Origin of the sequence: Marinobacter profundi, assembly GCF_002744715.1 — a bacterium.
Lineage (GTDB): Bacteria > Pseudomonadota > Gammaproteobacteria > Pseudomonadales > Oleiphilaceae > Marinobacter > Marinobacter profundi.
In genome coordinates this window covers 57,672-115,342 of record NZ_KZ319367.1, presented here as the reverse complement: position 1 = coordinate 115,342, position 57,671 = coordinate 57,672, and the positions used below count along the sequence as shown (strand labels likewise).

Annotated in this window: 49 protein-coding genes and 1 tRNA gene (2 of these 50 cut by a window edge); 19 read left to right on the top strand and 31 right to left on the bottom strand. The window is 59.7% G+C overall.

The window, feature by feature from the left end; translation table 11 throughout:
• Positions 1-20, bottom strand: partial view of a YajQ family cyclic di-GMP-binding protein gene (locus CLH61_RS00490; protein ID WP_099613205.1) — the start only. It extends 463 nt beyond the left edge of the window; the window shows 20 of its 483 coding nt (coding positions 1-20); the start codon lies at positions 18-20; its stop codon lies beyond the left edge, outside the window.
• Positions 21-243: 223 nt separating this feature from the next.
• Between CLH61_RS00490 and CLH61_RS00485 the strand changes: the two genes are divergently transcribed.
• Both CLH61_RS00485 and CLH61_RS00480 read left to right on the top strand, forming a co-directional pair.
• The gene (locus CLH61_RS00485; protein WP_099612754.1) at positions 244-1,215 is read left to right on the top strand and encodes a response regulator; all 972 of its coding nucleotides are present in this window, start codon (positions 244-246) and stop codon (positions 1,213-1,215) included.
• A gap of 358 nt (positions 1,216-1,573) precedes the next feature.
• A complete protein-coding gene (locus CLH61_RS00480) occupies positions 1,574-2,605 on the top strand; it encodes an AraC family transcriptional regulator (protein WP_099612753.1) in 1,032 nt (343 codons plus the stop codon).
• Positions 2,606-2,664: 59 nt separating this feature from the next.
• Here CLH61_RS00480 and CLH61_RS00475 read toward each other — a convergent pair whose 3' ends face one another.
• The 7 genes from CLH61_RS00475 to CLH61_RS00445 all read right to left on the bottom strand — a co-directional run bounded on the left by CLH61_RS00475 (position 2,665) and on the right by CLH61_RS00445 (position 10,634).
• Positions 2,665-3,876, bottom strand: coding sequence for an argininosuccinate synthase (locus CLH61_RS00475; protein ID WP_099612752.1), 1,212 nt, complete (start codon positions 3,874-3,876; stop codon positions 2,665-2,667).
• 110 nt (positions 3,877-3,986) lie between these two features.
• Positions 3,987-5,432: an exodeoxyribonuclease I gene (sbcB, locus tag CLH61_RS00470; protein WP_099612751.1), complete on the bottom strand. Its 1,446-nt coding sequence runs from the start codon at positions 5,430-5,432 to the stop codon at positions 3,987-3,989.
• A gap of 106 nt (positions 5,433-5,538) precedes the next feature.
• Positions 5,539-6,369, bottom strand: coding sequence for a hypothetical protein (locus CLH61_RS00465; RefSeq protein WP_228152487.1), 831 nt, complete (start codon positions 6,367-6,369; stop codon positions 5,539-5,541).
• Positions 6,370-6,679: 310 nt separating this feature from the next.
• Positions 6,680-7,660 carry a c-type cytochrome gene (locus tag CLH61_RS00460; RefSeq protein WP_099612749.1) on the bottom strand — a complete coding sequence of 327 codons (981 nt, stop codon included), beginning with the start codon at positions 7,658-7,660 and terminating at the stop codon, positions 6,680-6,682.
• A gap of 1 nt (position 7,661) precedes the next feature.
• Positions 7,662-8,324 carry a c-type cytochrome gene (locus CLH61_RS00455; RefSeq protein WP_099612748.1) on the bottom strand — a complete coding sequence of 221 codons (663 nt, stop codon included), beginning with the start codon at positions 8,322-8,324 and terminating at the stop codon, positions 7,662-7,664.
• 196 nt (positions 8,325-8,520) lie between these two features.
• Complete coding sequence (locus tag CLH61_RS00450; RefSeq protein ID WP_211289040.1) at positions 8,521-9,621, bottom strand: tRNA-queuosine alpha-mannosyltransferase domain-containing protein; 1,101 nt, start codon at positions 9,619-9,621, stop codon at positions 8,521-8,523.
• Between the two features lie 56 nt (positions 9,622-9,677).
• Entirely contained in the window at positions 9,678-10,634 is a 957-nt protein-coding gene (locus CLH61_RS00445) for a hypothetical protein (protein ID WP_228152486.1), read from the bottom strand.
• A gap of 218 nt (positions 10,635-10,852) precedes the next feature.
• Between CLH61_RS00445 and CLH61_RS00440 the strand changes: the two genes are divergently transcribed.
• On the top strand, positions 10,853-12,307 hold the full coding sequence (locus CLH61_RS00440) for a protein adenylyltransferase SelO (protein ID WP_099612746.1): 1,455 nt from the start codon (positions 10,853-10,855) through the stop codon (positions 12,305-12,307).
• Between the two features lie 153 nt (positions 12,308-12,460).
• Here CLH61_RS00440 and CLH61_RS00435 read toward each other — a convergent pair whose 3' ends face one another.
• Positions 12,461-13,975 (bottom strand): fumarate hydratase, encoded by a 1,515-nt coding sequence (locus CLH61_RS00435; RefSeq protein ID WP_099612745.1) that lies wholly within the window; start codon positions 13,973-13,975, stop codon positions 12,461-12,463.
• Positions 13,976-14,209: 234 nt separating this feature from the next.
• Here CLH61_RS00435 and CLH61_RS00430 point away from each other — a divergent pair, with 234 nt between their 5' ends.
• Positions 14,210-14,983, top strand: a complete 774-nt coding sequence (locus CLH61_RS00430) for an enoyl-CoA hydratase (protein WP_099612744.1) — start codon at positions 14,210-14,212, stop codon at positions 14,981-14,983.
• A gap of 336 nt (positions 14,984-15,319) precedes the next feature.
• Entirely contained in the window at positions 15,320-18,112 is a 2,793-nt protein-coding gene (locus CLH61_RS00425; protein WP_099612743.1) for an MECDP-synthase, read from the top strand.
• A 106-nt stretch (positions 18,113-18,218) separates the two neighbouring features.
• On the opposite strand, the gene CLH61_RS00420 is transcribed toward CLH61_RS00425, so the two are convergent.
• Positions 18,219-19,289: a CaiB/BaiF CoA transferase family protein gene (locus tag CLH61_RS00420; protein ID WP_099612742.1), complete on the bottom strand. Its 1,071-nt coding sequence runs from the start codon at positions 19,287-19,289 to the stop codon at positions 18,219-18,221.
• Positions 19,290-19,462: 173 nt separating this feature from the next.
• Here CLH61_RS00420 and CLH61_RS00415 point away from each other — a divergent pair, with 173 nt between their 5' ends.
• Positions 19,463-20,476, top strand: a complete 1,014-nt coding sequence (locus tag CLH61_RS00415) for an AraC family transcriptional regulator (protein ID WP_099612741.1) — start codon at positions 19,463-19,465, stop codon at positions 20,474-20,476.
• Positions 20,477-20,506: 30 nt separating this feature from the next.
• On the opposite strand, the gene CLH61_RS00410 is transcribed toward CLH61_RS00415, so the two are convergent.
• Together CLH61_RS00410 and rmuC are read right to left on the bottom strand one after the other, a co-directional pair.
• A complete protein-coding gene (locus tag CLH61_RS00410) occupies positions 20,507-21,352 on the bottom strand; it encodes a hypothetical protein (protein ID WP_099612740.1) in 846 nt (281 codons plus the stop codon).
• Positions 21,353-21,376: 24 nt separating this feature from the next.
• Entirely contained in the window at positions 21,377-22,855 is a 1,479-nt protein-coding gene (gene rmuC, locus CLH61_RS00405; RefSeq protein WP_211289050.1) for a DNA recombination protein RmuC, read from the bottom strand.
• 382 nt (positions 22,856-23,237) lie between these two features.
• On the opposite strand from rmuC, the gene CLH61_RS00400 reads away from it, so the two are divergent.
• The 4 genes from CLH61_RS00400 (at position 23,238) to CLH61_RS00385 (ending at position 27,060) form a co-directional block, all read left to right on the top strand.
• Complete coding sequence (locus tag CLH61_RS00400; RefSeq protein ID WP_099612739.1) at positions 23,238-23,603, top strand: hypothetical protein; 366 nt, start codon at positions 23,238-23,240, stop codon at positions 23,601-23,603.
• Positions 23,604-23,798: 195 nt separating this feature from the next.
• Positions 23,799-24,596: an ATP-dependent zinc protease family protein gene (locus tag CLH61_RS00395; RefSeq protein WP_228152485.1), complete on the top strand. Its 798-nt coding sequence runs from the start codon at positions 23,799-23,801 to the stop codon at positions 24,594-24,596.
• Entirely contained in the window at positions 24,593-26,110 is a 1,518-nt protein-coding gene (locus CLH61_RS00390; protein WP_099612738.1) for an inactive transglutaminase family protein, read from the top strand. Before CLH61_RS00395 ends, CLH61_RS00390 begins: the two co-directional genes overlap by 4 nt.
• Positions 26,110-27,060, top strand: a complete 951-nt coding sequence (locus CLH61_RS00385) for an alpha-L-glutamate ligase-like protein (RefSeq protein ID WP_099612737.1) — start codon at positions 26,110-26,112, stop codon at positions 27,058-27,060. The genes CLH61_RS00390 and CLH61_RS00385 overlap by 1 nt, the downstream gene beginning before the upstream one ends.
• A gap of 74 nt (positions 27,061-27,134) precedes the next feature.
• Here the strand turns inward: CLH61_RS00385 and CLH61_RS00380 are convergent, their stop codons facing one another.
• Positions 27,135-28,724, bottom strand: coding sequence for a BCCT family transporter (locus tag CLH61_RS00380; RefSeq protein ID WP_099612736.1), 1,590 nt, complete (start codon positions 28,722-28,724; stop codon positions 27,135-27,137).
• 273 nt (positions 28,725-28,997) lie between these two features.
• Between CLH61_RS00380 and CLH61_RS00375 the strand changes: the two genes are divergently transcribed.
• The 3 genes from CLH61_RS00375 to CLH61_RS00365 all read left to right on the top strand — a co-directional run bounded on the left by CLH61_RS00375 (position 28,998) and on the right by CLH61_RS00365 (position 31,518).
• Entirely contained in the window at positions 28,998-30,641 is a 1,644-nt protein-coding gene (locus CLH61_RS00375; protein WP_099612735.1) for an FMN-binding glutamate synthase family protein, read from the top strand.
• Positions 30,642-30,796: 155 nt separating this feature from the next.
• Positions 30,797-30,873: transfer RNA gene (locus CLH61_RS00370), tRNA-Pro, on the top strand.
• Between the two features lie 438 nt (positions 30,874-31,311).
• On the top strand, positions 31,312-31,518 hold the full coding sequence (locus CLH61_RS00365) for a cold-shock protein (RefSeq protein WP_099612734.1): 207 nt from the start codon (positions 31,312-31,314) through the stop codon (positions 31,516-31,518).
• Positions 31,519-31,685: 167 nt separating this feature from the next.
• Here the strand turns inward: CLH61_RS00365 and CLH61_RS00360 are convergent, their stop codons facing one another.
• Entirely contained in the window at positions 31,686-32,360 is a 675-nt protein-coding gene (locus CLH61_RS00360; protein ID WP_099612733.1) for a spermidine synthase, read from the bottom strand.
• A 147-nt stretch (positions 32,361-32,507) separates the two neighbouring features.
• Between CLH61_RS00360 and CLH61_RS00355 the strand changes: the two genes are divergently transcribed.
• The 4 genes from CLH61_RS00355 to CLH61_RS00340 are packed head-to-tail and all read left to right on the top strand — an operon-like array spanning position 32,508 to position 36,484.
• Complete coding sequence (locus CLH61_RS00355) at positions 32,508-33,248, top strand: DUF3348 family protein (RefSeq protein ID WP_170003544.1); 741 nt, start codon at positions 32,508-32,510, stop codon at positions 33,246-33,248.
• A complete protein-coding gene (locus CLH61_RS00350) occupies positions 33,245-35,101 on the top strand; it encodes a DUF802 domain-containing protein (RefSeq protein WP_099612731.1) in 1,857 nt (618 codons plus the stop codon). The genes CLH61_RS00355 and CLH61_RS00350 overlap by 4 nt, the downstream gene beginning before the upstream one ends.
• Entirely contained in the window at positions 35,101-35,775 is a 675-nt protein-coding gene (locus tag CLH61_RS00345) for an OmpA family protein (RefSeq protein WP_099612730.1), read from the top strand. Before CLH61_RS00350 ends, CLH61_RS00345 begins: the two co-directional genes overlap by 1 nt.
• Positions 35,768-36,484, top strand: coding sequence for a DUF2894 domain-containing protein (locus tag CLH61_RS00340; RefSeq protein ID WP_099612729.1), 717 nt, complete (start codon positions 35,768-35,770; stop codon positions 36,482-36,484). The genes CLH61_RS00345 and CLH61_RS00340 overlap by 8 nt, the downstream gene beginning before the upstream one ends.
• A 68-nt stretch (positions 36,485-36,552) precedes the next feature.
• On the opposite strand, the gene CLH61_RS00335 is transcribed toward CLH61_RS00340, so the two are convergent.
• Both CLH61_RS00335 and CLH61_RS00330 read right to left on the bottom strand, forming a co-directional pair.
• On the bottom strand, positions 36,553-36,924 hold the full coding sequence (locus tag CLH61_RS00335; RefSeq protein ID WP_099612728.1) for a VOC family protein: 372 nt from the start codon (positions 36,922-36,924) through the stop codon (positions 36,553-36,555).
• A gap of 73 nt (positions 36,925-36,997) precedes the next feature.
• Positions 36,998-37,651: a Crp/Fnr family transcriptional regulator gene (locus CLH61_RS00330; RefSeq protein ID WP_228152484.1), complete on the bottom strand. Its 654-nt coding sequence runs from the start codon at positions 37,649-37,651 to the stop codon at positions 36,998-37,000.
• A 99-nt stretch (positions 37,652-37,750) separates the two neighbouring features.
• On the opposite strand from CLH61_RS00330, the gene CLH61_RS00325 reads away from it, so the two are divergent.
• Entirely contained in the window at positions 37,751-37,948 is a 198-nt protein-coding gene (locus CLH61_RS00325; RefSeq protein WP_099612726.1) for a YgaP family membrane protein, read from the top strand.
• A gap of 16 nt (positions 37,949-37,964) precedes the next feature.
• Complete coding sequence (locus tag CLH61_RS00320) at positions 37,965-38,420, top strand: DsrE family protein (protein ID WP_099612725.1); 456 nt, start codon at positions 37,965-37,967, stop codon at positions 38,418-38,420.
• A 54-nt stretch (positions 38,421-38,474) separates the two neighbouring features.
• On the opposite strand, the gene CLH61_RS00315 is transcribed toward CLH61_RS00320, so the two are convergent.
• The 15 genes from CLH61_RS00315 to pepN form a co-directional block, all read right to left on the bottom strand.
• Positions 38,475-39,017, bottom strand: a complete 543-nt coding sequence (locus tag CLH61_RS00315) for a rhodanese-like domain-containing protein (RefSeq protein ID WP_099612724.1) — start codon at positions 39,015-39,017, stop codon at positions 38,475-38,477.
• Positions 39,018-39,208: 191 nt separating this feature from the next.
• Entirely contained in the window at positions 39,209-39,574 is a 366-nt protein-coding gene (locus CLH61_RS00310) for a MerR family transcriptional regulator (RefSeq protein WP_099612723.1), read from the bottom strand.
• A complete protein-coding gene (gene ihfA / locus CLH61_RS00305) occupies positions 39,555-39,857 on the bottom strand; it encodes an integration host factor subunit alpha (protein WP_099612722.1) in 303 nt (100 codons plus the stop codon). The genes CLH61_RS00310 and ihfA overlap by 20 nt, the downstream gene beginning before the upstream one ends.
• 3 nt (positions 39,858-39,860) lie before the next feature.
• Positions 39,861-42,233: a phenylalanine--tRNA ligase subunit beta gene (gene pheT / locus CLH61_RS00300; protein ID WP_099612721.1), complete on the bottom strand. Its 2,373-nt coding sequence runs from the start codon at positions 42,231-42,233 to the stop codon at positions 39,861-39,863.
• A gap of 61 nt (positions 42,234-42,294) precedes the next feature.
• Positions 42,295-43,293: a phenylalanine--tRNA ligase subunit alpha gene (gene pheS, locus CLH61_RS00295; protein WP_099612720.1), complete on the bottom strand. Its 999-nt coding sequence runs from the start codon at positions 43,291-43,293 to the stop codon at positions 42,295-42,297.
• Positions 43,294-43,461: 168 nt separating this feature from the next.
• Complete coding sequence (rplT, locus tag CLH61_RS00290) at positions 43,462-43,815, bottom strand: 50S ribosomal protein L20 (RefSeq protein WP_022989373.1); 354 nt, start codon at positions 43,813-43,815, stop codon at positions 43,462-43,464.
• A gap of 28 nt (positions 43,816-43,843) precedes the next feature.
• Positions 43,844-44,035 carry a 50S ribosomal protein L35 gene (gene rpmI / locus CLH61_RS00285; RefSeq protein WP_099612719.1) on the bottom strand — a complete coding sequence of 64 codons (192 nt, stop codon included), beginning with the start codon at positions 44,033-44,035 and terminating at the stop codon, positions 43,844-43,846.
• Between the two features lie 90 nt (positions 44,036-44,125).
• A complete protein-coding gene (infC, locus tag CLH61_RS00280) occupies positions 44,126-44,671 on the bottom strand; it encodes a translation initiation factor IF-3 (protein WP_099612718.1) in 546 nt (181 codons plus the stop codon).
• Positions 44,668-46,593, bottom strand: coding sequence for a threonine--tRNA ligase (gene thrS, locus CLH61_RS00275; RefSeq protein ID WP_099612717.1), 1,926 nt, complete (start codon positions 46,591-46,593; stop codon positions 44,668-44,670). The genes infC and thrS overlap by 4 nt, the downstream gene beginning before the upstream one ends.
• A gap of 203 nt (positions 46,594-46,796) precedes the next feature.
• Entirely contained in the window at positions 46,797-49,400 is a 2,604-nt protein-coding gene (locus CLH61_RS00270; protein ID WP_099612716.1) for a TRAP transporter permease, read from the bottom strand.
• Between the two features lie 83 nt (positions 49,401-49,483).
• A complete protein-coding gene (locus CLH61_RS00265) occupies positions 49,484-50,467 on the bottom strand; it encodes a TAXI family TRAP transporter solute-binding subunit (protein WP_099612715.1) in 984 nt (327 codons plus the stop codon).
• Positions 50,468-50,651: 184 nt separating this feature from the next.
• Entirely contained in the window at positions 50,652-53,036 is a 2,385-nt protein-coding gene (locus CLH61_RS00260) for an efflux RND transporter permease subunit (protein WP_099612714.1), read from the bottom strand.
• A gap of 46 nt (positions 53,037-53,082) precedes the next feature.
• Positions 53,083-54,231, bottom strand: coding sequence for a WD40/YVTN/BNR-like repeat-containing protein (locus tag CLH61_RS00255; protein WP_228152483.1), 1,149 nt, complete (start codon positions 54,229-54,231; stop codon positions 53,083-53,085).
• Positions 54,232-54,372: 141 nt separating this feature from the next.
• The gene (locus CLH61_RS00250) at positions 54,373-55,761 is read right to left on the bottom strand and encodes a DUF1329 domain-containing protein (RefSeq protein ID WP_099612712.1); all 1,389 of its coding nucleotides are present in this window, start codon (positions 55,759-55,761) and stop codon (positions 54,373-54,375) included.
• A gap of 135 nt (positions 55,762-55,896) precedes the next feature.
• A protein-coding gene (pepN, locus tag CLH61_RS00245) for an aminopeptidase N (RefSeq protein ID WP_099612711.1) crosses the window boundary here: on the bottom strand, positions 55,897-57,671 show its 3' portion. 865 nt of this gene lie beyond the right edge of the window; 1,775 of the gene's 2,640 nt are visible here — the last part of the coding sequence; its start codon lies beyond the right edge, outside the window; its stop codon occupies positions 55,897-55,899.

The following is a 57,671-nucleotide window of genomic DNA, read 5'->3' as shown; positions in this document are numbered from 1 at the left end:
ACAATGTCAAAAGAGGGCATATCCAGGGCTCCGAAAATGCGGAGGCCGTCACACCAGGGGGATCCGGCCACTCATCAATCCGCATGTTTGCTCATTAACGCACAGTAGCCTGCCCGCGAATACCTATACTCGGGGTTCTGACGCCAGTTGCGACAAGTATGCACTGCGCGTTACTCAAGGTGCCAAAGCATACCAAGACCGACGCGGCACCGCATCTGACAATGGACTGGTGAGTAGTAGACGATGCCAAATCAGGACCTGCCCATACTGGTAGTGGATGACGCCAAATTCAGCAGCATGGTGGTCAGCCGCACGCTGCGTGCCGCCGGCTACAGCGATGTGCGAGTGGTCAATAATGCGCCTGCGGCCCTTGAACAGATGGAGCAACGGGCAGTCAGCGTGCTGATTGCTGACTGGCTGATGCCCGAAATGGACGGCCTGGAGCTGACGGACCGGGTCCGTCAGCAGGACGAGCTGACCAACCACTATACCTATGTCATTCTGCTGACCGCGCGGGAGAGTGTTGACGCCCTGGCGGAGGCCTTTGACCGCGGTGTCGATGATTTCATCTACAAGTCGGACATGAGCAAGCAACTGATCCCGCGGGTGTTTGCCGCCGACCGCACCGCGGAACGCCAGAACACCCTGCTGCGGACGAACTCCCTGCTGGTGCAGAACATCCGGGTACTGGAGAGCGCCAACATCATCGACCTGGAAACTGGCCTGTGCAACCAGCGCTACGCCCGCGAACACCTTGGCAAATCCCTGCGCCAGGCCGAGTCCCGCGGCGGTGCTTCAGCCTATGTAATGTGTGGCATCCGCAACTGGCAGGAGCTCCAGCGGAAACATCCGCCATCGGTGATGGCCGAACTGGCGGTCGGCATTGCCCGCCGCCTGAACCACCTGATCCGCCCCATGGACGTACTGTGCCGCGTCGGGGAAAACCAGTTTGCCATCGTCGCCTACTTCCCCAACAGCGAGCAGTGCTCCACCACCGCCTTCCGGCGAATCTTCGACGGCATCAATCACAAGGCCCTGAAAACCAGTGTCGGCTATGTCTCGGTGGAAGCCGGCATGGTGCTGTGCCGTTCCGACGCCCAGCATGGTACGCCCTCAGTATCCGATGCAGAGCGGGCTGCGCTGAAAGGCCTGATGGACGCCTACGAAACACGACGCTTCACCGAAGTGGTTCCCGATGTTATGGCAGAAGCGTGAACAAGGCGCACAGAGTTTGATCAACAAACGGTAACAACGTGACACACATCACGAACAGACTTTGAAGAACGGCAGTCGTATTCTTTAACCGTGGATTCAAGCAGTATCCCCCATGGCGGAGGAGCCGTGTTGTACCTCCGCCGCCAAATGGGGAAATGATCCACCGGATTAACGAATTTTTCAGGCACTTTCGTTCTTTCCTTATTTTGAGCCAGCTATCCAGCTGGCTTTTTTGTTTTCTGCAAGCAGACAAGCGGGCAGACCGGACAGTGCCGCAGTGCCATAGCGCACCGTGCCCAACCGGCACAGGGTTTGGGTATACTGGGGATCAACAAGAACTCCAGACGCACCAGCACCCATGAATGATCTCGGAACCGCTTCCGTTGCCGCCCTTCGCCAGTATGTCCGTGCCGCTACCACCGCCGGCATCGACATTGCCCCGCTGTTCCGCGCAAGCGGGCTCGATACTGCCATCCTGGAAAGTGACGAGGGCCGTATCGAAGGTGACCGCTTTCAGCACTTTATCCGCCTGCTCTGCGAACAGACCGACAACCCGCTGCTGGGCCTTGAAACCGGGGATTTCGTCCAGCCCGGTTCCTGGAGCGTGCTCGGCTACATCACCATGAGTTGCGCCACCCTGGGCGAGGCTGTCGCACGCATCGCACCGTTCGAAAAACTGGTCGGTGATATGGGAACCACCCGGATGTCACTCTCCGGCGACCACATCCGCCTGGTCTGGCATTGCAACTACACCGACCCGCAAGTGCGCCCGCAAATGGTGGACAACGTCTTCGCGTCCTGGATCACCTACGCCCGCTGGCTGGCGGACGATCCACTCACCTCACCCACCGAGGTACAGCTGCAACGACAGTCCCCTGGTGAGTCACGGCTGCAGGACTATGCCAGACGGTGGGGCTGCCCGGTGATTTTCGGATCCACCGAAGACGCCATTCTGCTCCACCGGGCACTCCTGGACACGCCCCTGCGCCAGCCCGACCCGCTGCTGCGCAAAACCCTCGAAGCCCACGCCCTGAACCAATTGGCCTCCCTGGACAGCGGCAGCAAGCTGGCATCCAGGGTCAGGCACAGCATCCGTCAGCAACTGCTCCAGGGCATTACCCGGCAGGACATGGTGGCGGAGCACCTCGGCATGACCAGCCGGACGCTGCAGCGCAAACTCGGTCAGGAAGGCGTGTCTTACCAGAAACTTCTGGACGAAGTGCGGCAGAAAATGGCGGAGGACTATCTTGGCAACAGCGAACTCGCCATTCCGGATATTGCACTGCGGCTGGGATACAGTGAAACCACGTCGTTTCACCGAAAATTCAAGGCGGTTACCGGGCAGACACCCGGAGAATTTCGTCAAGCCAGAACAAATCCAAAGGCCTGAACGGCCAAGGCCGGTGCAGGAAACCTGCACCGGCCTTGGTTCGGCATAAAGCCCAGGTCTTAGAGCTTTCGGCCTTTACCAGCAGCAATCCGCAACCGCAGGGCGTTCAGCTTGATAAAGCCTTCCGCATCCTTCTGGTTGTAGGCGCCCTGGTCTTCCTCAAAGGTGGCAATCTTCTCATCGAACAGGGAGTCGTCAGACTTACGGCCAACCACATCCACGTTACCCTTGTAGAGCTTCAGGCGAACCGTTCCATTGACGTAGGTCTGGGTCTGGTCGATCAGTGCCTGCAGCGCCTCACGCTCCGGCGACCACCAGTAGCCGTTGTAGATGACCTCGGCGTAGCGCGGCATCAGGCTGTCCTTCAGGTGGGCCACTTCGCGGTCCAGGGTGATGGACTCGATGGCGCGGTGGGCACGCAGCATGATGGTTCCGCCCGGGGTTTCGTAGCAACCGCGGGACTTCATACCCACGTAACGGTTCTCGACGATGTCGAGACGGCCAACACCGTTCTCACCCGCCAGCTTGTTGAGGGTTTCCAGCACCTCGTGGGGCTTCAATTCCTGGCCGTCAACAGCAACGATGTCGCCCTTGCGGTAGGTCAGCTCAACGTAGGTTGGCTGATCCGGAGCCGCTTCCGGAGACACGCTCCAGCGCCACATATCTTCCTCGGCCTCGGCCCAGGGGTCTTCCAGGTTGATGCCTTCATAGGAGATGTGCAGCAGGTTGGCATCCATGGAGTAAGGGGACTTGCCCTTCTTCATCTCTACCGGGATATTGCGCTCTTCGCAGTACTTCAGCAGCTTCTCGCGGGAGTTCAGATCCCACTCGCGCCAGGGCGCAATCACCTTGACACCCGGCTTGAGCGCGTAAGCACCCAGCTCGAAACGGACCTGGTCGTTACCCTTGCCGGTCGCACCGTGGGAGATGGCGTCGGCACCGGTCTCATTGGCGATTTCCACCAGACGCTTGGCAATCAGCGGACGGGCAATGGAGGTACCCAGCAGGTACTCGCCTTCGTAAATGGTGTTTGCACGGAACATCGGGAAGACGTAATCGCGCACAAACTCCTCGCGCAGGTCCTCGATGTAGATTTCCTTGACGCCCAGCGCTTCCGCCTTGGCGCGGGCCGGCTCCACTTCCTCACCCTGACCGATGTCGGCAGTGAAAGTCACTACCTCACAGTTGTAGGTATCCTGCAACCAGCGAACGATTACCGAGGTATCCAGGCCACCGGAATAGGCCAGCACCACCTTTTTGATCTCAGACATGCCCTTGCTCCAGACTGAACAGAATGGATGTAACGAAAATAAGCCGCACATTGTACGGGAGCGCAGGCTTAATGGCTATTGGCGGAAAGCAGGCCTCGCACCCTGCCCGCTCAGACGTAGGGAATCAGGGATTCGCCGTAGAGATGAAGCTCTTCCAGGACATGCTGTTTTTCCGGCGGCAGCTCCGGGTCCTGGGCCAGCCGCTGGAGCAGCTTGAAGTAGGCTTCCAGGGAACGCCAGCCTTTCTTCGGGTGCATCAGCCGCTGCTGGCGGAACTGCTCCCACTGTTCCTGCTCCTCGGAAATCAGGGTTTCCGGATAGTTGCGGGCGCGGTAGCGGAACAGCATTTCCTCGAGTCGAGGATCGTCGAAGCGCAGGGTCTGCTCGCCAAGGCTGTCCACCGGTTGGGTCAGCAGCCAGTCCAGTTTTTCCCGGTCGGTCTTGCTGATAAAGCCGCCGGCATAGAGCTGCTCGTCGGGATCGGTGAGATCGCCTTCAAAGGCGTGGTCAAAGGCCTGGGCGATGCGGGCCGGCAGGTCCGGAACCTGACGCAGCATGGTGAGGTGCGCCCGCAATTTTTCGCCGTCCAGCTCCAGCTCTTCCAGACGCTCCGCTGACAGACTCTTGAGCATGGTGGCCGGCGCCAGCACCGGACACTTGTTGAGCTGGACGCCTTTCAGGGGAAATCGGCTGACGCCCTCACCCAGCTCTGCCTGGGAGGTGAACACCCGCTCGCGGATCTGCTCCGGCGTTGCCTGCAGCAGCTCGCTCGGGTCTTCCCGCAAATCGTAGACAATCACCAGGTTCTTGTTGGTGGGATGCTCCGCCACCGGCGCCACCATGGCGCAACAGCCCCGGCTGGCCGGGTACTTGGCCGAAATATGGAACACCGGCTTCATGGTGGTGGTATCCAGCATGGCGCGGGCGGAGTGTTTGTCCTTGTTCTGCAGCACAAAGTCGAACAGCCGGGGCTGCTTCTGCCGGATCAGCCTGGCCACGGCAATAGTGGCCTGCACGTCCGACATGGCATCGTGGGCACTTTCGTGGCTGATACCATTGGCCGCGGTCAGCTCCTCCAGCCGGAAGCTGGGGCTGCCATCGTCCTTGCGCGGCCAGTTGATACCCTCCGGGCGCAAGGCATAGGTCAGCCGCACCATATCGATGATGTCCCAGCGGGAATTGCCGTTCTGCCATTCCCGGGCATAGGGGTCACGGAGATTGCGGTACAGGGTGTGACGGGTGACTTCGTCGTCAAAGCGCAAGCTGTTATAGCCCACCACACAGGTCCCGGGCTGACTGAAGGCCTCATTGATGCGGGCGATGAATTCCGCCTCGGGATAGCCATCTTCCAGTGCTTTCTGGGGGGTTATGCCGGTAATCAGGCAGGCCTCGGGGGACGGCAGGTAATCGTCGGCCGGCTTGCAGTAGATGACCAGCGGATCCTCGATAATATTGAGGTCGGCATCGGTGCGCACCCCGGCAAACTGGGACGGGCGGTCGTGGACCGGGTCTACACCGAAGGTTTCGTAGTCATGCCAGTAGAAAGAGCGGATCACTGCCTGCAGCTCCTGCGCCGGTGATTGTTGATCAGGTTGCGGCGCAGTCTAGCAGAAACCCGGCCCGGAGCTGAACGTGCCGGACCGGGCGCAACGAAGCCACCGGCTAGAAAATGTTCGTGCCCTGCTCGATGTAACTGGTCTGTTCCCGGGGAATCCCGGTCTGCAGTGTTTGCAGGTCAATCGTCATGCTGGTGGGAAGATTGACAGATACGCCACGACCGACGTTGATCAGCCGGCTGCCGTCGAGATCCTGCCACTCTACCCCCTCCCGCTGGAACGACAGAAAGAAGTCATCGGTAAAACCCACCGTGCCATCACCGTTGTCGGTGCCCACCTCCAGGCTCTGCAGCGCGGTCAGTGGCGAACACTGGGTACCGCTGGCGCAATCCGTCGCGGTATCGGCCAGACCGATATGGGTTGCCCGATTGGCGGTGGCCTGGGTCAGGCCGTCAAACAGGGTGGCGTCCTGCGGCGTGCCGTTGGCATCGAGGATCTTCAGGCCGATAGTGCCACTGAAGCTGTTCATATCCGCAGACACCGTGCCCCGCGCCTGGCCAAAACCAAAGCGGAACCCGGCAAGTTCACCGTCAACTTCGGCAAGCTCCAGATAGGGATCTGCGCCCCAGAACGGCACCACTTCCCCCACGGCGTAGGTCTTGCCATCAATCTGGGTGCGGCTGGCATCGGTGGAAACGTGGCCCAGGGCGAGATTATCAATGGCAATATCGGCGCCAGCGGCGTCGCCACCCAGGGTTACGGAATCTGCGCTGACCTTCAGTTCGGAATCCATGTTGAAGGTCACACGGGTAAATTCGTGGGGCACACCCACGAGCTTTTCAACTGACATCAATGCCTGCCCCTGCACCCGGCTCATCTCCGCATCGGAGATCGGCTTGAGCTCGGCCTGGCAAACGGGCACCCAAAGGGCTGCCACAGCCAGGCAAACCGGTGTCAGGACAGCGTATTGTCTCGCTTCCTGCTTCATGTCGTCGTGTCTCTGAAACGTGTTTCACCCTGCCGTTTATGGTTTTGGCGACCCATGCTCCGGGGCTTTCAGTCAGGGTGGTGGCATTGCCACCTGCACACTATAAACAAGGTCAGGGGCCCATTTGAGTGAGCCAGGTCACAGCAGCAGATCAAGAAACGGATTGTCTGACGAAATGTTGTCCGGAGGAGACTTCGGGGCAGGAAAACTCCGGAGTCGGATCCGACTCCGGAGGCGGCTCAAGGCCGGGCTAGATCAATCAGTCAAAGGTCCGCGGGCGCAGCACGTCCGGCTTCAGAAACGGCTTGCTGCCGGTATTATCGTGGTCACCCAACAGTTTACCGTTCACTTCGGTGCCGTAGGTGGTGTGCTTGTGGAAGTTCAGGAACTTCTCACGGGTTTCCTTTACATCACCGGTGTAGCGCGGGTCCTGCGGGCGCTCCTGGGAGTTCACGAAGTAGGCCACGTTCCAGGCTTCCTGGTCGCTCAGCGAGCCCGGCTTGCCCAGCGGCATGTTGTTCTTGATGAACGAGGCCGCGGTGAAGATCCGGGTCATACCGGCACCCCAGTTGTAGGAGTTGTCCCCCCACAGGGCGGGAAACACCACCTGGCCATCCTTCTTCTGACCCTGACCGTCGGCACCGTGGCAGATGGCGCAGTTGTCCTGGTACACCTTCTCCCCCTGCTCGTAGCTCAGCTCCGGCAGCTTGTTACCCAGGCTGTTGAAGCCGCGCCCGGCAATGTTCTTCTCATAAACCGGGGCGTCCTTGGCCAGCCACTGGTGATAGGCCAGCATGGCCAGCATGTCGTCACTGCCATAGGCGGGCGGTGTGCCGTTCATCGAGAAGGAGAAGCAACCGGCGATCCGCTCTTCCAGCGAATTGACGTGGCCGTTCTTGCCGCGGAAGTCCGGCAGGGTGGTCGCAGCCGGCCAGATCGGGCCCGACCAGTTCTTGCGCCCTTCCCCCATGTGGCAGGACTTGCAGTTCATGTCATTGAACACGTACTCACCACGGTACTGCTGGGTGTTCATGAACATGTCTCGGCCCTTGAGGATGACTTTCTTGAGCTCGGGATGAATGCTTTCATCCGCCATCAGGTCATCAACCGTGGGGGCATTGTGAACGTACTGGCCTTCTTTCGGTTCCGGGAGGTTTACCGGCACCACCGGGTCGGCCGCCTGAACCGCTGCAGCCAGCGGCAATACGGCGATAAACGGGAGAACGCGAGCGAAATTCATGTTACTTGCCTCCCTTGGCAGCGGATGCCGGCTGGGCGCCCAGCCACGCCGCTACGGCAGTGATTTGCTGATCGGTCAGCCGCTCGGCGACGGCAACCATGAGATTGTTGGGATCGTTGCTGCGGCTACCTGCCTGCCAGGCTCGAAGCTGGCTGGCAATGTAATTGGGATGCTGACCGGCAATACCCGGGAAGACATCTCCCATGCCACCGTTATCCGGACCATGGCAGGACGAGCAAGGCGGAATGTAATTGTCCCAGTCGCCCTGCAGCGCGAGTTTCTCGCCCTGGGCCATCAGCGCATCATCGGCCGCAGGCGCCTTGGTGGCGGGCACCGGCATGGCCGCGTAATAGGCGGCAATATCCTGCAACTGCTGATCGGAAAAGTTATCAACGTTCGGCTGCATGATAGGGCTGGTGCGGGAACCGCTGTTGTAATCGCGCATCTGCTTGGCGAGATAGTTCTCGTCCAGGCCCGCCAGCCTGGGGAAACCACCGGCGTTATTGCCGCCACCGTCCTGGCCGTGGCAGGCCATGCAAGGGGCGCCGCTGCCATCACCCTGCATCACCAGTTGCTTGCCCTGCTCGGGGTTACCCTGCGCGAGGGCGGATGCGCTGACCAACAATGCACCGACCAGAGACAGGTACCTGACTGGCCCGTTCATAGACGTTCTCCTGAATTATTTTTGAGTTGTACTTATGCCTGGCATCGATTAGCTAATGACCGGCAGGAATAAGGATATTATCAAATGTCAAAAAGGAATGAACGCGCTCTACGACTTTTTGCGTAGTTCCCGCTTCAAGTGTAGATCAACCCGACCGATCCTGACCCGGGACGGGGCGAAATACGAGACGCTCCGCTCATCCGCCGATGAGTGCGTCCAACGCGGCGTGATAGCGTCGCTGCAGCCGGCTCAGCCGCCAGTCATCCGGCGAACTCTGACAGGGCGGCTTATGCAGCATCGATATAAGCAGATCCGCCGCTGCACCTGCCTCAGCCTGGGGATCATCCGGAACGCTGGCATACAGCTGACCGGCCGGCACATACTCCGGATATGCCAGCCGGCGGGGGGCCAGCGCCAGGCAGCCGGACGCCATCGCCTCCAGCATGGCTAGGCCCTGGAATTCATGCACGGCGGTGGAGACCACCACATCTGCCGCAGCCAGCAAGCGGTCATAATCGGCACGGCTGGCCAGGTAGCCCCAGTTCAGCAACCGGCTCTGGTAACGCTGATGGATCGTCCTGAAAGCCGCCGGCTGGCTGCGAAACTGCTCACCCACCACGCTGAGGCGAAAATCCTGGCCGGCATCGGCAAGGGCATCCAGCAGCGCCAGCAGCCGCTCCGGGCCCTTGTCGTATTCCCAGCGATGGTTCCACAACAGGTGCGGCACCGCCGGCACGCCGGATTGTCGGCGCGCAACGAACAGGCGGTCCTCAATCGGCACCGGAATAACCGACGAACGGTCGCGGATCCGCTCGATGATTCCGCACGGTACGCCATCGGGCAGTCTGCGCAGGAAGGCGCCGGCCTGTTGCAGAAAACTGTCCCGGTTCCAGGCACTGTTGAACACCACCTGGTCGGCAGCCAGCGCGCTGTAGAGGTTGACCACCTTGGGGTCGGCGCTGGCATGCTGCTGGTCGGAGTCCGGATAGGCAAACTGGTTCTCATGCATGTACAAGAGCGCCGGAGTGGCCGCCAGATGGCGGTGAAAACCGCGGATGGACACCAGGTCCACCATCGAGGTGACGACCAGGGCGTCCCAGCGCTGTTGCAGCAGCGGCTCGTCCAGCCAGCTCAGGGCATTGCCACGGATCCGCCAGCGAAAATACCGCGGCGCCAGGGTGAGCACCTGCCAGTCGAACTCCGGCTGGGTCGCCACCAGTTGTTCCCGCCAGCGGCGGTGGCTACCGGCGTCGTAGGCGGATAACAGGAGGATGCGGGGTCGGATGGTGGCAGGCATGGCGCCATTCTGCCACAAACCGGACAATCCCGGGTTACCGGCGCATGATTGTCATACTAGTGCCACTCCGTCGTTGGGCTGAACTGCGGCAGGGCGAGGCTGTGATCCTCGGCCACGTCGATCACCACATCGGCACGCCGGGGCATTTCTGCGAGGCAGGTGCGGGTGATCCGTTCGTAATGCATGATGAAGCGGACGATCTGCGCGTCCGTCATAATGCGCGAATGCCGGGCGCCGGCAACGGCCCCATCGCCCTGGTTTGGTGCATTGCGCAGCCGCTCCGCCAGCTTGTGCTCCTGCAGGGTGCGCCATTCCAGCACACACGCCATGGACGGTGCCCTCAGCATGATCAGCCAGTCCAGCTGGCCAAAGAACCACTGGTAATCGTCCTGCAACTGCTGGTTGACATACCGGCGCCAGTGGCCGTCGGCATCCTCGACACGCTCCAGCTCGTTGACCGGCTGCGCCAGCGCCTCGTCCTGTTCTTCCGGCGCCGCCCCCAGGCACCAGCCCTCCACCAGGATCACCTCCGCCCTGCCCCGGAAGTCGTCCCAGTCCTGCTCCGGCGCCCGGTCGTCACGGGATTTATCAAAGGCGGGAATGGGGGTCAGGATGTGGGGGCCGGCTTCTTTCAGGCGATCGATGGTCTGCTGCCCCAACACAAGATCGTGGGTGCCCGGCACGCCACGGGTGATCAGCAGCGGGTGGACCTTGTCCGCCAGGGTCTCCCGTTCCTCCCGGGTGAGGTAGATATCGTCCAGCGAGAAACTCGCCGTCGCCAGGCCGTAGTAATCGGCCAGCAGATGTTTGAGAAATTCCGTCAGGGTCGACTTGCCAGTGCCCTGGGCGCCATGGATACCGATAATCACGGTGCGGCCGAGGCGCTGATGAAGATCACGGATGCCCTCGGCAAGGGGGAGAATGGTCTGTTTGACGGTGTCGGCGTATGCATCAGGGAGAGATTCCCGGGTGATCAGGGCCTGGACGAGCATAGTCAGATCGTGGGCGGACACGGTTAGTACTTCCTTTGGCTACTGGCGGAATGGTTTGCAGGTTCTGTACCAGTTGGCAGTATAGGTGGCCGGTTTGCAGTTTGTCCGCGCCGGCGTTTTTCTGGGACACTGTGTGCTGAACCTTGCCGTGCCCTGAACAGGCCCCGGGACTGGCCGGGCGCGGCCGGCGCCCCGCAACCCCCGGGACGCTTACCCTATAACCTTTGGTACAGACTGGTATGAGCAGCAACAGTTTCCGCGTTGAACACCGCTACCTGGACCTTCCGGACAGCTTTTACAGCCGGGTGCAGCCCTCACCGTTGAAAGGCGCCCGCATGGTGTGTTTTAACCATGAGCTGGCCCGGGAGATGGGCTTTCATGCGGATCATCCGGAGGAGTGGACCGGCGTGGGTGCCGGCACCGAATTGCTGGAAGGTATGGATCCGGTGGCCATGAAGTACACCGGCCACCAGTTCGGCATGTACAACCCGGACCTCGGCGATGGCCGTGGCCTGCTATTGTGGGAAACCCTCGGGCCGGACGGACGGCGCTGGGACTGGCACCTCAAGGGTGCCGGGATGACGCCCTACTCCCGCTTCGGTGACGGCCGGGCAGTGCTGCGCTCGACCATTCGTGAGTATCTCTGCAGTGAGGCGATGCACGCCCTGGGGATCCCCACCACCCGGGCGCTGTTCATGGTAAGCGCCAAAGACCCGGTGCGACGGGAGTCGATCGAGACCGCGGCGGCGCTGGTGCGGGTGGCGGGCAGCCATATCCGCTTCGGCCACTTCGAGTTTGCCGCCCACCACGAAGGGGAAGCCGCGCTGCGCACCCTGATCGAGCATGTCATTGCCCTGCACTTCCCGCACCTGATCGGGCTGCCGCAGGACGAGCGCTACCTGCGCTGGTTCGAGGAAGTGGTGGAACGTACCGCCCGGCTGATTGCCGACTGGCAGGCGGTCGGTTTCTGCCACGGGGTGATGAACAGCGACAACATGTCGATCATCGGGGACACCTTCGACTACGGCCCCTATGCCTTCCTTGACGATTTTGATGCCGGCTATATCTGCAACCACACCGACCAGGGCGGGCGCTATGCCTACAACCGCCAGCCACAGATCGGCTTCACCAACTGCCAGTACCTGGCCCATGCCCTGTTACCGGTGATGACCGAAGATGATGTCCGCCAGGCCCTGCAGCGATATGAAAAAGCCTACAACAGTCACTTCCTGCAAAAGATGCGGGACAAGCTGGGGCTGGCCCTGGAGGATAGCGGCGATCTTGGCCTGGTCATGGACACCTTCAGCATGCTCCACGAACACCACGTGGATTACACCCGCTTCTTCCGCGGCCTCTCCGGCCTGACCAGCAAGGGGACCGCGCCGGTGCGGGACCTGTTTGTGGACCGCAGCGTGGCGGATGAGTGGCTGGAACGCTACCGCAACCGGCTGAAACTGGAAACCCGCGCCGATGACGAGCGGGAATGGGCCATGCGCAAGGTGAACCCCAAGTACATCCTCCGCAACTACCTGGCCCAGCAGGTGATTGTGGAAGCACAGAACGGCGACTACGAGCCGATGAAGGAATTACTTAAGGTATTGCAGAAGCCGTTCGACGAACAGCCCGACTACGAGAAATACGCCGACCTGCCGCCGGACTGGGGCAAGCACCTGAACATCAGTTGCTCTTCTTGAGAAACCGGAGGATAGGAGTGGATTACGACGGGGACAGACCGAAGGTCAGTCCCCAAGAGGCAAAACCGGCAGGGGGACTGACCTCGGGTCTGTCCCCTGAGAGCCACAGGCAGGGGGGTCTGACCTCGGGTCTGTCCCCCTGCCGCAGAAGCTTTAAACCGCCTTGGCGGCAATAATCTTCTCGTGCCACTCGGCCGGCCCGGTCTGGTGTACGGAGGAACCTTTGGAGTCCACCGCAACCGTCACCGGCATGTCTTCCACCTCAAACTCGTAAATGGCTTCCATTCCCAGCTCAGGGAAGGCAACCACTTCGGCGTGCTTGATAGCCTTGGACACCAGGTAGGCAGAACCACCCACCGCCATCAGGTAGACCGCACCGAACTCCTTGATGGCGTCGATGGCAACCTGGCCGCGCTCGGCCTTGCCGATCATGCCGGTCAGGCCGGTCTTCTCCAGCATGGTACGGGTAAACTTGTCCATCCGGGTGGCCGTGGTGGGGCCCGCCGGGCCAACCACTTCTTCGCGGACCGGATCCACCGGACCCACGTAATAAATGAAACGACCCTTCAGGTCCACCGGCAGCTCTTCACCGGCTTCGATCATGTCCACCATCTTCTTGTGGGCAGCGTCACGGCCAGTCAGCATCTTGCCAGACAGCAGTACGGTTTCGCCCGGCTGCCAGTCCTTGACGTCTTCCGGCGTTACGGTGTCCAGGTTGACGCGACGAACGCTCTCGCCCACTTCCCAAGTGATTTCCGGCCAGTCTTCCAGGCTCGGCGGGGTCTGCAGGGACGGACCGGTGCCATCCAGCACAAAGTGCGCGTGGCGGGTAGCGGCACAGTTCGGGATGATGGCCACCGGCTTGTTGGCGGCGTGGGTCGGATAATCCTTGACCTTCACATCCAGCACGGTGGTCAGGCCACCCAGGCCCTGGGCACCGATGCCCAACTCGTTCACCTTCTCGAACAGCTCAAGACGCAGTTCTTCAGCGCGGTTGGAGGCACCGCGGGCCTGCAGGTCGTGAATGTCGATAGGCTCCAGCAGAGCTTCCTTGGCCAGCTCCATCGCCTTCTCGGCGGTACCACCGATACCGATACCCAGCATACCGGGCGGACACCAGCCGGCGCCCATCTGCGGCACCATCTTCAGCACCCAGTCCACCACGGAATCGGACGGGTTCAGCATGGCGAACTTGGACTTGGCCTCGGAACCACCGCCCTTGGCTGCCACATGGACTTCCACGGTGTCACCGGGGACCATCTTGTAGTGGATGATGGCCGGGGTGTTGTCCTTGGTGTTCTGGCGCTTGCCGTCCGGATCGGCCAGCACGGAGGCGCGCAGCACGTTGTCCGGATGGGTATAGGCGCGCCGGACGCCCTCATTGATCACGTCGTCCAGGGGCATGTCGCATTCCCACTGCACGTTCATACCGATGTTCACAAAAACCGTAACGATGCCGGTGTCCTGACAGATCGGGCGGTGGCCCTGGGCACACATCCGCGAGTTGATCAGGATCTGCGCCATGGCATCCTTCGCCGCCTGGGACTCTTCCTTCTGGTAGGCCTCGTACACGGCCTGGATGAAGTCTTTCGGGTGGTAATAAGAGATGAACTGCAGCGCGTCCGCTACGCTCTCAATCAGGTCGTCCTGGCGGATTACGGTGGTCATAGGCGTCTCATCAGGTGTTGGTTGAACGATGAAATTCTCGGGAGGCGAGAGTTTACCAGAAAATCCCGCCGGCGAGGGATGCGACGGAAGGCGAAGGATGACACGGAAGTGCTGCGCGGTTCGGACAGAAAATCAGGTGAAAAGCGTGAAAAAACCGTGCAAAAGCGGGTAAGATCCTGACAATTCAGCCCAAAGACTCATTACAACGACAGCACACCGAACCCAGGAGTCCCCGTGACCGAACACATTCTGACCGAGAAAAATAATCAGGTACTGGTGGTCCGCATTCATCGCCCCGACCGCAAGAACGCCCTCACCCACGCCATGTACACCGCCCTGGGTGATGCCATCGAAGCCGGCCACGAAGACAAGGACGTCCGTTGCATCCTGTTTACCGGCAGTGCTGACTGCTTTACCGCCGGCAACGACCTGGGGGACTTTGCCAAGGGCCTGCCCGGCGAGTTCACCGAAACCCCGGTGGGCCGCTTCCTGTTCCTGCTGGCATCGGCCAGCAAGCCAATCGTGGCCGCCGTTAACGGGCCAGCCGTGGGCATCGGCACCACCATGCTGCTGCACTGTGACCTGGTCTTTGCCGGCAGCAACACCCGCTTCCAGATGCCCTTTGCCAACCTCGGCCTGTGCCCGGAAGGTGGCTCCAGCCTGCTGCTGCCATCCTGGCTGGGGCGGGTACGGGCGGCCGAGCTGCTGATGCTGGGTGACGCCTTCAGCGCCGACGATGCCGCCCGTCTCGGCCTGATCAACCGCATCTGCGAGCCTGCCGCCACCGAGGCGACCGCCCTGGAAGCCTGCCAGCGCCTGGCCGCCCAGGCCCCGGCTGCCATCCGCGCCACCAAGGCACTGCTTAACCGGCCGAACATTGAGCAACTCAAGGAAACCATGCTTGCCGAAGGCCAGCTGTTTGCAGAGCGCCTGAAGTCCCCGGAAGCCGCCGAAGCCTTTACCGCCTTCATGCAAAAACGGAAGCCGGACTACTCCCGTTTCGACTGATTGCCACCGCCTTCCCTCCCCGGCGGCCCGCCCCACTGGCCGGCCGCCAACACGCCGCTCCAGCCACTCGACAAACCCCCACCTGCCATCTATTTTTCAAGAAGACCGGCCTGGGGGTGCATTTGCCCTCAGAATCACACTTTAGAGCGATCAACAGTATCCGTTGTCTTTCGATATAGTCAGAATTACGAAATTGGCTCAGAGCGCTGACCCGAACTCACTCAACCGTGATTTGAAAACTTCGAGACAATCCGGCTGCTGACACAGGGCTTACCGGACCACCCGGCCCCGTCAGCACCGATAATAACGACACAACAACAGGAAAAGGTTCCACCCATGTTCAAGAAAACTCTAATAAGTCTTGCCGTGGCATCTTCCCTTGGCCTCACTGGCTGCTTTGATAGCGCTGATAGCGGGGGGAATGCGAATCCGGATTACCTGATTACCGATACCACCATCGACAACACACTTGTCAGACCTATTTTTGATCCGGTTCTGACATCTCCGACATTTAGCGTACCGGCAAACTTTGACCTGGTTCTTCTCCTGGGTGCGGGCCAAAGCACTAATTATGACTTTACGGGCTTCTCCAACGGGACTGACCCGGGCTCAGTGGCAGTAAGCGATCTCGAAGGCTACTCAACCTCCGGCCAGATCGACATCCGCTTCAACGGCTCGGTTGATCCGGCGACCGTTATCGCCAATCAGACGGTGCACCTCGTTCCGATTAATATGAAGCCGGTGTCTGCAAGTACTCCGGACATCGAGCTGACGGCAAACCCTGCGTACATCGATGCAGCCAATCCGTTCAACATTGAAAAGTATGCCACCCAGAATTTCCGCACCGAGGTTGTGTCACTTGACGGCGGCTCGGACAACGTAATTCGTATTACCCCTCTGGAGCCGCTGGCAGATCAGACCAAATACCTTGTCCTGGTGACTGACGGGGTGAAGGGTGCTGACGGGCGTCCGACTGCCCAGTCGGTGCCCTACAGCCAGATTTCCGGCGACGACCCTCTGGGTAACGCTGGCTTCCAGTCAATTCGTGACGTACTGAATGCTGCCGTTAATCTGTCCAATGGCTGGCTCGCCGCAAACGGCATTGATGCGGGCGTTACACTTGCCTACACCATGACAACGTCTAATACCAAAACGGTATTTAATGCGGTTACCGCTCCGGGCACTTATCTCGGGACGCTTGGCCAACAGGTCGTACTGTACTCGGCACTGCAGGTTGTCAGAGACAATCTGCCCGCGACGGCAACCGCTTCCACTGTGTTTGCAGCACTGGCCGATGCGTTGAGCGCGAGCCCGACAAACGTTGAATTGGCACAGAAGGTGGGTGCCGCAGTTGCTCCTTACATCCAGGATGCAACGCTGGGCCAGCAGGTTGTTGGATCAATCGTGCCCAACCTGCCGTTCCCCAAGCCCCGGACTACTGCAGTCTATGATTCAACAATCAAGTCTGCTGCGACCTTGCCCGCAATTGCTGCCTCCGGCAACGCAGCCCTGATTGGTGCAGCGCAGCTGGTAAACGTGTCCGAGGGCGCTATCGAGCTTCCGTACTACCAGGAACTCCCCGGCACTGATGGTACGCCGCTGGTCAGCGGCATGTGGCGAGGCGATACTCAGTTGGAAGCGGGTCTGAATGCGACTATTGATGCGTTCAAAGCGACTTATCCGACACTGTCCAACTTCAGCTTCCCCCGTGACAACGACGGCACCTTCAACCTCACGCAATACATGCCATTCCCTGAGGAGAATGCCAAAGTAGCGGTGCCGGTGACAATTTACTACCCGAATGTTGCTGCAGTGTCTGCTGCGACGGGAGGAACTTTGAATTGCAGTTCCACTGCTGGAACCGGCATCACCGATGTCGTCATCTTCCAACACGGCATTACAGTGGACCGCAGTGTGGCCACAATTCCCGCAATTAACCTGACCGCTCAATCCATTGCGCAAGGCAAATGCATCGCGACCATTGCAATCGACCAGCCGCTGCACGGTCTGGGCGGTGCGACCGTCGGTACCATACCCGGCCTTACCCCCGCTGACATGTACATCGATCCTGCCGATTTCCCGAACGCAGACTACGTTGGCGAGCGGCATTTCTATTACAGCACGCCCGCAGGGGCATTCAGCCCACAAGAAGAGGCTGCAATCACTGATGTCCGCTCTGGCAGCCTGTTCATTAACCTTGGCAGCATGCAAACCACCCGGGATAACCTCCGCCAAGGTGTCATGGACTTGCTCAACCTGTCTGCCACGATTGCCAACGGTGCTCTCGACATTGACGGAACTTTGGGCGATTTCGGACAAGCACAGCTCCAGAACAAGAACATCCATTTTGTCGGACACTCTCTGGGCGGTATAACCGGCGCAGCTTTCGCTTCGCTGCTTGAGAACCCGGTTCTGCGTGGCACAAATACGGCGACAAGCACGCTCTTCTATCCTGAACTGACTTCCATCTCACTGATGAACACCGGCAGCCAGCTCACCAAGCTGGTAGAAAATTCGCCGTCACTTGCACCACAAGTGCTTGGCGGCCTCGCCGCAGCCGGCGTAGATCAGGGCACCTCCACTCTTGAGGCATATCTGTACGTTCTGCAGTCCACAATCGACAACGTCGACCCCGTAAACTACGGCAAGAACCTGGGTGCGTTCGCAACCGCAAATGGCACAGGCCTGCTGATGTCTGAGGTACTGGGTGATCTGACCGTGCCCAATGAAGCCAACGTTGCACCGCTCGGCGCGGCTCTTTCCGCCCCGCTGGCCGGTACCGAGCCGCTGATGGCACTGATTGACCTCGGCGCCGGCGGCGGTCTCCTTGCTGATGGCAACGGAACCAGCATTATCTCGGCATCATCTCCCTTGCCCGTAGGCGCCCCGGCAAATGCAGCCTCGCTCTTCTTCGGGGATAACCCGTGCATCAATGCGAACCACGGCACCTTTGTGGCACCGGCTACACCTGCAACCGAACAGTGTTCTGAGGGTTCCAACACGTCCGCAGCGTTTGCAGAGATGATGGGAGAAGTCATTGGCAATGTTACCCAACAAGCCATTCCAGTCACCAATTCCGCAGTCTTGGGTGACAGCTTGACCATTGACTTTGCACTGGATCAAAACTGATAGTGCGGTAACAGAATCAAAAACCCCGGCCAAGCCGGGGTTTTTGTTATTCAGAGGCAAAAAACCAGTCAATCGTCGCTATCCCACCTCCCTGGCGACTCCACTCTCACACCCCCATCTTCCCAAACTTGATCGGATGCCCGATCTGCCTCTGGCAGGTGCCATCCCCCCGGTCCACCTCGATCACCATTTCCCTGGCTTTCAGCTGGGGATGCTCAGCAGCCTCGGCGATGGTGAGTACCGGCTCCACGCAGGCGTCCTTGTCGGCGAAGATGTCCTGCCATTCCTGCAGGGTTTTCTGGCCAATGGCAGCTTGCAGCGCGGTTTTCAGCTGGTGCTGGTGTTCGGGGTTCTGGCTGAGGGCGTAGCTTTTCATGTCCGGCAGGCCAAGGGTGTCGCAGAGCCGGGCGGAGAACTGGGGCTCCAGGCTGCCGACGGAGAGCCAGCGGCCATCACTGGTCTGGTAGTAATCGTAGAAGCTGCCGCCGTTGAGCAGGGTGCTCTCGGGCGCCTGTTCCTGGCCACCGGCCAGGCAGGCGGCGCCGGCCATGCCGTTGAGGGCGAAGGCGGCATCGGTCATGCTGATGTCGACGAACTGTCCTTCGCCGGTGTGCTGGCGCTGGATGACGGCGGCGAGAATGCCCATGACCGCATGGTGGGAGCCACCGGCCACATCCGCAATCTGAATGCCCATGGGGGGCGGGCCGCTGTCTTCGCGGCCGCAGTGGCTGGAGACGCCGGCGATGGAGAGGTAATTGATGTCGTGGCCGGCGCGATCCCTGTAGGGCCCGGTCTGGCCGTAACCGGTGATGGCGCAGTAGATCAGCCGGGGATTGATGACCTTGAGGGTGTCGTAGCCGATGCCAAGGCGATCCATCACCCCCGGACGGAATTGCTCGATGACGATGTCGTAGTCTTGGACCAGCGCCTTGACCTTGTCCGCCGCACCCTCCTGCTTGAGGTTCAGTTGCAGGGTATCCTTGCCGCGGGTCAGGTAGGAGAAGGCCGTACTGAACTTGCCATCGAGCGGGGGCATCACCTTGGTGAGGTCGACCCTGTCAGGCGCTTCGATTCTGAGCACCTCAGCCCCCATATCCGCCAGCAACATGGTGGCATAGGGCCCTGGCAGCAGGGTGCTGAAATCAAGAACTTTCAAATGGCTCAGTGGGCCGGGCATGGGTTTCTCCTTGTTGTGGTGAATACTCCATGCTGCCGTGTTTTTCCTTCCGGGCCAACTACCGGTTACCCCAATCCTATTGACCATTTCTTCCAGCCATTCACCGGGTTAAGCGGTTGCATTGTGGCCGGGGGGTTTTATGATGGGCTTCGCTCTCGCTACACGGAATGACCATGTCTGATCTGACGGTTTCAAGACACTTCGTACTGGCTGCCCTCGCCGGGGCTGAGCGTGCCGGGCTCGACACCCACGACATGCTGCGCCGTGCCGGGATTTCCCCGGAGCTGCTGAAGTTTGAAAAGGCACGGGTCAACAGCCGGCAGTACAGCAAGCTGATGCAAACCCTGTGGTCCGACATGGCCGACGAATTTATGGGCATGGGGCCGCGCCGCTGCCACACCGGCACCTTTGCCACCATGTGCGCGCTGGTGATTGACTGCCCCACCCTGGAAACGGTCTATCAGCAGGCCTGGCAATTTTCACGGTTGTTCGAGCCCACAGTCTGCATGCGCCTGGAAGACGACGGCGACCGGGCCCGGCTGGTGATGGTGATCGAGGGCGACGTCTACGACCCCATGCACTTTCTGCAGGAAAGCATCCTGGTGATCTGGCACCGGCTGGGCAGCTGGCTGATCGGTCAGCCGGTAGAACTGGAGCTGGCGGAATTCAATTACCCCCGACCGCCCCATGGCGACGAGTATCGCCATATTTTCCATTGCCCGCTGGAGTTCAATGCCAGGGAAACTGCCCTGACCTTCGACCGGCGCTTTCTGACGGCCCCGGTTATCCGCGATAAACCGGAGATGCGGCGGTTTCTCAAAACCTCGCCGGCAGACCTGCTGTCACGGCCGGACGAGAGCAACACCTATACGGGCCGCATCCGCGCACTGATCGGGCGGGATTTCAGTAAACCGCTGCCGGATTTTGAATGGATTGCCGCAGAACTGCACACCAGCCCGCAAACCTTGCGGCGCCGGTTAAAGCAGGAAAACACATCGTTCCAGGAGATCAAGGATCTGCTGCGGCGGGACATGGCGATCTATTTTCTGGGCCGGCCGGAAATTGCCATCAACGATATCGCCCACCGGGTGGGTTTTACCGAGCCCTCGACCTTCCACCGGGCCTTCAAGAAGTGGACCGGCGTGACCCCGGGGGCCTACCGGGACGGGGAGCGGGGGCAGCCCTGACGGCTCGCCCCTTCAGTTACCGCCTGCGGCTCAGCGGGGTGCCTGCATGGTGCGGATCAGCTCACCCAGGGTAGCGGCAATTTCGCTGGCCCGATTGCCGTCCAGGGACAGGCGGAACAGCCGTGAGCCATCCCGGGGGTCGTAGACCCAGCACGCGTTGTTGGCCTCTTCACAGTCCCACTTCACCATCGGGTTTACCCCGAAAACCGGCATCCCCTCGGTGGCAATCACCATCCGGCCCTGGCTGTCACGCTCCGCTTCCCGGATCCGCAACTCGTTGCCCTGCACCGTCACCTTGAAACTGTGATCCGCCGGGGTGTCCAGCCGGACAATGCGCTGATCCTGCCGCCAGGCGGCCGCTTCCAGCAGGTTGTTGAGGTGGCTGGTGAGGGCTTCGGTGTCGGTGCGGGCGCCGTAGCGTCTGCGCAGCTGGGCGGTATTGCCCCGCCCGGCCGGCTCAATGACCGCCACCGGCGCTTTTTCTGCCGTGGTCGTGGTTTGCTGGGAACGCTGGGATTTTTCGATTTCGGTGATCAACAGCAGGGATTCCCGGTAGAACCGGCTGTCCGAGCCCGCCATCGAGACATAATTCTCGAGGGCCGCACGGGCCTCGTTGTGGTGCCCGGCATTGGCCATTACCCGGCCACGGTAGTAGTAATACTCGGCCGGCTTCTCCACCTGCAAGCCCTGCAGCCGGTTAAGGAACTCGCCAGCTTCTCCCCAGCGCTCGTCCCCCACCGCCTTTTCGGTGGCCAGCATCAGCCGGGTCACTTCGTGCTCCGGTGCCAGGGCGTGAGCCTGCCCTCCCAGCAGGGCGGCAGCCATTGCCAGGCCCAGAACCCACCCTCGTCCAGAACCAATCTTTGTCAAAGACATACTGCTTCTCCTGCCCGTTGCCGGTTATTTGTCCGTGGAATCATTAGCGGTTTCCTGTTCCGCAGGCTCTTGTTCGCCCAACAGCGCCCGCTCGGCGCGGGTGTCGTCAATCTCGCAGCCACTCTCGCCAATCCCTTCGCCAGGCCCTTGGTCAATCTCGTCGTCAAGCGGGTCTGCATCCACTTCCGCCTGGTCCATGATGGCCTTGGGCAATTCCTTCTTCACCCGAACCCCCAGCTCGACAAAACGATTGGCCTGGGAGATCAGGTTGCCCCGCCCGCGGGTCAGGGTATTCATCGCCGTGTCGTAGGTGCCCTGTACCGTGTGCAGCTGGCTGCCCATTTTCTCCATCGCCTCGACGAACACCCGCAGCTTGTCGTAAACCGCACCGGCGCGTTCGGCGATGCGCCGGGCATTCTGGCTCTGGCGTTCATAGCGCCAGATGTTTTCGATGGTACGCAGGGTCGCCAGCAGAGTGGTTGGCGTTACCACAATAATCTTTCGCTCAAAGGCTTCCGCGAACAGGTTCTCGTCCTGCTGGAACGCAGCCACGAAAGCCGGCTCGATGGGCATGAACAGCAGCACGAAATCCGGCGAATGCAGCCCGTTCAACTGGCTGTAATCCTTTTCGCTCAGGCTGCGGATATGAGCCCGGACGGCCTCGACATGGGCCTTGAGGGCCTCGGCCCGCAACGGCTCGTCTTCTTCCGTCATCCACTGCTGATAGGCCACCAGGGAAACCTTGGAGTCAACCACCAGGTTGCGCTGGTCCGGCAGGTGCACAATCACGTCCGGGCGCAACAACTGGTTGTCGGCATCCCGGTAGCTGCCCTGGGTCTCATACTCAATACCTTTACGCAGGCCCGACCGTTCCAGCACCCGCTCGAGGATCAGCTCGCCCCAGTTGCCCTGGATTTTTTTGTCCCCCTTCAGGGCCCGGGTGAGATTGGCCGCCTCCTCAGTAATCTGGCGATTCAGCTCCTGCAGCGACTTGATTTCGCTGCGCAAGGCCTGGCGATCACGGGTTTCCGTGGTATAGACGTCTTCCACCCGCTTGCGAAAGTCCTGCAACTGGTCCCGAAACGGATTGAGCAGGGTATCCAGGCTGGTTCGGGTCTGCTGGCTGAAACGCTCGCTCTTCTGCTCGAATATCCGGTTGGCCAGGTTCTCGAATTCCTGTTTCAGGGCATCGCGGTTCCGCTCTAGCAGCTCGAGTTTTTCCGTGGTGGCCTTGCGCTCCTTCTCCAGGGTAACTTCCTGCCCCCGCAGGGCCAGGCGCGCCTCGTGAAGCTGTTGACGCCATTGTTCAATATCCGCCTCAAGCACACCATTGCGATTCCGTAATTCTTCCAGCCTTGCCGCCAGCTGGTCCGCCTGTTGTTGCCGCAAACGGGCGGCATGCTCCTGCTCCAGCAACTCACGGCGTAGCTGGTCCCGTTCCTCCATCATCGCCCGCAACTGCCTGTCGAGCGCTGTCGCCGTGCCGCGGCCACGCATCAACATGACCGCCAACACCAGGCTGACCACGGCAAGGGTGGCCAAAACACCCAGCGCTAACGGCGGGTTACTTACTGCATTGAGGGCGAACTCCGGCACCGGGGACCTCTGGATCTGGTTAAAAAACCGCCGCACTGGCGAAACTAAACAAGCTGCTAACAGTCTAACTGATTCGTGGAACCTTTTTCTGCCGGGGACGTGTTGTAAACAACAGGCAACGGGAGACGCGGGTCACCCTTTTTGTAAAACATCGCTAAAGGCTGCATCTGCGTCTGGACTGAGACCGTAATCTAAGCTAGAAAACAGTGAATGTACCGGTAATTGGGTCAGCATTCGGCAGCCTGGGCGGCTGTGATTCGCAACCGGAACATCAAAAGGACAGGATTTCATGATGCTGAAAGAACTCTGGCGCAAGACAATGGGATTCCATCCGGGCGCATCTGCCTGTGGCGGAGTCCAGAACAAGAAATTCCGGATCCTGCCCCACATGACCCACACTGGTGAATTTCACCTGGAGCGGCTCACCGTGTTGCTGCGCAACCGTTATGGCCGGTCGTTTAACGGCAAGGTTGACGATTCCATTCGCGAACTGATGCACTTTGCCTCCCGGGTGCAGGATCAGGATGTCCAGCGCGAGTTGCTACTGTTCTACCTGAACTGTTCCCCCGTCATCCAGGAGTACCTGCGTTCTGCACGACTGCTGAGCGACGATCATTTCCTGGCGCACAACCGGGAAACCCGGCGTGCCGGCTAACGGCATGATCTATCGCCTTTATTTCCAGGTTTCTTAACCTTCCGTAAACCACTTCCTCGTCTGGATTGTGTATACTCGCCCGCATTTCTCGCCGCAGCGCACTGACCTTCGTCAGTGCTTGTGCGGATCCAGCTTGTAATGTGGCCAGCGGGCGCAATACTGTTGCTATTTGAGTTTCCAGTTCTGAGGTTGCCGATGTTTTCCAGACTGCTTTCCCCGGCAAGGTTTGCCATTGCGATCACCGCGGGCACAGTGATGCTGGCCGGCTGTGCCAGCGACAGTTACTTGATGGTGCCCAAGAACAATCTCGTGGACATCCACAGCAAGGTGACCGAGCAAAGCAACACGCTGACCACCATGGAAAGCGCGTCCGAGCAACGCCACCAGGAACTGCTGCACAAATCGGACATGGCGACAGAACAGGTGCTCAGGGCCATTGCCGAACAGGTGGAAAAGCCCAGCTGCCCCCCCATTCCGAAACAGCCGGTCTGCACAGTGCAGAGCGCCGAGAGCAAAGGCCGTGCTGATCGCCTCAAGGGCAAGGTTGTGGTTGGTGAGGTAGAGAAGCTGTTCCTGGTTGGCCCGGGCTATGTCTATGACGCCCGCATCGACAGCGGTGCCGAAACCTCATCGCTGGACGCCCGCAACATCACCCGTTTCGAACGGGATGGCCAGAACTGGGTGCGCTTCGACATCCCCACCCCCGGCACAGACGGCGAGCTCACCACGCTGGAGCGGGAAATCTCCCGTCGCGTACGCATCATCCAGTCCAACGTGGATGAACCGGAGCGCCGTGTCGTGGTCGAATTGCAGTTTTCCATCGGCGATCATCAGCAACAGGCTGAGTTCACCCTTACCGATCGCAGCCACCTGACCCACTCGGTGCTGATTGGCAGAAACGTGCTGCGGGATGTAATGTTGATTGATGTCGGCAAGGAGTATGCAACGGAACTGCCGGCCAGCCTGATGGACAACAAGGATGACAGCAATTGACTACACGCTCCCGCCTGCCCTTTTTCTTTGCCATCTTCCTGCTGATTACCGCCGGCATTACCCTGGCGACCCTGCGACATCTTGAGCTGGGCATCCCCTGGCTGAGCGGTGAACAGCGCCCGGTCTGGATGCTGGAGGCTCGGGTTGATTTCGAGGCACGGGACGAACCGGTGCTTGCCAGTCTGAGCATTCCCGATGATCCCCCCGGATTCCGCCTGTTATCCGAACAGGCGGCGTCGCCGGGTTACGGTTTCTCGGTGGTGGAAGACGCCGGCAATCGCCGCGCCGAGTGGTCCAAGCGGGTCGCCGACGGCCAGCAGACCCTGTACTTCAACGTCCAGCTGGTGCCGGACGACACCAACACTATCCGGCCACCGCGCCGCAAACCAAAACCGGACGCCGTGTTCTGGGAAGAACCCCAGGCGACCGCGGTACGGGAAATTCTCCAGCAGGCAGCGGAACGCTCCAGCACCCCGGAGAGCATGACCCGTGAACTGATCAAGCTCATGCAGCCGGAAAACAGCGCCCAGAACACTACCCTGCTGGTAAGTGGCGCCAATTACGCCGACCTGCTGGTGCGGATGCTGAATCACGCCAACATTCCAGCCCGCACCGCCGATGGCCTGCAACTGGAAGACGCCCGCCGCCGCCAGCAACTGCGCCCCTTCCTGCAGATCTTCAACGGTGAACGCTGGCTGACCTTCAATCCCCAGACCGGAGAACAGGGCCTGCCGGAAAACGTGCTGCTGTGGCGGCAGTCCGCCGTGTCACTGCTCGACGTGGTGGGTGGCGATGAATCCCAGGTGAGTTTCTCGATGATGCGCCAGACGGTCCCTGCCCTGCAGCTGGCCCGCACCGAAGCCAGCGAGAACGGCCTTGGCTTCCTCAGCCTCTACCAGCTGCCCATCGAAGAACAGAGCATGTTCCGCATGTTGCTGCTGCTCCCGCTGGGCGCCCTGATCGTCGCTTTCATGCGGATCGTGATTGGTATCCGCACCTCCGGCACCTTCATGCCGGTGCTGATCGCCGTGGCCTTCGTGCAGACCTCGCTGATTCCCGGCCTGGTGGCCTTTGTGGCGGTGGTCGCCATCGGCCTGCTGATGCGGGGCTACCTGTCCAGCCTCAACCTGCTGCTGGTATCGCGGATTTCGGCGCTGATCATCCTGGTCATCTTCATCACCACCGCCATCAGCATTGTGGGCTACCAGATGGGCTTCAATACCGGCATGACGGTAACCTTCTTCCCGATGATCATCCTGGCCTGGACCATCGAGCGGATGTCCATCCTGTGGGAGGAAGAAGGTGCGCGGGAAGTGCTGGTACAGGGCACCGGCAGCCTGTTTGTGGCGGTCTGCGCCTACCTGGCCATGAGTGCACCACTGGCGGGCCACCTGACGTTCAACTTCCCGGAACTGCACCTGGTAATCCTCGGCCTCATCCTGCTGATGGGTCAGTACACCGGTTACAAGCTCACCGAGCTGCGCCGCTTCTATCCCATGAAGGCGTATGACTGATGGACTGGATCTCCCCGCTCCAGTTGCGAAAGATCGGCATGCTGAGCATGAACCGGCGCAACGTCGATTACATCGCCCGCTACAACGAGCGGAAGAGCTACCCGCTGGTGGACAACAAACTGAAAACCAAGCTGGTGGTGGCGGAATACGGGGTAAAAACGCCCAAACTGCTGCAGGTGGTTCGTCAACAGCACGAGATTTCCCACTTCCGCGAACAGGCCGAGGCCTGGGAAGGTTTTGCCATCAAGCCTGCCAAGGGCTCCGGCGGTAAAGGCATCACCGTCATCACCCGCCGCGATGAAGACCAGTATGTGAAGGCCTCCGGCGCCAAAGTCAGCATCGACACCCTCGAACGCCACCTGTCCAACATCCTGGCCGGCCTTTACTCGCTGGCCGGCACCCCGGACGTGGCCATCGTCGAAAACCTCGTTCAGTCAATTCCGGAGCTGGCAAGATACTCCTTCCAGGGGGTGCCGGATATCCGCATCGTGATCTTCCAGGGCTACCCGGTGATGGCGATGCTGCGTCTTGCCACTACTGCGTCGGATGGCAAGGCCAACCTGCACCAGGGCGCCGTGGGCGTCGGCCTGGACATCGGTTCCGGCCGCAGCCTCAATGCCGTGCAGTTCAATCGCCCCATCACCCTGCATCCGGATACCGGCCTGGCGCTGGAGAACCTGGAAATTGCTGACTGGGAACAGATGCTGGTGATGGCGTCACGCTGCTATGAGGCGACCGGGCTGGGTTATATGGGCGTCGACCTGGTGGTGGATGTCACCGAGGGCCCGTTGCTGCTGGAGCTCAATGCCCGCCCGGGGCTGGCGATCCAGATGGCCAATGGCCGGGGCCTGCTGCCGCGGCTGCGGGAAGTGGAAAAGCTCAAGCGGCCCCACTTCACCCCGGAAGCCCGGGTGGCCTGGGCCATGTCAAAATTCGGCGCCTTCGAGTAGACCGCCCGGCAGCTTCTCACGCCCAATAAAAAACCCCGGAGTCGCCTCCGGGGTTTTTCGCTAACAGGCCAGCGTCAGAGCTTGCCTTCCGCCATCAGCAGCTTGCGTTCGTGGGTGAGCCCCTTGAGCAGCCCCCAGGTCATGACCAGCAGGATCGCGGTAAAGGGCAGGCCAGCGGTAATGGCCACCGCCTGAATGGCGCCCAGGGCATCATCACCACCCCCAAAGATCAGCGCCGCGGCAATGGCACCCTCCATCACCACCCAGAACACCCGCTGGGCAGTCGGTGCGTCGGTTTTGCCACCGGCGGTGATGCTGTCAATCACCAGGGAGCCGGAGTCCGACGAGGTGACAAAGAACACCAGCACCAGCACGATTCCCGCAAAGGAGGATACAGCCACCCACGGCAGGTTGGCGAACATCTGGAAGGTGGCCAGGGACACCTCCGTCAGGCCATTTTCGGCAAGCGCGCCAATCCCCTGCTGGATCTGCTCCAGCGCGGAACCGCCAAACGCACTCATCCAGACAATTGTAATCAGGGTTGGAATCACCAGTACCGCAGTGACGAATTCGCGAACGGTACGGCCCTTGGAAACCCGTGCGATGAACATGCCGACGAACGGTGACCATGAAATCCACCACGCCCAGTAGAACACGGTCCAGCCGTGGAACCAGGCTTCGTCTTCCCGGCCAAACGGGTTACTCAGCGGAACAATATTCGCCACATAGCTCGACGACGTGACCCAGATGGTTTCCAGGATGCTCATGGTCGGACCGGCAAAAATAATGAACAGCAACACCAGGGCGGCAAGGCCCATATTGAAGTTACTGAGCACCTTTACACCACCCTCGAGCCCTCGCAGCACGGAGATCAACGCCACAAATGTAACGCCGGTGATGATCGCCATCTGTACGTTGATGCCGGCGGAAATACCGAACAGGTAATCCAGGCCGGAGGCGGCCTGCTGGGCACCAAAGCCCAGCGAGGTGGCCAGGCCGAAGATCGTGGCTACCACCGCCAGCACATCGATAATGTGGCCGGGCCAGCCCCAGACCCTGTCCCGCAGCAGCGGAAAGAAGGCGGAACGGATGGTCAGCGGCATGCCCTTGTTATAGGCAAAGAAGGCCAGCGACAACGCAACCACCGCATAGATGGCCCAGGGATGCAGGCCCCAGTGATACATGGTCGCACCCATGGCCAGGCGCGCAGCCTCCGTTGTGTTGGCCTCGACACCCAGCGGGGTCTCATACCAGCCCGTGTAGTAAGCCACCGGCTCTGCCACCGCCCAGAACATCAGGCCAATGCCCATCCCCGCCGCGAACAGCATGGCGAACCACGACAGCCTGGAGAATTCCGGCTTGGCATCCATACCGCCAATGCGGATCCGGCCAACCGGCATGAAGATCAGTGCGGCGCAAACCACCACAAATATGTTGGCGCTGATCAGGAAGAACCAGTCAAAGGTTGCGATCGCGCCCCACTTGGCGCCATCGAGCAGCTCTTTCGACTCGGCAGGAAAGATCAGGGTGCCGACCACAAAGAGTACAACCAGTACTGCCGTTATCGGGAATACCGGCGCGTGCAGGTCCAGGCCAAACGGCGAAATATTGTCCTGGCCTGCGACGTAATCCGTCTGATATTCGTCTTTTACAACGTTGCCCACGAAGGGAGCCTCCTGTTTTGATACATCGCTTCAGGTTTGGTCACTCGAACATTACAAACCCGCCATTTTATTGTTTTGAGCTCAAAATATCAAAGCAGCTCATCAATCAGAACATTGACGCTAAAAGTGTAGACCCCATCACAAACATTTCCCAAAGCTTCATGCGACAGCCAAAGGTGCCATTAGAACTGTAATGATTAACGGCCAGCCCACCTTACGGGATCGCGGCCCAGCACGTATGATCTGATTTCCAGTCCAGTTACCGAGGTTCCGATGTCGAAATCTGCCCTGCCACCCAGCCGCTACCTGACGTACATCCTGTGTATTGCGGCCCTGGTGGTCTCGCTTCCCCTGGCGTTTGCGATGCCGGGATTCGGGGTCCTGGTGATCATCGCCGGTGCACTGACCGCCCTTGGTACCCACGACATCCTGCAGCGCAAGCATACGGTCAGCCGTAACTATCCGGTGGTCGCCCACATCCGCTACTTCCTCGAATCCTTCGGTCCCGAAATCCGCCAGTACTTTATCCAGTCCGACACCGAGGAACGTCCGTTCAGCCGGGAGCAGAGAGCCATCGTGTACCAGCGCGCCAAGGGCGTGCTGGACAAGCGCCCGTTCGGCTCCCAGCTGGAGATGTACAACAACAGCTTTGAATGGATGAACCACTCCCTGAAGCCGGCGGAGATTGAAGACAGCAATTTCCGCATCCTGATCGGCCGCAACTGCAAGCAACCCTACAGTGCCAGCGTGTTCAACATTTCCGCAATGAGCTTCGGTTCGCTGTCCGCCAACGCTATCCTCTCTCTCAATACCGGCGCCCGTCTTGGCGGTTTCTATCACGATACCGGCGAGGGCTCGATTTCCCGCTACCACCGCCAGCCGGGCGGGGACCTGGTATGGGAGATCGGCTCAGGATATTTCGGCTGTCGTAATCCGGATGGCAGCTTCAATGAAGAGAGGTTTGTCGCCAACGCCACCCTCGACCAGGTAAAAATGATTGAGGTCAAACTATCCCAGGGCGCCAAACCGGGTCACGGCGGCATCCTTCCCGGCGCCAAGGTGACTTCTGAAATCGCCGAGGCTCGCGGCGTCCCGGTTGGCCGCGACGTGGTTTCGCCCGCCAGCCACACCGAGTTCAGTACGCCGCGGGAACTGCTTGAATTTATCGACCGGCTGCGGACCCTGTCCGGTGGCAAGCCCACCGGTTTCAAACTGGCCATTGGCCACCCCTGGGAGTGGCTGGCCATTGTTAGAGCCATGCTGGATACCGGCCTGAAACCGGATTTTATCGTGGTGGATGGCGGTGAAGGCGGCACCGGCGCGGCGCCACTGGAATTCATCAACCGCCTCGGCATGCCCATGAACGAAGCCCTCCAGTTGGTCCACAACACCCTGGTGGGCTGCAACCTGCGAGAAGACATTGCCATCGGCGCGGCCGGCAAGATCACTTCCGCCTTCAACATCGCCAGGACCCTGGCGCTCGGCGCCGACTGGTGCAACGCCGCCCGGGGCTACATGTTCGCCCTCGGCTGCATCCAGTCCCTCAGCTGCCACACCGGCCACTGCCCTTCCGGCATCGCCACCCAGGACCCGACCCGCAGCAGCAAGCTGGACGTGGAAGACAAGAGCCGGCGGGTATACAACTTCCACAAAAACACCCTGGATGCCCTGGCCAATCTGCTGGCCGCCGCCGGCCTGAACCACCCCAGCCAACTGGGCCCGGAACACATCCTGCGCCGGGTCTCCAGCACCGAAATCTCATCCTACGCCGAGCTGTACCATTACCTGCAGCCCGGCGCGTTGCTGAAGGGCAACACCGGCCACCGGGTGTTCGACAAATACTGGAGCCTGGCCACCAGCGACAGCTTCGATCCGCCGGAATTTGTCCGCCAGTTACGGGAAACCAAGCTGCTCTGATCCCTCAAACAAAAAGGGAGGTAAATTGCCGCTTTCCCTGTTTATTTTTGCTGGGGGCTAGTGTAGACTTCGCTCCCGCTAAGCCAGTGAGATAAACCTTTCTGGCCAGAAGTCCACGACAGCAGGGCTGTCGTACAAGACCTCTGAAGCGAACTCGGGGCGTAGCGCAGTCTGGTAGCGCACCTGTATGGGGTGCAGGTGGTCGCAGGTTCAAATCCTGCCGTCCCGACCATATTCCCGAATGAAGGCAGATACTCTCAGGGTATCTGCCTTTTTTCGTTATGGGCTAAACCAGTTCCCGGGCTGATTGCAGATCAACTGGCTTCCAGCTTGTCTGCCAGCCCCTCCCTCCAAAGCTTAAGTTTTTTGGAAAGGAGGCCAGCGGATGTCCGTCACCACTACCAAAGACACTCGCATTGCCCTGCTTTGTGCACCCCCCCGGGTAAGTGCCTATAAAAAATAGCTTTGCATTTCGATCGGCCTGGAGTACAGTGGGCCTCGTTGGAAAGATTTAGCAAAGCATTTCATCAATAAGACGCATCTGTGCTTTTACAAGTTGTACGTCCTGTTTTTGATCACGCAAGTTTTTTGTTTCCCGCATACCGCTGATCAGGCATCACAACGGTCGTCTGACGGCACTATTAAAGATTGAATTCAGGAAAGTACTATTATGTCTACTGTTACCGGCACTGTTAAGTTTTTCAACGAATCCAAAGGCTTCGGCTTCATCACTCGTGAAAGCGGCCCGGACGTATTTGTTCACTACAGCGCCATCCAAGGCGGCGGCTTCAAGACTCTGGCCGAAGGCCAGCAAGTCGAGTTCACAGTGACTCAGGGCCAGAAAGGTCCTCAGGCTGAGAACGTTGTAGCGCTGTAAAAAGCAGCTCTGTAGGAAGTTGCCCTGTTAATAACAGGCAACTCGAAAGAAAAAGGCAGCTTCGGCTGCCTTTTTTCATGCCTGGAATTTGCCAGTGGCACCACAGTCAGTAGCCCCCGGAGGCCGCGATGAGCAGGAACTCCCGGGATGCAGCCTTGTGCGAAGCGCTACCAGGCCAGCCAGATGACGTGCCGCGCGCCCTTGCCCGGGCGATGGGCTCGAACCGTCACCGGCTCCACTGACAAACCCGCCCGCTTCAAGCGTTCCGTAAAGGTGGGGTCCTGCCCCGCTGACCAATACGCCAGAATGCCATCAGGCCGCAGTGCCGCCTGAGCCGCCGCGATACCCGCCGCTGTGTACAGCCAGTCATTTTCCTTGCGTGTCAGGCCTTCCGGCCCATTGTCAATGTCCAGCAGAATGGCGTCGTAGCTTGCCGGCGAGTCTTTGATCAGCTGAACCACATCACCAATGTGCACCCGCGCCCGCGGATCCTTCAGCGGGTAGCCTGCTGCGCCACCCAGGGCACCCAGGTTCCACTCTTTCACTTCCGGCACCAGTTCGGCAACGGTCACCTCGGCAGTGGCCCCCAATGACTGCAATGTAGCTGCCAGGGTAAACCCCATCCCCAGCCCTCCGATCAGCACCCGGGGTGCGGGATGCTCCGCGATGCGCTCACAGGCCAGGGTTGCCAGCGCATCCTCGGAGCCATGCAGGCGACTGTTCATCAGCTCACCGGTGCTGCCGGCGATCTTTATGGAAAACTCGTCATTGCGCTGGAGCAGGCGCAGCTGGGTTCCCTTACCGGGAATGGTGGCTGTGCCAAGTAATTCAAAACGGGCCATGGGGACCTCGGGCAAGTGAATCGGGGTTTGTTACCAATGTGTCACGCAAGGGCTTACACCTCGCCCGCGGCTTAGCGTCAGCAGCAAATTCCGTCTAGAATGTGCCACCTCGAATCCACCACTTTCTGGAGCCCCGGCTACCCGGTAATGACCAGCAGCACAGAGCATACCACGCTTCAGGCCTCCGCCCAGGTCCTGCCCCATAGCGCCCGCTTGGTGGAGCGCTTGTTGCGGCTTGAGAAGCGAGCTGCCAGCGAGTCTCACGGCTGCTTTGCGGAACGGCTGGGGCGACTGTTCGGGCTGGGCGACACCATGACGCTGGACAAGGCGCTGGGGTTCCGCCCGCAAGGCCAACCGGAGCCAGTCGCAGACCTGGAACACCAATTACTTCAGGAACTGGCGGACGCCCGACGCAAGGTCCTGGACAAGCTGGACCTTGCACTGGAGGAGTTCGACAAAGCCGAACCGCGGAAACCGCTGGCCGACCTGAATACGGAGGCCGCCAGTGCCCCGTCACCCGACTTTGCTCCGTTCCTGCAATTCTATCTGGCCCGACAACGACAGATTGTTGCGGCAAGTCGTCAGCTGCGTGCGCGCTTCAGAACGGCGGTAGCCGGCTACAGCCACACAATGGCCCGGATTGCCGAGTTTGACGGGGTGTTTGACCACGCTATGGCGCAGTACACCAGTCAATGTTTTGCTACCCTGCCGGCCCTGCTGGAAAAACGCTTCGTGGCATTGCAACAGGAGCAGGACGCCGGCTCGGACTGGCGGGGATTATTCCAGCAGGAAATTCAGCTGTTGTTGCTGGCCGAACTGGATGTTCGCCTGGAGCCGGCACTTGGCCTGTTGGCCGCTATTCACCAGGAGATAGGTAAAACCCCATGACACGCATAATGTTTGCCCTGGCCTTTGTGCTTGGCGCCGCGGCTGTGGTCTGGATTGGTTCCGGTTTTCTGGGCACCAATACCCTGGCGCTCGCCGTTACCCTGATTATCGGCGCGGCCTATGCCATCGGATTTGTGGAGTTGACGGGGTTCCGCCGTGCCACCGGCCGGCTTTTTGACCTGCTGGATAGCCTGCCAGACTCCCGGGAGGCACTGACCAGCTGGCTGGGCCAGTTGCCGCCTGCGCTTCAGCCGGCCGCACGCCGGCGAATAGAGGGCGAACCGGTCGCCCTCCCCGGCCCGATGCTGACTCCTTATCTACTCGGCCTGCTGGTCATGCTCGGGCTGCTGGGTACCTTTGTGGGCATGATTGTCACGCTGAATGGTGCCGCCTCGGCCCTGAAAGGCAGCACGGAGCTGGCCACCATCCGCAGCGCGCTGGCCGCCCCGATTGCCGGCCTGAGCCTGGCCTTTGGTACGTCAATTGCCGGCGTCGCCGCATCCGCCATGCTGGGATTGGCAGCGACCGTCAGCCGCCGCGAAAGGGTGATGGTATCCCGTCAACTGGACATCCGGGTACGCCAGCAGCTCCACCATCTGTCTCTTGACTATCAACGGGAGCAGGCCTTCCTGGCCATCCGGGAGCAATCCCGGGCGCTTCCGGAAGTTGTCAGCAGCCTGCAGGCCATGACCACGCACCTGGAACAGCTGGGCGCCCAGTTGTCCGCCAGCCTCAGCCACAACCAGCAGGACTTCCACCAACAGGTCAGCCGACAGTATGAAACCCTGGCCGAGTCCGTCGCCCGTTCCCTGCAGACCAGCCTGGCAGACAGCAGCCGACTGGCTGCGGAGGCTCTGCGCCCCGTGGTCGATCAGGCCACGAATGAACTCCACGACGGCGCGGAACAGAGCCGGCAACAGCTTGGAGAGATGCTCGAACAGCACGCACGAGGCCTCGCAGAACAGTTCCGCCAGACCACCGAGCAGGCCGCCCACAGCTGGCAGAGCGGATTGAATTCCCATCAGCAAGCCAGTGCCGCGCTGGCCCGCGAAATTGCCGCCAGCCTGCAAGCCTGTAACGACACCTATCGGCACCACACCGAGCAGCTCCAGGCCAGCCAGCTAACCGGCATTGCAGACCTGCAAACCACGCTCCGGGAGCAGCTCACCGCGTTGCGGGATCAGGAAGCCGGGCGCAGCGAGACAGCGGCACAGCGCCTGGCCGAACTGGAAGCGACGGTTGCCCGCCACCTGCAAACTCTCAGCCATGGCCTGGAAGCCCCGATGAGCCGGCTGATTGAAGCTGCGGCAGAGGCGCCTAAAGCGGCCGCCGAAGTCATCGGTGAAATGCGCGCCGAGCTGACCCGCTCCAGTGAGCGGGACAACGAATTGCTGGACGAGCGGCGTCGCATCATGGCTGAACTGAACGCCCTGCTACAGGACCAGCGGGCGGCCACCAAGTCCCAGCAGGAAGCCATCGAAGAGCTGATCGTGGCTGCCACCGAGGCACTGACCGGAGCCAGCGACAGCTTTGCAAGCCAGGTCCAACAGCAAGGGACACAGCTTTCCGGCATCGCGACACACATATCGGGAAGCGCCGACGAGCTGGCAAGTCTCAGCGAAGCGTTGCAACTGGCGGCCAGCCTGTTCAGCGACTCCAACAATCAACTGATCGGCAGCCTCGAAAAGGTGGAGGCCGCACTCGACACCTCCGCCAGCCGGAACAACGAGCAGCTGGCTTACTATGTGGAGCAGGCCCGGGAAATTATTGAGCTCAGCATGACCTCCCAGAAGGACGTCATTGACGCCCTGGGTGCGGTGGCCGCGAAACAGTCAGCCGAAGAGGTGGGCTGATGGATGAACTGCATGACCCGGAAGGCCAGGCCACACCGGTATGGGCGATTTTCTCGGACCTGATGGCGGCGCTGGTCGGCATCCTGGTACTAATCCTGGTGTGGGTCATCGGTATCCAGCTGGAGCTGAGCCAATCCCTGGAACAGGAAAAACAGCGGCGGCTGCAGGAAGAACAACGGCGGATCGCACTTGAGCAAGCCCTTGCCGACCCGCTGGCAAGTGGGCGAGTCACCTTCCGGGATGGCCGGATCGGGATCAGCGGCAATGTGTTGTTCCGACTCAACTCAGACCAACTGCAGGATGAGGGAGAAGCGTTGCTGCAAACGCTGGTGCAGCCCCTGCAGGTCTACCTGGCCCAACATAATGAACTGCTGATGGTCAGTGGTTTCACCGATGACCTGCCGGTCCACCGGGGCAACCAGCGTTACGAGGATAACTGGGGACTGTCCGCCCAACGGGCCCTGACGGTGACCCGCACTCTGGTGGCACAGGGCATTCCGGAGGAGCGGATCTTCGCCGCGGCCTTTGGCCCCAACGATCCCGCGGTTCCCAATCTGGACGAGGACTCGCGGGCCCGGAACCGGCGGGTGGAAATCAGCACCGTGCCGCGGCAGGATCCGCCATCGCCGGCGGTTGATGCCTCGGTTGATATGAAGGGTGCCAACGATGAGTAATAAGGGCCTGGCTGACCTCCGCGCAAGGCTGGCCCGACTGGAAGCCAGCGGCGCGAGCCGCTTCGATCCGGTGCGCTACCGGTTTGTCGAGACTCTGGTCAGGCGGCTGGAAAATAACAACGGGGAGGCCTCGCAGACCGCCTGCCTCCGGACCGGCAAATACCTGGCAGAGCTGCACCAGCGATTGACCGCCGCGCGCCAGCAGGCACAGGCCGTGCTCGCCCGCAGCCATCAGGACGACCACAGCCCACACCGCGCAGTGCTTCAGCTCCTGTTTGACCTTGGCGACTTCCAGGGCGTGATCCGTGCTTCCCGGCGCGATTCCGGGCAGCCCTCGCCGCTTGCCGGACTGCGGGAAGCGTTGCGGGAAGCACGGCCCGCCCGCGAAGTCCGCGCCGGGCCTCCCGACCTGGAATCAATCCTCAATCAGCCGTCGCGCACCGCGACCGGAGACCTGCCCGACGCGCGCCCTGAATTGCGGGCGCTGGCCGCAATGCGGGCCGCCCAGGCACGGCAACAGGTCGCTCACCGGATCGCCGGAGCCATTGCCAACACCCCGGCGGATGCCGGCCCCCTCAACGGCCATCGCCTGGTTACCCGGGCAATCCAGAGGCTGCAGCAGCTGTCGCCGGAATACCTGCACTGGTTCGTTGGCTACACCGATACCCTGTTGTGGCTAGAGACCGAAGGCAAGCGGGCTGGCAAATAGCGTCACCGGTCAGCGGTCAGCAGCTCCTGAACTGATTGTCCAATTGCATCCCGGGGCCTTGGGCCGGTTCAGCCGAAATGGTAGAACGCCAGCTTGTTGCCGTCCGGATCTCGCACATAGGCGCCGTAGAACTGGTTGGGAATGCGCTGCCCGGGCTCACCATCACAGGTCGCCCCCAGCTCAATGGCACGGTGGTAGAAGGTGTCCACGGCCTCTTTCGAGCCGGGATGGATTGCCACCATATTGCCATTACCCGGATGGTTGGGCTGGCCGTCAAAGGGCTTGCAAACGGCAAGCATGGGGGATTTCATATCCTTGCCCACAAAGGCAATTCGCTCCATATCAAGCAGTACCTTCGCACCCAGGTCCGCCAGCAGACTGGCGTAGAACGCCTTCGCCCGCGCCATGTCACTCACACCGATCGTCACGTAACCAATCATTCGCCTGTTCCTTATAGTTGATGGATCGACTCTAGCTTACGCACGGTACCACCGATTGATTCACTTTGATCACTCAATCCGATGGTTTTTTAACAGAGACCACGTCGATCCGCCCGCGGGCAAGCCTTACCTGACCTTTACGCTCCAGCTCCTTCAGCAGCCGACTGACAACTTCCCGCGCAGTACCCAGTTCGCCCGCCAACTCCTGGTGAGTAATCGCGACACTACCCTTACCACCATGGCGGACAAGCCATTCATCAAGGCGCTGATCCATGCGGCGAAATGCCACCTCCTCCACCAGCAGCATCAGGTCATCCAGCCGCCGGCCATAGGAGGACATAATTGCGAGGCGAAAGTCCCGCGACTCATCCATCAGTCGCTCGAACGTCGGACGCGGGATCAGCACGGCTTCCGAGGGCTCTTCCACATAAGCTTCCGCCCGGTAGCCATGGCCAGTCATCAGGCAACCAATGGACAGGGTGCAGATATCGTTCGGCCCCATCCGGTAAAGCACGATCCGGCTCCCTGACAACCCGGTCATTTCCACCCTTACCGAGCCGCTGAGAATCAACGGCAGGCCCTGGCAGTGATCTCCGGCACGGAACACGATCTGACCGGCCTCCAGGGATAGCCGCTGGGCCTGTCCCGCAGCATGAGCTCTCAGACCGGCGGGCAGCGATTCAAGAATTGCGTGCCCGGTACCTGCTGATTCAGAAAATTCCATCATTCGCTCCGGTGAATAACCCTGTGTGACTTTGTCACTGACACCTACTCATAACGGGTCTAGATTGAAATGGTATCAAGTCATGACATAGGAGGTTCTACCATGACCATCAATATGGGATCTGCCGACCGCGTTATCCGTGGCATCGTTGGCGTTGTACTAATCGCCCTGGTTTTTGTGGGCCCGCAAACTCCCTGGGGCTGGATCGGGATCATTCCGCTGGCAACCGCGCTGATTGGTAACTGCCCCGCATACTCCATTTTCGGGATCAAAACCTGCAAGACCAAACCCAAACACTGAAACAGGGAGTCCCGCGATGATTCGAAAAATTCTCACCCCCGCACTGATTTCGGTACTGGCCCTTTCCGCCGGCGCAGCCCTCGCTGACAGCCACAAGGACAAGAGCAAAGACCCGTCCCGGGAAGTTCTGGTCATACTCGCCAGCGAGTCCAACCAGACTCAGGGCATGGCCATGGTGTTAAGTAATACCATGGCCAGTCAGGGCGCAAAGGTGAACGTGCTGTTGTGCGACAAAGCCGGCGACCTGGCGCTCAAAAGCTATGAAGCGCCGGCGCTGAAGCCCAAGGACGTAACCCCGGGCCAGATGCTCCGTGGCCTCATCAAGCAGGGTGCGGCCGTTAACGTATGCGCGCTGTACCTGCCCAACAGCGAGCATAGCCAGGCCGACCTGATCGAGGGTGTGGGTGTTGCAACGCCCCCGGATATGGCCAGCCAGATGCTCAACCCGAAGATCCGCACGTTCAGCTTCTGATAACTCCACGATAAAAATGCCCGAGTAGAAAACCTTCCTGCCCGGGCATTTTTCTTACGGACGGTAAATCTTCTCCGGATTGATTTTGGAGGACCACGGCATGCCGGAGTTCTGCCAGCCGTTGACCACACGCATCCCCTTCTGGCCACCCTCCTTCGCCGAATCACCCTGGAAACCGTGATCCACATACTTCACATTGCTGAAGCCTCGTTCCAGCAAGTAATCTGCACTGGGCTTACCACGAGCGCTTCCGGAACGACACATGGTAATGATCAGGGCATTTCGATCCAGGCCCTTGGCTTCCAGCGCCGCATCCACCTCGGCAACAAAGTTCTCGTTCATTTCCATGGCAAAAACCCGCTTCTCCTCATTGAAGCGGCTGCGATTCACCATCTGGAACGGGATGTTCAGATCCACTGCATCGGTAAACCCGATAAACATGATCTCCACCGGATCGCGCACATCCAGAAACAGTACTTTTTCACCCGGGGACTGCACCAGCTCCCAGGTATCCGCGGGCGTTATCGAGGGCGCGTCCTCGGCCCACGACAATGGGGTGACCAACAGCAGTAACAACGGTAACAACATGCGTTTCATCTAATTTCTCCTCGTTCAGGCCCAACCCGGTCGGTTCCATAAATAGCACCGACGATTACGACGGGCTTTGTGCAAGATCAAATCCTTCCGCAAAAAATGGCCATATTTCCATTTAATATACCCTTATTCCTCATATGCCTTAAGCATAAAAAAACCGGAGCAACGGCTCCGGTTCTTGTTTGCCAGGATGGTTACCTGGCGGGTGCGTTCAATACCTCCAGCACTTCCTCAAGCTCGGTGATCATCTGGCGGATCAGCTGCTTGTACTGGGAGGTGTCATCCTTGATCTCGTGACTGCTCAGCTTCTGCTTGGCCCCACCAATGGTGTAGCCCTGATCGTACAACAGGCTCCGGATCTGGCGGATGGTGATCACGTCTGCCCGCTGGTAATAACGACGGTTTCCACGACGTTTAACCGGCGACAACTGGGGAAACTCCTGCTCCCAGTACCGCAGCACGTGGGCCTTTACGGCACACAGATCGGCGACTTCTCCGATGGTGAAGTAACGCTTCCCCGGGATCGCCGGCAGCTCGTTGTTATGACTGGGTTCCAGCATAAGCTTCTACTTTCTGTTTCAGTTTCTGACCGGGACGGAAGGTGACTACACGTCGCGCGCTGATGGGGATTTCTTCACCGGTCTTCGGGTTACGACCCGGCCGCTGCTTCTTGTCCCGCAGATCGAAGTTACCGAAACCGGACAGTTTGACCTGTTCGTTATGGCTCAGAGCACTGCGGATCTCATCAAAAAACGCTTCCACCATTTCCTTGGCTTCGCGCTTGTTCAACCCCAGCTCTTCGTACAACCGCTCGGCCATTTCCGCTTTCGTCAACGCCGTCATCTGTCAGCTCCTCAGTGTTGCTCCCAGCTCCTCCTGCAGTGCCCCGATGACACCATTGAAGAGCGAATGCACCTCTTCCTCATTCAACGTGCGCTCCGGATGCTGCCAGAACAGACTCAGCGCCAGGCTGCGATTGCCTTCGCCGAGGTTTTGGCCCTCATAGACATCAAACGCACGCAAGGACGTCAACTGATCTCCGGCATGCTGTTTAACCACACGCTCGACATCCGCAAACGTCACTCCGTCCCCGATAATGATAGCCAAATCCCGCCGAACTTCAGGGAATTTTGAAATTTCTTTGAAATTAGGCACATATCCAGAGCGGATCGAATTCAAGAATAGCTCAAACATCAGGATCGTGCCATTAAGTTCAAGCTTTTTCTGAACTTGCGGATGCAGCGTGCCCAACCAGCCGACATGATGACCATCACGCCGCAGTTCTGCCGTCTGCCCCGGATGCAGAGCGGGGTGCTGGCCGGCGACAAACGCCACCTCGATGCCCAGCAGACTGAACAGGCTTTCCAGCTCGCCCTTGACGTCAAAAAAGTCCGCGTTGCGGCGACCGTTGGCCCAATTCTCGGGCACCTGGGCACCCGCCACCACACCGGCCAGCATCGGTTGCTGGTCAATTTCACCGTTCTCGCGCACAAATCGCAGGCCAGTCTCGAACAGGCGAATCCGTGGCTGCTGCCGGTTCAGGTTATAGGCCACCGTTTTCAGCAATCCGCTCCACAGGGTGGTCCGCATGACGGACAGGTCAGCCGAGATCGGATTGGCCAGGGCGATTCCCTCCCGCTCCGGATCAACCAGGCCCTGCACCTTGGGATCCACAAAACTGTAGGTCACCGCTTCCTGGTAGCCACGGGACACAAAATAGTTCTGGATGGCCGACAATGGCCGCTCGGCCTCCGGCTGGTTACGCAGGCCAAGGGAACCGACCGGCTCAGTGACCGGAAGGTTGTTATAGCCATAGATGCGTCCAATTTCCTCGATCAGATCCACTTCGATGGTGATATCCGGGCGGAAACTTGGCACCGTGACCTGCCAGCCATCCTTCAGCAGCTTGCTGACATGCAGCCCCAGACGGGTCAGGATCTCTTCCACGGTGGTGCGATCGATATGCATCCCCAGCACATCTGCCACCCGCTGCTCACGCAGGTCAATGCTGCGGGGTGCCGGCAGGTGTTGCTCGCTGGCCACCTCCACAATGTCGCCCGGCTCACCACCCACGATGGCCATTAGCAGTGCAGTGGCGCGCTCCATGGCGTCGCGGGCCAGCTGGTAATCCACGCCCCGCTCGAAACGATGGGAAGCGTCGGTGTGCAGGCCGTAGTGCCGGGCCTTACCAGCCAAGGTAATCGGGTCGAAATAGGCCGCTTCAATAATCAGGTCGCGGGTTTTTTCGCTGACGCCGGAGTGCTCGCCACCCATCACGCCCGCGATCGCCACCGGTTTTTCATGATCGGCAATTACCAGCGTATCGCTGGTCAGGGTCACTTCCTGGCCGTCCAGCAGAACCAGTTTCTCGCCCTGTTCTGCCATGCGTACCACAATGCCGCCCTTGATCTCATCACGGTCAAACGCGTGCATCGGCTGGCCCTGCTCCAGCATCACGTAGTTGGTCACGTCCACCGCAGGATCAATGGACCGTACGCCGGAACGCCGCAGCTTTTCCTGCATCCACAGCGGAGTAGTCGCCTGCAGGTTCACATTGCGCAGGATTCGCCCCAGATAACGCGGGCAGCCTTGCGGCGCCTGGACAGAAATAGCCGGCACCTCGGAGTGGACCGCAGCTACCGGGGTGATCTCGGGCTGGCTTACCAGTGCGCTGTTGAGCACACCGACTTCCCGGGCAATGCCACGGATGGACAGACAGTCACTGCGGTTCGGGGTCAGGTCCACATCGATAGTGACATCATTCAGCCCCAGGTACGCAGCCACATCCTGCCCCACCGGGGCGTCGTCCGGCAGCTCCATCAGGCCGTCGTGGTTGTCAGACAGGCCCAGTTCGGCCTCGGAACACAGCATCCCGTGCGACGGCTGGCCGCGAAGCTTGGCTTTCTTGATCTTGAAATCACCGGGCAGAACCGCCCCCACCACGGCAAAGGGAATCTTCAGGCCTTCCCGGACATTGGGCGCGCCGCAAACCACCTGCACCGGCTCATCGCCGCCCACCACCTGGCAGACCCTGAGCTTGTCCGCATCCGGATGCGGGATAACACTGGCGACCTGGCCCACGATAACGCCGGAAAACCGGCCTGCCACCGGCTCGAAACCGTCTACTTCCAGTCCCGCCATGGTGATCTGATCCACCAGCTCCTGGGTGTCAATGGAAGGATTAACCCACTCGCGCAGCCACTGTTCACTAAATTTCATGGTGTTTGCCTTGTCCTGATGCGGTTTAGCCTGAGTATTCGGAAATCAACGAAGCGCCGGATTAACGGAACTGACGCAGGAAGCGCAGGTCGTTATCAAAGAACATGCGCAGGTCGTTTACGCCATAGCGGAGCATGGCCAGGCGCTCAACGCCCATGCCAAACGCAAAGCCACGGTACTCTTCCGGGTCGATGCCGCAGTATTCGAACACTTTCGGGTGGACCATGCCGCAGCCCATCACTTCCAGCCACTTGATACTGCCGTCGGCTTCCCGGCCCCACTCGATATCCACTTCCGCAGAAGGCTCGGTGAACGGGAAGTAAGACGGCCGGAACCGCACCTTCAGGTCTTTTTCAAAGAACACCCGGAGAAACTCTTCCACGGTACTTTTCAGATCCGCAAAGCTGACATTCTTGTCGACCAGCAGGCCTTCCACCTGATGGAACATCGGGGTGTGGGTCATGTCCGAATCACAACGGTAGACCCGGCCCGGACAGATCATGCGGAACGGCGGCTTGTTCGCTTCCATGGTCCGGATCTGTACCGGCGAGGTATGGGTACGGAGCAGCGTGCCGGGATTGAAATAGAAGGTATCGTGCATGGCCCGCGCCGGATGATGCCCGGGAATATTGAGCGCTTCGAAGTTGTGGTAATCGTCTTCGATCTCCGGCCCCTGCTCGACGGTGTAACCGGCGCGGGAGAAGAACTGCTCCATGCGCTGCAGGGTGCGGGTTACCGGATGCAGGCCACCCAGGTCCTGGCCGCGGCCTGGCAGCGTTACGTCAATGGATTCACTGGCCAGCTTCTGGTCAATGGCGGCTTGCTCGAGGCCATCCCGGCGGGCGTTGATGGCGTCCTGCACCCGGGCCTTGGCATCGTTGATTCTCTGACCGGCAGCAGGGCGCTCCTCGGGGGAAAGCTGACCCAGCGATTTCAGCTGCTGAGTAAGTACACCTTTTTTGCCGAGGTAATCGACACGGACCTGATCCAGTGCCTGCAGGCCGTCGGCCTTTGCGACAGCGGCGAGACCATCCTGAACAAGTTGCTCCAGGTTTTCCATTGACCCTGCTCCGATTCAGACGTTGGGGCTAAATACTGTAGTGCGGGAAGAACATGCCTTTCCCGACGGCTAAAACAAAAATAGGGGAAGAGCGCGCCCTTCCCCTATCAACAGGCACCCGCTCGGGGTGCCCTTATCGACCGGATGTCGATGAAAGAGCTTAAGCGATCACAGGGATGCTTTGGCTTTCTCAACAACAGCAGCAAATGCCTGCTGCTCGTTCATGGCCAGATCGGCCAGAACCTTACGGTCGATTTCAACATTCGCCTTCTTCAGACCAGCAATCAGACGGCTGTAAGACAGGCCGTTGGCACGGGCGCCAGCGTTGATACGGGCAATCCACAGTGCGCGGAAGGCACGCTTACGGTTACGACGGTCGCGGTAAGCGTACTGACCGGCCTTGATAACCGCCTGCTTGGCTACGCGGAAAACGCGACTGCGCGCTCCGTAGTAACCTTTGGCCTGCTTGAGAATCTTCTTGTGACGACGACGTGCGACCACGCCACGTTTTACACGAGCCATACTTTAATCCTTCTTAACCGGTTAGCGCTTACTGCGCGAGCATACGCTTGATGGAAGCAACATCAGACTTGGCAATCAGCTTGGTACCGCGGAGCTGACGCTTACGCTTGGGGCTCTTCTTGGTCAAGATATGACTGGTGAAGGATTGCTTGTGCTTGAAGCCGTTAGCGGTTTTCTTGAACCGCTTGGCGGCGCCGCTCTTGGTTTTCATCTTCGGCATTTTTAAAACTCCGCATTCTATTTTAAAAGTAACAATGTGTCCTGAACGACAAATCCCCCGCATGCGCGGGGGATCATCACCCGATCAGGATCACTTCTTTTTGCGGGGCGCCACAATCATGGTCATTTGGCGGCCTTCCATTTTCGGCCGCATTTCCACAGTTGCCAGCTCTTCAATATCCGCCTCGATGCGAGCCATGAGTTTCATACCGATTTCCTGGTGTGCCATCTCACGTCCACGGAAGCGAATAGTGATTTTGCCGCGGTCCCCGTTTTCAAGGAAACGTACCAGGTTGCGTAGTTTTACCTGGTAATCCCCCTCTTCAGTTCCTGGTCGGAACTTAAGCTCTTTGACTTGCGTCTGTTTCTGTTTCTTCTTGGCTGCAGCCTTCGCCTTTTTCTCGTCGAAGACCTTTTTGCCATAGTCCATTATCTTACAGACGATCGGATCGGAATCTGTAACCTGTACCAGATCCAGGGTCGCCTCCTCAGCCATCTTGAGGGCGTCTTCGATCGGAACTACCCCAACCTGATTACCTTCGGCATCGATCAGGCGGACTTCAGTTGCATCAATATTCTCATTGATCGGCGCCTTTGGAGTACGCCCACCCCGATTCGTTCGCTGTTTAATAGTCAATTCTCCGTCTTGATTCTGCCCATGCGATCAACATCTTCCTGCAGAAGCTGTTCGAACGCCTCGAGCGATAGTGTCCCCAAATCTTCACCTTTGCGGGTTCTCACCGCAACGGCGTTGTCCTCGACTTCTTTATCGCCGATAACGGCAAGGTAGGGAACCTTGTTAAGAGTATGCTCGCGGATTTTAAAGCCGATCTTCTCGTTTCTCAAGTCAGCATTAACCCTAAAGCCCAAAGAATCCAACTTTTTCGCCAGATTCTCACAATAATCACGCTGGTTATCGGTGATATTGAGGATGGCCACCTGGGTCGGCGCCAGCCAGGTCGGGAACGCGCCTTCGTATTCCTCGATCAGAATACCGATAAACCGCTCAAAGGAGCCCAATACCGCGCGATGCAGCATAACCGGCGTTTTACGCTCGGAGTTATCGGCCACGTATTGGGCGCCAAGACGACCCGGCATCGAGAAGTCCACCTGAATGGTGCCGCATTGCCATACCCGACCGATACAGTCTTTCAGGGAGAACTCGATCTTCGGACCGTAGAACGCACCTTCACCCGGCAGCAACTCCCAGTCAACCCCTTCCCGGTTAAGCGCCTCTTCCAGAGCGGCCTCTGCCTTGTCCCAGACTTCATCCGAACCTACCCGCTTTTCCGGACGGGTGGACAGTTTGTAGAGGATTTCCTTGAAGCCGAAGTCGGCATAGACTTCGTGCAGAAGATCGATAAATCGCGAAACTTCAGCCTGAATCGCCTCTTCTTCGCAGAAAATGTGCGCATCGTCCTGGGTAAATCCGCGGACACGCATGATGCCATGCAGGGCTCCGGAAGCCTCGTTACGATGACAGGACCCAAATTCCGCCAGGCGAAGCGGAAGATCCTTGTAGCTCTTCAGGCCCTGATTGAACACCTGGATGTGACAGGGGCAGTTCATCGGCTTGATGGCAAAGTCGTGCTTTTCGGACTCGGTGGTGAACATGCCGTCGTGGAACTTGTCCCAATGACCGGACTTCTCCCACAGTGTCCGTGATACCACCTGAGGTGTCTTGATTTCCTTATAACCGTGGCGGCGCAACTTGTCGCGCATGTACTGCTCGATCTGCTGGTAAACCGTCCAGCCATCGGGGTGCCAGAACACCATACCCGGCGCTTCTTCCTGCAGGTGGAACAGGTCAAGCTTCTTGCCGATCTTGCGGTGATCCCGCTTCTCGGCTTCTTCCAGACGGTGCAGATAGGCCTTGAGGTCTTTCTTGTTGCCCCACGCTGTGCCGTAAACCCGCTGCAGTTGCTCATTGCTGGTGTCGCCACGCCAGTAGGCGCCTGCTACCTTGGTAAGCTTGAACGCCTTCAGTTTGCCGGTGCTGGGCACATGAGGGCCACGGCAGAGGTCGATGAAATCACCCTGACGGTAGAAGGACAGGTCTTCCTCACCCGGGATATCCTGGATGATGCGAACCTTGTACTCCTCACCCATCTCTTCAAACAGCTTCACCGCCTCGTCACGGGACAGCACCGACCGGTGCACCGCGATGTCCTGTTTGGCGAGCTCTTCCATGCGATTTTCGATCCGGCCAAGATCTTCATTGGTGAACGGCCGGTCAAAGCGGAAATCGTAGTAGAAGCCGTTATCCACCACCGGGCCAATGGTAACCTGGGCAGCCGGAAACAGCTCTTTGACCGCCATCGCCAGCAGGTGAGCCGTCGAGTGGCGAATGATGTCGACGCCGTCTTCGTCGCGATCAGTGACGATGGCCAGCTCGACGTCATCAGAGATGGTGTGGCTGGTATCCACCAGCTTGCCGTTAACACGGCCGGCAAGTGCCGCCTTGGCAAGGCCGGCGCCGATATCGGCGGCCACGTCGTGAACGGTTACTGGCTCGGCAAAACTGCGATGGCTGCCATCCGGCAGGGTAACTACGGGCATGAGAAGCTCCTCTGGACAATACTCAGCGGTGATCGGTACCAAAGATCACATGTTGACGGCGCCCACGACACAAACCGGGGGCCCGTTTGAGGGCGGAGTTTAACAGGCCGCCCGAGGCGGTGCCATGCCTGAAGCTACCTACCCGGTCGCAAAAAAGCCCGGACCCTCACCGGGCCCGGGCTTTTATCACCACCACCGGACGATCAGGTAGCAGCGTGTGGCTGTGCCTCCCTCGACCTGCGGCGAAGCTGACCATAGGCAAGCAACCCCAGCAGAAGCAGCGCGGGAATAAACATCAGCTCCTTCGGAGGCCGCTTGTTCTCCACCTGTACCGCATCGATCGTCCAGCCGAACTGAATGCCGGCCTTTTCCGCCGGGCTGTCAAAGCCGACAAAGTCCACATTCATGATGCCGCCCTCTCCGGGGCTCAGCTCCAGCCCGGCATCCATGACCCGCTGCTGCGCGGAATCGCCACCTGGAATGGTCAGCTTCATGAACTTGGTAACATCGGCGCCGTCCAGGGACATCCCCGACGCCTTCAGCACCAGGTCCTTATCCGCCGGGAGCGTCTCGACATACTCATAGATCTCCGTCGCAGGCCGGTTCTCATGGGGGGGATACACCATGTCCCACCAGAATCCGGGGCGGAACATGGTGAAGGTGATCAGCAGCAGCAGCACGGTCTCCCACATCCGGGTTTTGGTAAACCAATAACCCTGGGTGGCAGCGGAGAACACCAGCATCGCCGTCACCGCGCTGAACACCGTAATCAGCAGGTCAAACCAGCCGGTCAGCCCGATCAGCAACAACTGGGTGTTGAAGATGAACATGAACGGCAGGATCGCGGTGCGGATATCGTAGGTGAAGCCCTGGATACCCGTTCGTATCGGGTCCGCTCCCGAAATCGCCGCCGCCGCATAGGCGGCGAGACCCACGGGCGGCGTGTCATCCGCGAGGATCCCGAAATAGAACACAAAAAGATGGACCGCGATCAGCGGCACCAGCAGGCCATTCTGGGCACCGAGGGTGACAATAACCGGCGCCATCAGCGTCGACACCACGATGTAGTTGGCGGTGGTTGGCAGCCCCATGCCGAGGATCAGACTGATGATTGCGGTAAAGATCAGCATCAACAGCAGGTTGCCGCCGGAAATGAACTCGACAAACTCGGTCATCACCAGGCCGATACCGGTCAGGGTAACGGTGCCCACCACTATGCCCGCAGTGGCCGTGGCGACACCAATTCCCACCATGTTGCGAGCCCCCGTAGCCAGTGAGTGCGCGAGATCGGCACAACCAGCCCGGAACTCCTCGAGTACCCGACCATGTTTGCGGAAGTACGACTGCAGCGGACGCTGGGTGACGACAATAAAAATCATGAACAGGGTGGCCCAGAAGGCCGACAACTGGGGTGAGAACCGCTCCACCGTCAGGCACCACACCAGCACCACCACAGGCACCAAGTAGTACAGGCCGGTTTTGACCGTGGGGCCGACCTCGGGCAACTCGGTGAGATCCTTGTCCGGATCGTCCTCTTCCAGCGCCGGGAAGCGCGCGGAATAGGCGACCAGGGCGATATAGACCAGCAACAGCAGCGGTCCGAGTACCCAGATTGCCGCCTCGCCAAGCCAGGTCTTCATCCAGCCAATCCCGTAATAGACAGCCAGGGTGAGCACACTCAAACCAATAAGTAACACCACCCAGGTCAGCATACGCTGCGCGAGCGTCGGTTTGTTAAGACGCTCAATGCCCTGCATATTCAGCTTGCAGGCTTCGAGGTGGACAATGTAGATCAGGGCCACGTAAGAGATCAGGGCCGGCAGGATGGCGTGCTTGATCACCTCAAGGTAGGAAATCCCCACATACTCCACCATCAGGAAAGCCGCGGCCCCCATAATCGGCGGGGTCAGCTGACCGTTGGTGGATGCGGCCACCTCCACTGCACCGGCTTTGGTCGCCGGGAAACCCACCCGTTTCATCAGCGGAATGGTGAAGGTACCGGTGGTAACCACGTTGGCAATGGAGGACCCGGAAATCACGCCACTGAGGCCACTGGAGACAACCGCCGCCTTGGCAGGCCCGCCTCGCATGTGGCCCAGCATGGCAAAGGCGACCTTGATGAAATAGTTACCGGCGCCTGCCCGCTCCAGCAGCGCACCGAACAGCACGAACAGAAACACAAAGCTGGTGGACACGCCCAGTGCCACACCAAACACACCTTCGGTACCCAGCCACTGGTGAGATGCCAGTTTGTTGAGACTGACCCCCTTGTGGGAAATCACATCCGGCATGTAGGGCCCGAACACGGAATAGATGATGAACACGGCCGCCACGATGGCCAGCGGCAGGCCGAGCGCCCTGCGGGTCGCCTCCAGCAGCAGTACCAGGCCACCAAGGGCAACAATCAGGTCCTGGGTAATCGGGGCGCCCGGACGGGTGGATAACTGGTCATAGAACACAAAGAGGTAGGACGACGCAAACGCCGCCGCCAGCGCCAACACCCAGTCATAGACCGGAACCTTGTTGGCATGCCGTCCCTTGATCATCGGGAACGCAGAAAATGCCAGGAAGGTGGCGAAAGCAAGATGGATCGACCGTGCCTCGGTCGAATTGAAAATACCGATTTCCAGAATATAGGGCAGCGGAGAGGCTATCCAGAGCTGGAAGAGTGACCACACCAGGGGAATGATAAAGAGGATAACCGCAGCGGGACCTGTCAGCGCCCTGCCCCCGGTTTCAGTCTGAAGCACCGCTTCAATCTGCCCTTTATCCACAGAGTCCCCGGTTCGGGGGTCGCTGTTTGCCATAGCTACATCCTGTCAAAGGAGCACATAGTGAAGGGAACACCGGCGAGGCGAGGCCCCGCCGGCGGACGGGAGGGAAGCCGCGATCAGTCGATCAGGCCAGCTTCCTTGTAGTACTTGGCGGCACCTGCGTGCAACGGCGCACTCAGGGCATCCTTCACCATTTCTTCCTTCTTCAGGTTACCGAAGGCCGGATGCAGGCGCTTGAAGCTGTCGAAGTTCTCGAATACAGCCTTGGTAACTTCATAGACGACGTCTTCCGGAACATCCGAAGAGGTCACGAAAGTCGCTGCCACACCGAAGGTCGCGACGTCGTTGTCGTTACCCCGGTACATGCCACCCGGGATGATGGCCTTACGGTAGTACGGATGGTCAGCAATCAGCTTCTTGGTGGCATCGTTATCGACGTTGACGATCACGCTGTCACAGGACGTGGTGGCTTCCTTGATCGCACCGGAGGGGTGGCCCACGGTGTAGAAGAAGGCATCGATGTTGCCGTCACACAGCGCCTGGGACTGCTCGGCAGCTTTCAGCTCTGCCGCGAGGGAGAACTTGTCCAGCCCCCAGCCCATTTCCTGCATGAGCACTTCTGCGGTGGCGCGCTGGCCGGAGCCGGGATTACCCACCGAAACCCGCTTGCCGGCAAGGTCTTCAAAGTTCTTGATACCGGACGCCTTGCTGGCCACGACGGTAAACGGTTCCGGGTGCATGGAGAAAACCGCACGCAGCTTCTCGTTCTTACCGTCCTTCTCGAAATCACTGGAGCCGTTGTAGGCATGGAACTGCCAGTCAGACTGGGCGACGGCCAGGTCAAGCTCGCCCTGGCGAATCGCATTCAGGTTGTAGACAGAGCCACCGGTACTTTCCACCGAACAACGAATCCCATGCTCTTTGCGATCCATGTTCACCAATCGGCAAATCGCACCGCCGGCCGGGTAATAGACACCGGTAACGCCACCGGTACCGATGGTCACGAACCGCTGCTCCTGGGCTGTCACAGACAGAGAGGAAACACCAAGTCCAACCGCAGCGGTCAGCGCCAATGCAGAAAATTTGTTTCGAAATGCCATGAGCTTTTCCTTTTTTTTGGTCGTTGTCTTCAAATGCCCGCAGATCTGTACGGACAAATTTCTGCTACCTAGAAGAACATAGACCAGTTTTGGGCCGAAATAAAGTTTGCGTTAGGAGTCTAACCATTTGAGGATAAAACAAAAAAGCCCGGAAACCGGGCTTTTTTGAGGGTTGGCGAAGGGCTTATTTGCTCGCCCGCGCCTTGGCCAGCATACGATCCGGGCGCAACAGGAAGCGCGCCAGTGCCGGCAGCAGCCAGATGGCTCCCACCATGTTCCAGAGGAACATGAAGAACAACAGGAAGCCCATGTCAGCCTGGAACTTGATGGGAGAGAAGATCCAGGTCACCACGCCGAGGCCCAGTGTCACGCCGGTAAAGATAACCGCCTTACCGGTGGAACGCAGGGTTTCGAAGTAAGCCTCCTGCAGCGTCTTGCCTTCCAGCAGGTATTTCTCCAGCTTGCTGTAAATGTAGATGCCGTAGTCCACCCCGATTCCGACACCGAGGGCAATCACCGGCAGGGTTGCAACCTTGATACCGATGCCGGACACCGCCATGATCGCCTCACACAGCACGGAGGTCAGGCCCAGCGGCACCACAATACAGATAACCGCACGGATTGAGCGGAAGGTCAGAAAACACAGCAAGCTCACCACACCGTAAACGAAGATCAGCATCATGTCCTTGGCGCTGGAGATGACCTCGTTAGTGGCCGCTTCCACCCCGGCATTACCGGCGGCCAGCAGGAACGTGTGCTCTTCGCTGCTGTTGTCGGCCGCAAAGGCCTCCACCGCACTCACGGCAGTCTCCAGGGTTTCCGCCTTGTGGTCCTCAAGGAAGACCAGAACCGGAGTCAGGCTGCAGTTGGTATTGATCAGACCGGCCGGCGCCTCACGAATCGACGCATTGATGATGGTCTGGTTGCGGCTGATCTCGAACCACTTCCAGTTACCCTCGTTGAGCGCCTTGGTGACGATCTTGGAGACGTCCGCCAGCGAGACCGAGGATTGCACACCCGGGGTGTTCTGCAACTCCCACTGCAGCTTGTCCATCGCCCGCAGGACGTTGTACTGGGTACACATTTCCGGCGGCGTCTTCACCATCACCACGAGCACATCGGCACTGGTGGAGTAGTTATCAATGATGTAGGCGTTGTCCTTGTTGTAACGGGAGTCCGCCCGCAGTTCCGGCGCACCCTGGTCCAGGTCACCCACCTTGAGGTCCTGCTTGAAATACAGGCCAGCGCCCAGACCGATCACGGCAATCAGCAGGGAAACCGGTGCCACCGCCGGATGGGCGAAATTGGACAACAGGCGCCACTTGCGATCCTGCTTTTCGCCGCGATTCTGGACGTGACGTACGCCACCGGCGGTAATGCCGATGTAGGACATGATCAGCGGATGCAGGACCAGGTTGGTGATAATGACAATCGCCACCCCAAGGCCCGCGGCAACCGCCAGGTCCTTGATCACATCAATCTCGATGAACAGCAGGGTCAGGAAGCCGAAGGCATCAGAAATCAACGCCAGCATGCCCGGAATGTAGAGCGCACGGAACGCCAGGCGGGCTGCTGTAATCGGATCAAAGCCTTTGGAGGCTTCCATCGCCATCGCGTTGACCACCTGCACCCCATGGCTGATACCAATGGCAAATACCAGGAACGGCACCAGCACCGAGTAAGGGTCAAGACCGTAGCCCAGCAGGCGCAGGGCCCCCAGCTGCCAGAATACCGCGATGATGGAGGAAAACACCGGTACCAGGGTGCCGGCGATGCAGCGGCTGTACCAGAACAGCAGCAGCGTAGTCAGCAGGATGGTAATACCGGCAAAGTACGCAATGGAGCCGATACCTTCGATCAGGTCGCCCACTTTCTTGGCGAACCCGACGATGTGGATATCAATGTTCGGATTCTGGCCTTCGTACTTGTCGCGGATTTTTTCTTCCAGCTGACGGGAGAAGTCGGCGTAATCCAGCGGTTCACCGGTTTCCGGATTTTTCTCGTAAAGCGGTGCGTAAACGATGGTCGAGCGGAAATTATCCGAAATCAGCCGCCCTACCTCATTGGAGCGCAGCACGTTCTGACGCAGTGCTTCCAGGCTCTCGCGGGAACCGTCATAGCCGTCAGGGATCACGGTACCGCCCTGGAAGCCCTGTTCAGTCACTTCGACCCAGCGCACGTTCGAAGTCCACAGTGACTTCAGTCCGGAGCGGTCGACCCCGTTCAGGTAGAACACCTCATCGGTGATTTCCTTGAGGGTTTCCATGTACTCCTGGGTAAAGATATCGCCTTCCCTGGACTCCACCGCGATTCGCACAAAGTTACCGAGGTTTTCCAGGTCGTCCCGGTGCTCCAGCATGTTGATGATGTACGGATGCTCCAGCGGTATCATCCGCTCGAAACTGGCATCCGGCTGAATCTTGACGGCGTTGTAGCCGAGAAACAGCGTAAGGATGAGAAACGCAACCAGGATAACCACCCGGTTGTTGAAGATGAGCCGCTCCAGGAAAGGCTCGGCCTTCGGTGTCGTCAGGTAATGTTCGCCCTTGTCGTGCTTCGGGTTCGACATTCAATTGCCCCTCTAGTCTTCGTTCTTGTCGTGCCGCATCAGGGCGTTATTGTGGATTACGGCCACGGGCATCGGTGAGCTTGACGCCCCCCTCACCCAGCAGCAGCAGCCGGTTCCCGGAGATCGGCACCGCATCCATGATGCCTTCGCGGTCGCTCCGCACATGCTCGCTGAAGGTCTGCCCGGCGTCGGTACTCATCAGCACCACACCACCGTTACCGACCAGGGAAATACGCCCGTCACTGGCAACGGCCGAACCGTTCAGAGTGGCGCCATTATCATTGGCAACGGTCACCCAGCTGCGCCCGATATCGGTGGAGCGCAGGACGTTGCCACGCAGACCAAAGGCCAGCACCTCGTTGACCTGGCCGGTGCCGGTCACTCCGAATAGCGAACCGGTGTAGGGGCTGTCCCGCAGCTCCCAGGTCTCGCCGCCGTCAACGGAGCTGTGGATCTGACCGGCCTCACCGACAACAACCAGGGCATCACCGGTGATGCGGGCAATGCCGTTGAGGTGATAACCGCTGGGGTTGTCCAGGTTGGGCGCCCAGTCCTGCCAACTTGCACCGCCGTCCAGGGTGCGCAGGAACATACCGTAGGCACCAACCGCGAAACCGTGTTCAGCGTCTTCGAACCAGACATCCAGCAACGGGTTGACCGGTCCGATCTTGAGATCGGCCTTCATGTTCTCGACCGAGAAAATCAGGTCATCCAGTGCCCATTCCAGGTCTTCTTTCTGATCTTCCGGGGCCTCCTCGATCTGAACTTCCATCTCCCCGATCCGGGTTTCCTTGCTCTCGATGGCCAGCTCTGCCGCCTGAATTCCCGTCAGCTGCAACTCCCAGCTGGCGCCGGCATCACTGCTGTGAAGAATGACGCCACTGTGACCGACCGCCCAGCCGTCACGGTCGGTGCTGAAATCCACTGCCGTGAGGGTCACCGCAACCGGAACGCTAGCCTGCTTCCAGGTCTGACCCTCATCGTCGGAATAGATGATATGCCCGCGCTCGCCCACGGCCACCACGCGCTCGCCGGCGCGATCAGCATCGTTAAGCAGGCTTTGCGGTGCCAGGTCAGTTTTTCTGGCGGGAGTTTCAATGATATCTGCGAGCGCAAAAGCCGCCGGAGCCGACAGTGCCATGGAAAAACCAAGACAGGCTGCCCCCAGGGTTTCGCGCATCTTCCATGTAGCCATTCAGATTGCCTATTGTGTTGTAGTGATCGATTTCAGGAGATTCCGCGTCCACACCAGGCCACAAGGAGCCGGCAACCTTGCGGTCGCAGGCTCCTTGCCTGGCTGGATTACCGATGATCAGGACTGCTGACCCGCCAGTGCTTAACGAACACTTCTGCGGCGCAGAGAAGCCGGAGAGAAGTAACGCTTGCTGGGCACCTCATCGGAGAAGGAACGGGTACCCGGTTCCTCGGTATCCAGCCCAAGCACATGGTAACGGCGCGCCTGAAGGTCATGATAAACATCCAGTACAGTCCACACTCCGGGGAGCTCGTAATAGTTCTTCGGCAGCCCCATGCTGACCCGCCAGAGTTCGCCACGACCGTCATACTGATCCACCAGAACGGTGTTCCAGCTGTCGGCATCGACATAGAACACACGCTTGCCGTAGATGTGGCGTTCACCTTTCTTCAGCTTCGCCTCGACCACGTGTACCCGGTGCAGCTCCCAGCGGGTCAGGTCAGGGTTGAGATGGGAGACCCCCAGGATCTCGGAATATTTCGTGCCCTTCTCCCCGATACGGTAGTTGTTGTAGGGGATGTACATTTCCTGCAGGCCTTTATAGTTCCAGTTATACCGGTCCATGGCACCGTTGAAGATATCGGTGTCATCGGCGGTACGCAGGTTGTCTGCGGCGGCAATCGGAGAGTCGTAACCGAGGTTCGGAGCCCGGCGTACCCGGCGCTGGCCGGCGTTGTAGCCCCAGCCGTTACGCGGGTTGATGATCTGGTTCAGGGTTTCGTGAATCAGGATCGCACCACCGGCCAGGCGGGGTGGAGACTGGGTGAACGACAGATAGTAAAAGATCACGTTATCGAGATCTTTTTCCTTGCCTTCCGGATTGTAGAAATTGAAGAAGGCTTCCTGCTGGGACGTCACCAGGGAATAGTCACCGTTGGCCTGTACCGCAACCTCACTGGACCGGCGGGTCACGTTCACTCCGCGCCAGCGCGTGAGGTGATTCCACATGACCTGCCAGGCTTTCTGTTCATCATTGCCGTGCAGGATCGGGAACGGGTAGCCGCCGTAGGCGCCGTCCAGACCTTCAGCCTCGCCGACGATTTCGGCATTGACGGCATTCTTGCGGGTATTCTCTGCTACCCAGTCCGGCACTGCATGGGTACGACGGGAAAGGTACACCGGAATCCGGAAGGAAGCCGGATAGGTTTCCAGCAGTGCCCGGACGCCATCGCTGAGGTTTTTGTCGTACTGGCTGGCATTGCCGGAGGTGATGGTGAACAACGCCTTGTCATCGGGGAACGGATTGATATGGTGCTGACCGGTGCCCTTGTATCCCGCCGGAGCCTTGGTGAGGCCCCCGGTCCAGGGTGGAATGGTTCCTGCCGCGTTACCGGCCTTGACCGACCCGAAAGGGGTCAGGTCCTGGCCCAGTCGTGCTGCTTCACTGGCCGGGACGGCGGCAAATGATGGAGCAGCAGATACCGAGAGCGCCAGCAGGCCACCCAGAAGCAAACTCTTGTTTTTTTTCATTGTCTTATTCCCGGAGTGTCTGAAAGCCTTTGGTGTGGCTTTTATTATGGTGTCATGGAATACCCTACAGTCTGAAGATTAGCGGATCGACGGCCAACGTGCATCGACCGAAAGTGCGATTTTGTCCCCGCCGGCTCAGCCGGCGAGGCTCTTGTGAACTACTTCATACACATCCTTGGACAGGCCTTCCCGATCCCGGATGGTTTCCAGGGCGGCTTTCATCTGCTCGCCATGGACACTGGCGAACTTGCGCCAGCGGGTCAGTGGCGTCACCAGCCGGGCAGCGATCTGCGGATTGCTGGCATCCAGATGACGGACCTGTTCGGCAAGGAACCGGTAGCCGGAACCGTCTTCGGCATGGAAAGCCGCCAGGTTCTGGCCGGCAAATACCCCGATGACCGAGCGAACCTTGTTGGGGTTCTTCCAATCGAAGGCGGCATGTTCCATCAACGCCCGCACCTGCTCCAGGCTACCCCGGGTACTGCCGGACTGTACCGAGAACCAGAGTTCCACTACCTGGGGATCGTCCTGCCAGCGCTGATAGAAGGCATCCAGCACCTGCTCGCGGTCTTCGTGATAGTCAGAGTTCACCAGCGCACGCAAGGCACCCAGCCGGTCGGTCATGTTGTCCGCTTCACGGAACTGGCGCAGCGCCAGTACGCGGCCTTCGGCATCGCCGATTTCCAGCAACCAGCCGAGGGCGGTGTTGCGCAGGGTTCTGCGGGCGATATCGTCGGACGTCAGGCGATATTCCGCACCGCCATTGTTGCGGTGATAGCAGGCCAGCAGTTCCTCACGCAGGGCTGCCGCCAGGTGGTTCATTACCCGGGTGCGGGCACGGTAAATCTGCTGGACCCGCGGCGCCGCAGCCAGCTCGATCAGGTAGGCCTCGGAGGGCAACTGCAGCATCTTGGCGACCAGCGCCTGGTCAAGGCCTTCATCCGTCAGCAAATGACGGTAGGCAGAGACCAGCCTCGGTTCAATCTCCGCATCCTCACCGGCATCCACCAGCGATTCGATCACATCCACGGCCAGCCGCTGGCCGGCATCCCAGCGGTTGAAGCCATCCGGATCGTGGCTCATCAGAAACAGCAGCTGTTCCCTGGTCCAGGGATAGTCCACTCGCACCGGAGCGGAGAAATCCCGCAGCAACGACGGTACCGGGCGCGCGGCAACACCCTCGAACTCAAAACTGTGACTGGCCTCGGTCAGCTCCAGCACCCGTTGCTCCGCTGGCGGGGCATCGTCTCCGACCAGCTTGAGCGCCAACGGCTGGCCATCGGCACCCAGCAGGCCAAGTGCAAAGGGAATGTGCTGGGGCTGCTTGCCGGTCTGGCCCGGGGTGTCCGGGACAGTCTGATGGATATCGAGACGATACACCTGGCGTGCTTCATCGTACTCATCACGCACCGTCACCACCGGCGTACCGGCCTGCTCATACCAGCGACGGAAGCGGGTCAGGTCGCGACCCGAAGCGTCTTCCATCGCCTTTACGAAATCATCGGTGGTGACGGCCTGGCCATCGTGGCGCTCAAAATACAGATCACTGCCCTTGCGGAACAGGTCCGGGCCCAGCAGGGTGTGGATCATCCGCACCACTTCAGCACCCTTCTCATAGATGGTCAGGGTGTAGAAGTTGGAAATTTCCATGTAGGACGACGGCCGCACCGGATGCGCCATGGGCCCTCCGTCTTCCGCGAACTGAGCGGTGCGCAACAAGGTCACATCCTCAATGCGCTTCACAGTAGTGGAGCCCATGTCCGCCGAGAACCGGGAATCCCGGAATACCGTGAAACCTTCTTTCAGGCTCAACTGGAACCAGTCGCGGCAGGTCACCCGGTTGCCGGACCAGTTGTGGAAGTATTCGTGAGCCACGATTGCCTCGATGCGCTGGAACGTGGCGTCGGTCG

Bases quoted from the DNA above. Each gene is read 5' to 3' on its own strand.
- CLH61_RS00485 (WP_099612754.1), top strand. From the start codon at position 244: ATGCCAAATCAGGACCTGCCCATACTGGTAGTGGATGACGCCAAATTC.
- CLH61_RS00480 (WP_099612753.1), top strand. From the start codon at position 1,574: ATGAATGATCTCGGAACCGCTTCCGTTGCCGCCCTTCGCCAGTATGTC.
- CLH61_RS00475 (WP_099612752.1), bottom strand. From the start codon at position 3,876: ATGTCTGAGATCAAAAAGGTGGTGCTGGCCTATTCCGGTGGCCTGGAT.
- CLH61_RS00460 (WP_099612749.1), bottom strand. From the start codon at position 7,660: ATGAATTTCGCTCGCGTTCTCCCGTTTATCGCCGTATTGCCGCTGGCT.
- CLH61_RS00455 (WP_099612748.1), bottom strand. From the start codon at position 8,324: ATGAACGGGCCAGTCAGGTACCTGTCTCTGGTCGGTGCATTGTTGGTC.
- CLH61_RS00450 (WP_211289040.1), bottom strand. From the start codon at position 9,621: ATGCCTGCCACCATCCGACCCCGCATCCTCCTGTTATCCGCCTACGAC.
- CLH61_RS00440 (WP_099612746.1), top strand. From the start codon at position 10,853: ATGAGCAGCAACAGTTTCCGCGTTGAACACCGCTACCTGGACCTTCCG.
- CLH61_RS00435 (WP_099612745.1), bottom strand. From the start codon at position 13,975: ATGACCACCGTAATCCGCCAGGACGACCTGATTGAGAGCGTAGCGGAC.
- CLH61_RS00425 (WP_099612743.1), top strand. From the start codon at position 15,320: ATGTTCAAGAAAACTCTAATAAGTCTTGCCGTGGCATCTTCCCTTGGC.
- CLH61_RS00420 (WP_099612742.1), bottom strand. From the start codon at position 19,289: ATGCCCGGCCCACTGAGCCATTTGAAAGTTCTTGATTTCAGCACCCTG.
- CLH61_RS00415 (WP_099612741.1), top strand. From the start codon at position 19,463: ATGTCTGATCTGACGGTTTCAAGACACTTCGTACTGGCTGCCCTCGCC.
- CLH61_RS00410 (WP_099612740.1), bottom strand. From the start codon at position 21,352: ATGTCTTTGACAAAGATTGGTTCTGGACGAGGGTGGGTTCTGGGCCTG.
- rmuC (WP_211289050.1), bottom strand. From the start codon at position 22,855: ATGTTGATGCGTGGCCGCGGCACGGCGACAGCGCTCGACAGGCAGTTG.
- CLH61_RS00400 (WP_099612739.1), top strand. From the start codon at position 23,238: ATGATGCTGAAAGAACTCTGGCGCAAGACAATGGGATTCCATCCGGGC.
- CLH61_RS00395 (WP_228152485.1), top strand. From the start codon at position 23,799: ATGTTTTCCAGACTGCTTTCCCCGGCAAGGTTTGCCATTGCGATCACC.
- CLH61_RS00385 (WP_099612737.1), top strand. From the start codon at position 26,110: ATGGACTGGATCTCCCCGCTCCAGTTGCGAAAGATCGGCATGCTGAGC.
- CLH61_RS00375 (WP_099612735.1), top strand. From the start codon at position 28,998: ATGTCGAAATCTGCCCTGCCACCCAGCCGCTACCTGACGTACATCCTG.
- CLH61_RS00365 (WP_099612734.1), top strand. From the start codon at position 31,312: ATGTCTACTGTTACCGGCACTGTTAAGTTTTTCAACGAATCCAAAGGC.
- CLH61_RS00360 (WP_099612733.1), bottom strand. From the start codon at position 32,360: ATGGCCCGTTTTGAATTACTTGGCACAGCCACCATTCCCGGTAAGGGA.
- CLH61_RS00355 (WP_170003544.1), top strand. From the start codon at position 32,508: ATGACCAGCAGCACAGAGCATACCACGCTTCAGGCCTCCGCCCAGGTC.
- CLH61_RS00350 (WP_099612731.1), top strand. From the start codon at position 33,245: ATGACACGCATAATGTTTGCCCTGGCCTTTGTGCTTGGCGCCGCGGCT.
- CLH61_RS00345 (WP_099612730.1), top strand. From the start codon at position 35,101: ATGGATGAACTGCATGACCCGGAAGGCCAGGCCACACCGGTATGGGCG.
- CLH61_RS00340 (WP_099612729.1), top strand. From the start codon at position 35,768: ATGAGTAATAAGGGCCTGGCTGACCTCCGCGCAAGGCTGGCCCGACTG.
- CLH61_RS00335 (WP_099612728.1), bottom strand. From the start codon at position 36,924: ATGATTGGTTACGTGACGATCGGTGTGAGTGACATGGCGCGGGCGAAG.
- CLH61_RS00330 (WP_228152484.1), bottom strand. From the start codon at position 37,651: ATGATGGAATTTTCTGAATCAGCAGGTACCGGGCACGCAATTCTTGAA.
- CLH61_RS00325 (WP_099612726.1), top strand. From the start codon at position 37,751: ATGACCATCAATATGGGATCTGCCGACCGCGTTATCCGTGGCATCGTT.
- CLH61_RS00320 (WP_099612725.1), top strand. From the start codon at position 37,965: ATGATTCGAAAAATTCTCACCCCCGCACTGATTTCGGTACTGGCCCTT.
- CLH61_RS00315 (WP_099612724.1), bottom strand. From the start codon at position 39,017: ATGAAACGCATGTTGTTACCGTTGTTACTGCTGTTGGTCACCCCATTG.
- CLH61_RS00310 (WP_099612723.1), bottom strand. From the start codon at position 39,574: ATGCTGGAACCCAGTCATAACAACGAGCTGCCGGCGATCCCGGGGAAG.
- ihfA (WP_099612722.1), bottom strand. From the start codon at position 39,857: ATGACGGCGTTGACGAAAGCGGAAATGGCCGAGCGGTTGTACGAAGAG.
- pheT (WP_099612721.1), bottom strand. From the start codon at position 42,233: ATGAAATTTAGTGAACAGTGGCTGCGCGAGTGGGTTAATCCTTCCATT.
- pheS (WP_099612720.1), bottom strand. From the start codon at position 43,293: ATGGAAAACCTGGAGCAACTTGTTCAGGATGGTCTCGCCGCTGTCGCA.
- rplT (WP_022989373.1), bottom strand. From the start codon at position 43,815: ATGGCTCGTGTAAAACGTGGCGTGGTCGCACGTCGTCGTCACAAGAAG.
- rpmI (WP_099612719.1), bottom strand. From the start codon at position 44,035: ATGCCGAAGATGAAAACCAAGAGCGGCGCCGCCAAGCGGTTCAAGAAA.
- thrS (WP_099612717.1), bottom strand. From the start codon at position 46,593: ATGCCCGTAGTTACCCTGCCGGATGGCAGCCATCGCAGTTTTGCCGAG.
- CLH61_RS00270 (WP_099612716.1), bottom strand. From the start codon at position 49,400: ATGGCAAACAGCGACCCCCGAACCGGGGACTCTGTGGATAAAGGGCAG.
- CLH61_RS00265 (WP_099612715.1), bottom strand. From the start codon at position 50,467: ATGGCATTTCGAAACAAATTTTCTGCATTGGCGCTGACCGCTGCGGTT.
- CLH61_RS00260 (WP_099612714.1), bottom strand. From the start codon at position 53,036: ATGTCGAACCCGAAGCACGACAAGGGCGAACATTACCTGACGACACCG.
- CLH61_RS00255 (WP_228152483.1), bottom strand. From the start codon at position 54,231: ATGGCTACATGGAAGATGCGCGAAACCCTGGGGGCAGCCTGTCTTGGT.
- CLH61_RS00250 (WP_099612712.1), bottom strand. From the start codon at position 55,761: ATGAAAAAAAACAAGAGTTTGCTTCTGGGTGGCCTGCTGGCGCTCTCG.